Origin of the sequence: Nitratireductor alexandrii (genome assembly GCF_004000215.1) — a bacterium.
In the GTDB taxonomy this organism is placed as follows: domain Bacteria; phylum Pseudomonadota; class Alphaproteobacteria; order Rhizobiales; family Rhizobiaceae; genus Mangrovimarina; species Mangrovimarina alexandrii.
On record NZ_RBVY01000009.1, the window covers coordinates 56439 to 111769 of the forward strand.

Below are 55331 nucleotides of genomic sequence, written 5' to 3' on the forward strand. Positions count from 1 at the left end.
GGGCGAGGAACAAGTGCATATCTGGCGCCGTTCCTATGATGTCCAGCCGCCCGGCGGCGAAAGCCTGCGCGACACCGGCGCGCGCGTATGGCCCTATTACCTGCACGTTATCCAGCCGCACGTGCTGCGCGGCGAAACCGTTCTGGTCGCCGCCCACGGCAATTCGCTGCGCGCGCTGATCATGGCGCTCGACGGGCTGAAGCCCGACGAGGTGGTGAAGCTCGAACTGGGCACCGGCGTTCCGGTCGTCTACCGGCTGAATGCCGATTCGACCGTGGCGTCGAAGGATATTCTGAAATAGCAGAGGCGACGGGCCGCCACGGTGCGGGCCCGGCGCCATCCGGCCCTTTGGCGTCGGGCCTGCTTAGCGACGCGGGGCCTCTTTTGCCTCGGCGGCCCCGCCGAGGACCGCCCCGCCCATGGCTGCGACCTGGAAATCGACAACGGCCTTGGTCAGGCCCGAAACCGCAGTTGCAAGATCGGGTGCCGCCGGTGTCTGGCTGGTCGAGGCCGGCGTGGAGAAGGCGCGCGCCTTTTGGCGTTGCGCCAGCCGCCGCTTGAGGTCGATTTTGCCCGCGGCCTCCAGATTTTCGAAACGCAAGCCGGCATCGAACTTGCGCGCCAGCGCCTTCATCGCCTGGTTCTGCGGATGGGTGGTCACGTAAAGGCTGACATGGCCGAGCGCCACCGCGCGCTCGATAAGGCGCTCGAACAGCCGGCTGCCGATGCCCCGATGCTGCCAGGCGCGTTCGACGCTGAACGCGATTTCGGCCGATTTTTCCGGCATGTCGGCGCGCTCGTGCAATTCGGCTGCGCCGCGCAGGGCGTCGTCCTCGAAATAACCGACCACCAGTGTCCGCCCGTCAAAGCAGCGTGCGGCGTAGGCGGTCACGAAACGGTCGTCGGTTACGCCATTGAAGCGGTCGCGCCGGCTCGACGCGTCGAGCCGCAACAAATGCTCGCGGAAAAGCGGCAGGTCGCGCGGCGGCAGCACGCGGATCGTACCGGACAGAGACGGAAGCGGGTGGCGCCTGGCCATGTGTCAAACATCCTCGCGGTATTCCTCCCCGAGTCGTCGACTCTTTGCATGCCATGCATATTGTGCACCGCACACAAAAGAACAAGCCGCTGGTGGCGGCGTTCGCGAATGGCAGATACCTGCCTGGCGCATGGCTGTGGGCGGCGGGCCAAACCGCGTGGTCGGCCGCCGCGTTGCAATCAGAATTTGTAGCCGATCCGTGCGGTTACGGTGTCGAGGCGTGCGTCGATCAGCGTGTTGTCGAATTCCTCGAAATCGAAATGCGTGTATTGCAAGCCGAGCAGCAAATTGTCCGTCAGCGCGTAGTCGACATTGGCGCCGAGGGTCCAGCCCCAATCCTGCAATCTGATATTGGTGGTGGCGTAGACGGCGCCGCCATGTGCCGACACCAGAAGCCTGTCCATGGCGTAGCCGGCACGCAGCTTGGCCGCCACCGCGTCATTGGCGTAGATTTTGATCGGCGCGCGTTCGAAGCGGATGTCGAGATTGGTGTATTCGACCTCCGCGCCCACGACCACGGAGCCGAACTGGTGCAGGTAGCCGGCATGGGCGCCGACGACCCAGTCCTCGCCGTGATCCGGGAAAGGCGGGACGAAGGACCGGTCGACATCGTTCATCCACGAATAGCCGACGCTGGCGCCGACATAGGCGCCCGTCCACCCGAAGCGTTCGGGAGCGATTTCAGGGGCTTCGATGATGTCGATATCGGCTGCCGAGGCAGTGCCGGCGGCTGCCAGCAGAAAAAGGCATGAAAGCGCCTTGCGCATCGAAAGGCTCCCTAACGATCCATAAACCATGTTTGGAAAATTACGCGCTTATGGTTTCCGATTGCTTAACGGGTGCTGGGCACGCGAAACCTTGTTTACGTTCTCTCAAAATTTGCGGCGCAAAATTGCAGATCAATCGGGACGAGGGCCGAAAAAATGGAAATTCTGCGCCGGCTTGACGCGCTGTTGGAATGGCTGACGCCGCCGCAATACCGCAACGACCTGCATGTGCAGAAACGCGTGCGCATGTTTTTGATCAGTCACATGTTCGGCCCGATCATGGGTGCGCCGATCCCGATCTTCCTGGCCGTCGTCGACCCCAGCCCGTGGCCGCACGTGCCCCTGCTCGCCGCTTCGATCGCGGCGTTCTGGCTGTTTCCCGTCGCGCTGAAACTGCTGCCGAACCATTATACCGGGCTGGCGCTTTTGTCGGTCTTCAACCTGAATTTCGCAATTCTCTGGGGCTCGTATCACTATGGCGGGGCAAGTTCGCCCTTCCTGATGTGGCTTCTGGTCATGCCGCTGCTGGCGTTTTTCTATCTCGGCTCGAACATGAACACGCGCATCATCATCTTTGCGCAGATCGCCTTCGGGCTTGCTTCGTTCTATGCCGCTTTCCTGTTGGAAAACTCCTTTCCCGCGCATATCCCCGTCCAGGACATGGTGGAGATCGGCGTCATCTCCGCCTTCTGCGCGGCGACCTATGTGTTCTTCATGGCGAGCTACTATTCGCGGGTGGTCGATTCCCAGTCCGAACTGCTGAAGGAGATCGATCGCCACCAGGACACGATGAAGATGCTCAGGGCCTCCAAGGAGGAAGCCGAGCGCGCCAACGGTGCCAAGTCGGAGTTCCTGGCCAAGATGAGCCACGAACTGCGCACGCCGCTCAATGCCGTACTCGGCTATTCAGAAATCCTGCTGGAAGACGCCGAGCTCGAGGGGCGCGGCGAGGACATCGCCGACCTGCAGAAGATCAGCGCCGCAGGCAAGCATCTGCTCGCGATGGTCAACGACATCCTCGACATCTCCAAGATCGAGGCCGGCAAGATGGAACTCAACGTCGAACCCATCGATCTCGCCGGTCTCATCGACGAAATCGAGGCGACGGGCCGGCCGCTGGCCGCCAAGAACACCAACGCCTTCATCGTCGATCGCGCGCCTGATCTGGGCACGATGAACGCCGATGCCACCAAGTTGCGCCAAACGATTTTCAACCTTCTGAGCAATGCGGCCAAATTTACCCAGAACGGCGAGATCACGTTCTCGGCCCGTCGCGAGCGGCGCGGCGGGGCCGATTGGGTGGTGATCGCGGTCCGGGACACCGGCGCGGGCATCGCGCGCGAGCAGCAGGCCAATTTGTTCTCCAATTTCGCCCAGGCAAATCCCGCGATCGCCGCCAAATATGGCGGTACCGGGCTGGGGCTGTCGCTGAGCCAGAATCTATGTCGCCTGATGGGCGGTTGGATTTCTGTTGAAAGCGAACTCGGCAAGGGGTCGTGCTTCACCGTGCACCTTCCCGCCGGAACCGAGGCCAATGCCGAGGCCGGCGAGCGCGAGATGCTTGCCGATGCGATGGCCGAAACCCGCGAACGCAAGACCGGTTTCGCCGGCCTGTCGACCGGCGAGGGCAGCGAGCGGCAAAAGATCCTGATCGTCGACGACGACGTGGTGTTTCTCGAACTGGCCGAGCGCATGCTGATCAAGGAGGGCTTCAGTCCGGTTTGCACCGACGCGCCCGAATCGGTCCTGCAGATCGCACGCACTGTCATGCCGACCGCGATCCTGATCGACATCCAGATGCCGGGCCTCAACGGTTGGGACGTGCTCGACACGCTGCGCTCGGACCCCGTGACGGCGTCGATCCCGGTCTTCATGCTGTCGATCTACGAGGAGCGCCACAAGGCGCGCGAAAACGGCGCCTCGGGCCTGATCTCCAAGCCGCTCGACATCAACAAGCTGAAATCCGCCATGCGCGCCGTGCAAAAGCAGGAAGCCGACGCCGCGCCCGCACGCGCGACGGGTTAAGCCAATCGAGGCGATCATGACTGTGGTTCTCATTGTCGAAGACAATCCGATCAATCGCGATGTTCTCGGGCGACGGCTGGAACGCCGCGGCTACAACATACGCTTCGCCGAGGACGGGCCGGCCGGCGTTCGTGCCGCGGGCGAGGTGATGCCCGATGTCATCTTGATGGATATCGGGCTGGGCGAGATGGATGGCTGGGAGGCGACGCGGCGTATAAAGGCCGACCCCCGCACCGAGGCGATCCCAATCATCGCGCTGACGGCGAGCGCGTTCGAATCCGACCGGGTCAAGAGCCTCGAGGCGGGCTGTTGCGATTTCGACACCAAGCCCGTGGACCTGCAGCGTCTGCTGGGAAAGATCGAGGGCAGCCTGCAGGCCCGCCCGTGATCGAAGGGGGGCGGCGGGCAACCGCGCCCGATCCCGGCATCCCGCTGCCGGCTCCAATCTTGGCCGCCGAGCGCGCGCCAGCCTGACCGTGTGATCGATACGGCTCGGGGCGGCCGAGCCGCTTTCACGCCGGTCGGTGTTGTGGGGACTCGGGATTTCGAAATGGGCAGCCCCGCCACGCGCACGGGGCCGGCGCCGGCGCCGGCGATCGTTGCCGTCGGCGTTGTGCGCTGCTCAGGCGGCGGCCACGACGTCCCGCGCCAACAGCATGGCGCGCAGTTTCTGGAAATCGAGCGGCTTCTGCAGCACGTAGGGCACGGTCAAGCCGAGCGCCTCGGCCCTGGCCTGGGTCTGCTGGAGAACCGTCTCCTGCTCGCCGCTGACGATCAGGATCCGTCCCGCAAAACCGGCTTCGGCCAAAAGCCGCATCAGGTCGAACGCGTCCAGGTTCGGCATGTTGATGTCGAGCGCCATGATGTCGGGCGAGAGCGCTCGCGCGATGTTCAACACACCGCGCGAGTCGGAGGTCGCGAACGCCTCGAACCCGCAACGCTCGGCCACGCGCACGACGAGTTCGGCCGAGGCCGCGTCGTCGTCGACGGCAAGCAGGCGAAGGGCGCGCGAAGTCCGGCCGTTCATGGAACGATGTCCTCAGGCCGCGTTCGATGCGGCTTCCCAGCCGCGAACGGAACCGGGCGAGGGATCGTTTTCGCGATAGGAGCGAAATTCGAGATCGGCATGGCGCATGGCCTCGCGCATCAGCCGCACCAGCATGTCGACGTCCTCGGCAGAGTGATCGGCCATCACCTGCACCCTGAACCGCGCTCCTCCTTGCGGCACGGCCGGATACTCGACCAGATTGGCGATCGCGCCGACCGAGGCCAGTTCGCGCGAGGCGATCCGCGCCAGGCCCTCCGCCCCCACGCGCACCGGCACGATCGGCGACGGGTCGCCGAGCGTTTCCATGCCGGCTTTGGCCATTTCGTTGCGCATGTAGAGGATGTTGTCCATCAGCCTGCGGCGGCGCTCGCGCCCCTCCTGCGAGCGCACGATCTCGAACGCGGCCAGCACGGTTGCCGCCTGAACCGGCGACAGCGCGTTGGAAAAGGTCTGCGTGGCGCTGTAATATTTCAGATATTCGGCGGTTGCCCGGCTCTTGACGGCAACGAAGCCGCCATTCGAGGCAAACGTCTTCGAAAAGCTGCCGATAATGATGTCGACATTGTCGATCATGTTCTGCAGCCCGAGATGGCCGAGGCCGTCATCGCCGATGCAGCCGAAATCATGCGCGCAGTCGACCAGAAGCGTGGCGCCGTATTCGTCGCATGTCGCGCGCAGCGCGGCGATGTCAGGCGTGTCGGAATGCATGGAAAACAGGCTTTCGGTCACCACCAGGATGCCGTTTTCCCGATCGGTGTTACGGATGCGCTGAAGCCGCCGCGCCAAGCCTTCGACGTTGAGATGACCGTGGAAATGGATGTTCTGCGTTGCGGCCCGGGCGCCTTCCTGAAGACAGGAATGGGCAAGCACGTCGAGCACGACATGGTCGTTGGGCCGCACCAGGCCCTGCACCGAGGCGAAGCCGGCCGACCATCCCGTCGGATAGAGCACGATCTCGCGCTCGTTCAGATAGTCGGAGATGGTCCGCTCCAGCTGCAGCGATTGGCGAGTATTGCCCAAAAGCGCCGCCGAGCCGGCACTGTGCACGCCGTATTCTTCGATCGCCTCGATCGCCGCTTCTTTGATCCGCGGGTGTGAGGCCAGGCTAAGATAGTCCTGCGAGGCGAAATTCACCCCGGATATCTCCTCGCCGCAGTCGGTGCGTGCCGAACAATGCGTTTTCGGCGCCGAGGCGGTCGATTTGGCGTAGGGCCACAACCCGTGTTCGCGCCGTTCATCCTGCCAGGCGAAAAACCCGTCGCCGCGTCTGATCAGTTCCGCGCCCGCCGGCTGGCGAAAGTCGCGCAGGCTGCCTTTCAGGGCTGTTTCCGGAATGGCCCGGCCTTGCTTGTTTGCGCTCATATCGAAGTCCCCGTGTTCCATGCTCGCATTTTTCTTTGACGAGACAATACCCGGGACACTTCAATTTCCGATTAAGTGGAATGGTTTATTTTGATTTACAGCTTTTCAGGGAGAAAAAATTAACCAAGAGGCAAATGTATGGAAGAATATGTTTATATAAGAAATGCAAAATTTTAATTGAAATAACAATTAGTTTCTTTTGAGCCGCGTTGGTTTTCCAAATTCATAAAAGTATCAAGTGAAGAACGCCGTCTTTTTGCATGGAAACTGAAACTTAAGCAGGGCGTCCTAGTGTTTCTCGACACAAACCGTGGGGGTTGAGTTGTGCCGATAATGGGGGTCGTGCGCCGGTTGAGCGCCAGTTTCGAGCGCGCGGTGGGGGTGAGTGAACTCGATCCGTCGATCCGCGCGGGTTTGCATCGCCAGCAGATCAGGGCCATCGTAGAGGTTCTGCCGATCGCCGCGGCCGGGGCGATCGTCGCGGCACTGTCGCTGGTATGGGTCGCCGCCGGTACGTCGGCATTTCCGGCGGTCCTGATTTGGGCCGCGGCACTTCTGGTTTCGCTGCGAAGAGGACTGACCTTGTGGCGCGGCAGCGTGCACGACGGCGCCCCAGGCGACGGGACGCTGCGCGCCATCGTTACCGACACGCTGATTGCCGGAACGCTTTGGGGGCTCGTGCCGATCTTGCTGATAGGGCAGGATCAGGCGACGGTCACCCTGATCACGGCTGTGGCGATCGCCGGCATGTTGAGTGCCGGCGGCCTTATCCTGGTCACCCTTCCGCAGGCGGCACTGGCGTTTCTGGTGCCGATTTTCCTCGGCTCCCTCGTTGCGCTTACCCAGATGCAGGACGGTGCCACAGCGCTTGTTCTGGCCGTACTGCTGGTCTGCTTCATGGCCGTCATCATATTGGCGAGCCAGCGCCATGTGCGCGACTTCGTCGTGCACCGGGTGTCGGAAATGAAGATCAGCGAGCAGAACGAGATCATTTCCCTGTTGCTCAAGGAGTTTGAGGAAAACTCCTCCGACTGGCTGTGGGAATTTGATTGCGACGGACGGATCGATCGGGTTTCGGAGCGCTTCGAGGCCGCGGCCGGCCGCACGCGGGCGGCGCTTGTCGGTGTCGATTTCCTCGCCTTTCTGCAAGGCTTGGGCGATGGAAACGATCCCGTCATCCGCGGCATTAAGACCGCGATCGCCGACGGTGCGCCGTTTTCCGATGTCGAGATCCGGATCGGCGAGGCCCCCGGCGAAACCTGGTGGCGGATGACCGGCAAGCCGGCGCGCGACGAGTTCGGGGCCTATCGCGGCTATATCGGCACGGCGTCCGACGTGACCGCCGAAAAGCAGGCGGAACGCCGCATCAGTTTCCTGGCCCACAACGACGCGCTGACCGGGCTGGTCAATCGCGCCCGTTTCACCGAGCTCTTGAAACAGAACGTTGCCAGGTTGGAGCGCTACGGCTCGCCGTTCGCGGTGCTTTATCTCGATCTCGACCAGTTCAAGGCCGTCAATGACAGCATGGGCCACATGGTCGGCGACAGGCTTTTGGAAATGGTTGCCCGGCGTATCAAGAACATCGTGCGCGAAACCGACATCGCCGCGCGCCTGGGCGGCGACGAATTCGCGCTGATCCTGGCCAATGAATGCGAGACGGCGACGGTCGCCGGCCTGGCGGCGCGGCTGGTCGAGGACCTGTCCAGCCCTTACCAGATCGAGGGCGAATTCGTTTCCATCGGCGTCAGCATCGGCATCGCCGTCGCGCCGATCAACGGCATCCGCCCGGACCAGATTCTGCGCAACGCCGACCTTGCGCTTTATCGCGCCAAGGCCGAGGGGCGCGGCGCCTATCGATTTTTCGAAGCGCAGATGGATTCGGATCTGCGCGAACGCCGCATGCTGGAGGCCGAACTGCGTCAGGCGATCGCGGAAAACGAACTCGTCCTGCATTATCAGCCGCTGGTCTCGGCCGAGGACAATCGCCCCAGCGGCTTCGAGGCGCTGGTGCGCTGGAACCACCCGATCCGCGGTCTCGTTCCGCCGTCGGAATTCATTCCGCTGGCCGAGCAATCGGGGCTCATCAAGCAGATCGGCGATTGGACGATCGAGGCGGCCTGCGCCGCGGCCACGGTATGGCCGGGCGATCTCAACGTCGCGGTCAATCTGTCGGCGCGGCATTTCCAGCTTTCCGACATCGTGTCCGTCGTTCGCGACGCGCTGGACAAGACCGGCCTGCCGCCGCATCGTCTGGAACTCGAGATCACCGAAAGCCTGCTGATCGAAAACCCGGACGAGGTGATCGAGAAGCTCAACCGCATCCAGGCTCTGGGCGTGACGGTGGCGATGGACGATTTCGGCACCGGTTATTCCAGCCTCGCCTATCTGCTGAAATTTCCCTTCGACAAGATCAAGATCGACAAATCCTTCGTCACGGCCTCGTCCGAGGACGCGGTGGCGCGCGATATTCTGCGCTCGATCGTGTCGCTGGGACGCACGCTCAAGATCCACATCACGGCCGAAGGGGTCGAGACGCTCGAGCAGGTCGAGTTCCTGCGCGAGATCGCCTGCAACCAGTTGCAGGGTTTCTATTTCGCCAAGCCGCTGGAGGAACTGGATTTGGCCGGATATGTGCTGGCCAATGCGGCAACGCGGTTTGACGCGCGTGCGGACGATGCTGCCGGAGCGCAGCCCAGAACAGGTGCGACCGGTTGATCAGGCCGTGAAGGGAGGAGGGATGAGGCGGCGGTTCGTCGAATTGCCGCCCACGCCGGCCTGCTCAAGAGCGTTTGCAGGCGAGGTGGAAACCGGTTCGCCGTTCAAAAACGCGTCAAAACGATAAGTCGGAGCCGATCTGCGATCCCGTGAACAGCGGAACGGTTCTAGAATTCGAACGTCTGGCGGCTGTCGCCGAAAAGATCCCGGAACGGATCGTGCGGATGCGCCGCATGGGGATCGCCGTTGAACGGAGAGTCCTGTTCCTGCGATGGGTTCACGCTATCCCGCAACGCCGTTTCATTGCCGGAACGGTCGCCGCGCGGCTGTTGTTTGTCTTCCCCGACCATAGTCCCCTCGATCACGCTACGCGTTGTAAAATATTCAGATCTGCCCCGGAAGTGCGCCTGTATACGCCAAAACCGGCGGTAGCGCTCTCACAAATCCTTACGGGGTGTTACCTAATTGTGGCGTGTTACTTAATCGTTGCCGTGCATGGCGGCGCGGATCAGCGTCTTGGCATCGTCGGTGTGCCATTCGGCGGGGCCGTTCATATGCGCCAGCAGACAGCCTTCCGCGTCGATCAGCAGCGTGACCGGCAGGCCGAGCGCGAGCGAACGGGTTTTCAGCTCGTTGAACAGGCCGAGCGTGTTGTCGCGGTAGAAGCGCAGCGACCCGATGCCGATCTCGTCCAGGAACTTAAGCGGTTTCTCGTCGCTACCGGTATCGACATTGACTGCCACCACTTCGAAATCCGGGCCGCCCATCTCCTTTTGCAGGGCGTCTAGCGCCGGCATTTCGGCCCGGCACGGGGCGCACCACGTCGCCCACAGATTCATCAGCACCGTCTTGCCCGAAAGCGCGGCCAGCGTGATCGGCTTGCCGTCCGGGTCGTTGAAGGCAAGGGTGCTCAGCGATTGCGGCGGGTCGGCGGCCAGCATCGCCGCGACCGCGCCCTTGGCCGCCGCGCCCACGGCCGTCGCTTGCCCCGTCTTGGCCTCGCAGCTTGCCGCGGCGACGTCGGCGCCCGGGCGGTCCGTGTTGCCATCGGCGGCCGACCTCACGTATACGGCGATCGCGCCGGCCAGAACCCCGGCGACCGCGGCGGCCAGGATCAGGCGCGTGGCGGGCATGTTCAGCATCTTCCAGTCCATAGGGCCTAACTCCGGCGTCCGGTTAGCATCATGAGCGACAAAAAGACCAGCAACGAAATGTGGGGCGGACGTTTTGCCTCGGGGCCGGCGGCCATCATGGAGGCGATCAACGCATCCATCGACTTCGACCGCAAGCTCTACGCCCAGGACATTCGCGGCTCGCTCGCCCATAGCGTGATGCTCGCCGAAACAGGCATAATCTCGGCCGAAGATCAAAGCCGTATCGCTCACGGCCTGAACACGATCCTGGAAGAAATCGAGGCCGGCACCTTCACCTTTTCGGCCGCGCGCGAAGATATCCATATGAATATCGAAGCCCGTCTGGCCGAACTGATCGGGCCGTCGGCCGGGCGTCTACATACGGCGCGCTCGCGCAACGACCAGGTCGCCGTCGATTTCCGGCTTTGGGTGAAGGAGGAGCTTACCCGCACCGCCGAGGCGCTCAAGGGGCTGATCGGCGCCTTCCTGGCGCGGGCCGAGGACCATGCCGGCACCATCATGCCGGGCTTCACCCATTTGCAGTCGGCGCAGCCGGTCACCTTCGGCCATCATTGCATGGCCTATGTGGAGATGTTCGGTCGGGACCTGTCGCGGGTGCGCGACGCGCTCGAGCGCCTCGACGAAAGCCCGCTCGGCGCCGCCGCGCTGGCCGGCACCGGCTTCCCGATCGATCGCACCATGACCGCTGAGGCGCTCGGCTTCCGCGGCCCGACCCGCAACTCGATCGACAGCGTGTCGGATCGCGACTTCGCGCTCGAGTTCCTGTCGACGGCGGCGATCTGCGCCACCCATCTGTCGCGCCTGGCCGAGGAGATCGTCATCTGGTCGACGCCGCAATTCGGGTTCGTGCGCCTGTCGGATTCCTTTTCCACCGGCTCCTCGATCATGCCGCAGAAGAAGAACCCCGACGCCGCCGAACTCGTTCGCGCCAAGACCGGGCGCATCAATGGCGACCTGCTTGCCCTGCTGACGGTGATGAAGGGCCTGCCGCTCGCCTATTCCAAGGACATGCAGGAAGACAAGGAAGCCGTCTTCGACGCCGCCGAGGCGCTCGAACTCATGCTGGCGGCGATGACCGGCATGGTCGCCGACATGACGGTCGACAAGACCGCCATGCGCAAGGCGGCCGGCGCCGGCTATGCCACCGCGACCGACCTCGCCGACTGGCTGGTGCGGGTGGCCGGCCTACCGTTCCGCGAGGCGCACCATGTCACCGGCCGCGCCGTGGCGCTGGCCGAGGACAAGAAGTCCGCGCTCGAAAAACTCACCCTGGAAGAATTGCAGGCGATCCATGCCGGCATCACCGAGGACGTCTATTCGGTGCTGTCGGTGCGCAATTCGGTACGCAGCCGCACCTCGTTCGGCGGCACCGCGCCCGCCGAGGTCCGCCGCCAGATTCGCTACTGGAAAAAACGGCTGGCGCGCGCCTGACGCGGCGCCGCAAAAGGGGTGCATCGCAAAACGATCTCCGCTAAACACAGTGCTTCGTCATGACGAGGATTGCCATGTGCCTCCGCCGAACCGCCCTGCTGCTTGCCTTGCTGGCCGTCGCCGGCTCCCTGGCCGCGTGCGGACGCCGCAGCCCGCCGATCACGCCCTACGAGGCCGCGCTGGAAAAACGCGCCGAGGCCGAGAAGAAGGGCGAGGAACTGCCGCCGGCGCCCGAGCCGCCCGCAGCCGACAAGCCGTTCATCCTCGACGGTCTGATCGACTGACATGCAAGCTGCCCGGCGCCTTGCGGCCGGACTGATGAACATCTTTCTTTGCTGGACGTGACGTGAACCATTTCGATTATCGCGACGGCGTCCTGTTCGCCGAAGACGTGCCGGTGCCGCAGATCGCGGCTGCCGTCGGAACGCCGTTCTACTGCTATTCGACCGCCACGCTGAGCCGGCATTATAACGTGTTTTCGAACGCCTTTGCCGACCTCGACGCGCTGGTGTGCTACGCGATGAAGGCGAATTCCAACCAGGCGGTGCTGAAAACGCTCGCCGGTCTCGGCGCCGGCGCCGACGTGGTCTCGGAAGGCGAATTGCGCCGCGCGCTGGCGGCCGGTTTCGATCCCGGCAAGATCCTGTTTTCGGGCGTCGGCAAAACCGCCGCGGAGATGGATTTCGCGCTCCAGGCCGGCATTTTTTGCTTCAACGTGGAATCCGAGCCCGAACTGGAGTTGTTGTCGGCACGCGCGGTCGCGGCCGGGCGGGTCGCGCCGGTCTCGCTGCGCATCAACCCGGACGTCGATGCCAGGACGCACCGTAAGATTTCCACCGGCAAGGCGGAAAACAAGTTCGGCATCGCCTGGCAGCATGCGCGCGACGCCTATCGTCGCGCCGCCGCCCTGCCGGGGCTCCGCGTCAGCGGCGTCGACATGCATATCGGCAGCCAGATCACCGAGTTGCAGCCCTTCGACGACGCTTTCGCCCTGCTGACCGAGCTGACCCAGGCGCTGCGGGCCGACGGCCACGCCATCGAACATGTCGATCTCGGCGGGGGGCTCGGCATTCCCTACCGTTTCGACGACGATCCGCCGCCCTTGCCGGACGCCTATGCGGCGATGGTGCGCAAGCGCATGGCCGGGCTCGGCGTCAAGGTGATCTTCGAACCGGGACGCATGATCGTCGGCAATGCCGGCATCCTGGTGGCGAGCGTCATCTTCCTGAAGGAGGGCGATGCCCGCAATTTCCTGATCGTCGACGCGGCCATGAACGATTTGATCCGCCCGACGCTCTACGACGCCTATCACGACATCCGCCCGGTCGCGCAGCCGGGCCGCGATACGCAGACCCTGACAGTCGATGTCGTCGGCCCTGTCTGCGAGACCGGCGATTATCTCGGCCTGGAACGATCCCTGCCGCGGATGGGGCCGGGCGACCTGATCGCCGTCGGGACGGCCGGTGCTTACGGCGCGGTGCAGTCGGGCACCTACAACACCCGCCTGCTCGTGCCCGAGGTGCTGGTCAGCGGCGATCGCTGTCACGTCGTGCGCCCGCGCCCGACCTATGACGCGCTGATCGGCCTGGATTCCGTTCCCGACTGGCTTTAGAGCCGGCAGGCGGGTTTCGCGCGCCACTCAGCGCGATCACGATTGCGGGAATTGCCTCGTCTTCGCCGTCATTTGCGATATCTTGTGACTCGTGACGCGGCGCCGATCGGCGGCCGCGAGCCGAACAGGACGACGCAATGGCCACAGACATGGCGGGCCGTACCGGCGCAAACCGCTCCCTGAAGATCGGCCGGACACGCTTTTCGGCCGCCGTGGCGATGCTCGCCGAGCGAGGCTGGCCGCTTGTCCTGCCGCTCGTTCTGGTTGTTGGGCTCTTCCTCGCCGCCTCGTGGTTCGGCCTGTTTCGTCTCCTGCCGGACTGGGCGCGCATTGCCGCCGTGATCGGCTTCGGTCTTGCCGCGCTCGCCGCGCTCTATCCTCTGCGGTCCTTCCGCTGGCCGACACCGGCCGAGATCGATCGGCGCATCGAGCGCGCCAACCGGTTGCGCCACCGTCCGGTCACGGCCCAGGCTGATCGGCCGGCCGGCGTGGCGGACGACTTTTCCGATGCGCTGTGGCGCGAGCACCAGCGCCGTCTCGCCGAAGGGCTGGGCGCGCTTTCGGGCGACCTGCCGCGCCCGCGAGTGCCCGAGCGCGATCCCTGGGCCCTGCGTGCCCTGGTTCCGCTGCTGCTCGTGGTCGGTTTTGCCTTTTCGGCCAGTCCCTATGGCGGGCGCCTTGGCGACGCGTTTCGTCCGCATGCCGCGGCCGGCGCGGTGCCGGCGCGCATCGACGCCTGGGTGACGCCGCCCTCCTATACCGGCAAGCCGCCGGTTTTCCTGACAGCCGAGGCCAATCGCGAGCAGGAGGGGTTCGAAGTGCCGGCTGGAAGCGAGGTGTCGTTGCGCGTCACCGGCGGGTCGGGCGAGGAACGGCTTGCCTTCCGCGCGGCCGCCTTGCCGGAAGGGAGCGACGCCGCCATTGCCGTTGCCGCCGCGGTCGATGGCGAAGCGGCCCGGCCGGGCGTCTCCCGGTTTGTCTACCGCCTGGCCGAGGCCGGGTCGCTCGCCTTGATGGCGGGCACGCGCGAGCTTGACAGCTGGGCCTTCACCGTGATCGCGGACCGGCCGCCGCGGATCGCCTTCGTCGAAGAGCCGAAACGTGCGGTCAACGGCACGCTCGAACTCGTCTACGAAATCGAGGACGACTACGGCGCGGCTTCGGCGCGTGCGATCATCACGCAGCGGATGCCGCCGCCCGAAGGCGCTCGGCCGCTCTACGAGGCGCCGGACCTGCCGCTTTCGCTGCCGCGCCGGGGCGCGGACGAAAACCGCGCCAAGACCGCCCGCGACTTGACCGAGCATCCCTGGGCGGGCGTCGCGGTTGGCATGCGGCTGGCCGCGGTCGACGATGCCGGCCAGGAGGCGACGAGCGAAGGCAAGACGCTCGTTCTGCCCGAGCGTCCCTTCACCAATCCGCTGGCGCGCGCGGTGATCGAGCAGCGCCGGCTTTTGGCGCTCGACGCCAACCGCAAGTCGCGGGTTCTGGCGCTGATGGACGCCGTCACGTTGAGGCCCGAGGATACGTTCGACACCATGGCGCATTATCTGGGCCTGGTGAGCGCGCGCGAACGCCTGGCGCTGGCCGAGGACGACGAGGCGTTGCGCGGCGTGGTCGATTATCTGTGGGAGATCGCACTCGGCATCGAGGACGGCGACCTGACGGCTGCCGAAAAACGCCTGCGCGCCGCGCAGCAGGCCCTGCGCGACGCGTTGGAGAACGGGGCTTCGGACGAGGAGATCGAGCGGCTGATGGCCGAATTGCGCGAGGCCATGCAGGATTTTCTGCGCGAATTCGCAGAGCGAGCGGCGCGCGATCCCAACATGGCCATGCAGATGCCGCAAGACGGCGAGCAACTGCGCCGCAACGACATCGACCGGATGCTCGACCAGATCGAGGATCTCGCGCGTTCGGGTGCCCGCGACAAGGCGCAGGAACTCCTGTCGCAACTGCAAAACATGATGAACAATCTGCAGGCCGGCCGTCACCAGCGCCAGCAGGGCGACGGCCAGCAGAGCGAGATGCGCCAGCAGATGGACAGGCTCGGCGAGATCATGCGCCGGCAGCAGGAGATGATGAACGAGACCCACCGGCTCGATCAGATGCAGCGCGGCCAGCGCGGTCAGCAACCCGGGCAGCAGCGCGGCGACAATGGCGAGCAGGGTCAGCAGGGTCAGGGCGGCATGAGCGCGGAGGAATTCGCCGAGGCGCTGCGCCAGTTGCAGGAAGGCCAGGGCCAACTGCGCGGCGAGCTTGGCGAACTGACCGATCGCCTCGAAGGCATGGGCATTCAGCCCGGCCAGGGTTTCGGCGAAGCCGGCGAGGCGATGGGCGAGGCCGGCGAGGCCCTCGGCGAGGGCCAGGGCGATCGCGCCGTTGGCGAGCAGGGCCGCGCGCTCGAGGCGCTGCGCCGCGGCGCGCAGGACATGATGCAGCAAATGCGCCAGGCCATGCAGGGCGAGCAGGGCGGTTCGGAGGAAGGCGGCCGCCAGCAGAACGCCGACCGCGATCCGCTGGGCCGACCGCGCGCCACGACCGGCCCCGATTTTGGCGATACGGTCGAGGTGCCCGACGAGATCGACGTACAGCGCGCCCGGCGCATTCTCGAGGCGATCCGCCGCCGGCTCGGCGATGCGCTGAGCCCCGAGCTGGAGAAGGACTATCTCGAACGCCTGTTGCAGCTCGAATAGTGCGGCCACGGCACCCTGCGCGGCCACGCGGGCCCGGTCGCGGCCGGCGGGGCTGGCAACGCTATGCCCCAATACCCATTTCACGTGCGGCAGGATGTGGAGCAGACCATGACCGGAAAGATCTACCGAAAGACTCCCGAGGCGCTTGAGCGGCTGAGCGCGGAGCAGTTTCGCGTCACCCAGCAAAACGGCACCGAACGGCCGTTTTCGGGCGCCTATGTCGACAATAAGGATGCGGGCCTCTATGTCGATATCGTCAGCGGCGAGCCGCTTTTCGCGTCGACCGACAAGTTCGAGTCGGGCTGCGGCTGGCCGAGCTTCACCCGTCCGCTCGCCGCCGCCGAGATCGTCGAGCATCTGGACGAGAGCCACGGCATGCGACGCGTCGAGGTGCGCTCGGGCCATGCCGACAGCCATCTCGGCCATGTCTTCGAGGACGGGCCGCGCGAGGCCACCGGCCTGCGCTATTGCATCAATTCCGCCGCCTTGCGTTTCGTTCCCGTCGCGGAAATGGAGGCCGAGGGATATGGCGAGTTCCTGCACCTGTTCGCCGAGAAGGAGAACGCCGATGAGCGCTGATGTCGAACGCGCCGTGCTTGCCGGGGGCTGTTTTTGGGGCATGCAGGACCTGCTGCGCCGGCACCCGGGCGTGGTCGCGACCCGCGTCGGCTATACGGGCGGCGACACCGATCGGCCGGTCTACGAGACCGTGAAGACGGGAAAGACCGGTCATGCCGAGGCGATCGAGATCGAATTCGATCCCGGCAAGACCGATTATCGGGCGATTCTGGAGCTGTTTTTCCAGATCCACGATCCCACGACCCTGGACCGTCAGGGCAACGATGTCGGCAGCCAGTACCGCTCGGCGATCTTTTACACCACCGACGAACAGCGCCGTATCGCCGAGGACACGATCGCCGATGTCGAGGCGTCGGGCCTGTGGCCGGGCAGGGTGGTAACCGAAATCGTGCCGGCCGGCGCGTTCTGGCAGGCAGAGCCCGTCCACCAGGACTATCTGGAAAAATACCCGAACGGCTATACCTGCCACTTCCCGCGCCCGAACTGGACGCTGCCGGCCCGCGACAAACAAACGGCCTGACCGCCGGCGTCGCGGACCGCGGCCGGACGCATGGGCGCGGCTGCCTGTCGCGCGCCGGCGGTTGCATCGTGCCATCCCGAACCGTTCTGTAGTAGGCTTCGCCATTTCGCCGCGGGCGCGAAGCCCCGGCCGCCGCAGACCGGCCGTACGGGAATGTTGAGAGGGAGCCGCGATGTCGCCGGAACTGGTTGTCGGGCTGTTGTCGCTGGTGGCCGTCTACGCCGTTCTGTCGCATGCGCTCGAGGTCCGGCTGGTCACCCTGCCGATGGTGTTCACCGCCACCGGACTCGCGATCGGGCTGGCGGGCGCGGAGATCGTGCCGATACATGGCGCGCGCGAAGTCGTGCATCTGGTCGCCGAGGTGACGCTGGTGCTGGTGCTGTTTTCCGATGCCTCGCGCATCAGCCTGCGCGCGCTGTCGGGCGGCTTCGTCATACCGCTGCGCATGCTTTTGATCGGCATGCCGCTAACCGTGCTGTTCGGCACGCTGATCGCCAAATGGGTCTCGCCGGACCAGTCCTGGGCGCTTGCCATGCTGGTCGCCGCCATTCTCACCCCCACCGATGCCGCGCTCAGCCAGCCGGTCGTCACCAGCGATGCGGTGCCGGGTCCGATCAGTCGCGGCATCAATGTCGAAAGCGGGCTCAATGATGGCCTGGCCCTGCCGATCGTTCTGGTCGCGGCCACGCTCGCCGCCGGCGCGGGCACCATCGACGCGGCCCAGCAGCCCGGCGGCCTGGCCGCCTTCGCGCTGAAGCAGATCGTGCTCGGCCCGCTGGTCGGCGTGGCGATCGGTTACGGCGCCGCGCGCCTGCTCGATGTCGCCATCCGGGCCGGCACGTTGACGGAGGTCTATCAGGGTATCTTTTTTCTCAGCATCGCCTTCATCGCCTATTTCGGGGCCGAGCTCGTCGGCGGCAACGGTTTCATCGCCGCCTTCACCGGCGGGCTCGCCTTCGGCAACAGTCTGCGCGCCTCCGCGCGCTTCATCGAGGAGTTCATGGAAGGCGAAGGGCAACTGCTGACCATGCTGACCTTCCTGATCTTCGGCGCGGTGCTGGCGCCGCTCGGCTTCCAGCATGCCAGCCTCAAGACACTGGCGCTCGCGGTTCTGTTCTTGACCGTCGTGCGCATGCTGCCGATCTGGCTGTCCTTGGCCGGTTCGGGGCTCGGCAGCTACGAAAAGCTGTTTCTGGGCTGGTTCGGGCCGCGTGGACTGGCTTCGATCCTGTTCGTGCTTTTCGTGCTGGAGCGCTTCGAGGTGCCGGGGCGCGACGAATTGATCGCCTGCGTGGTTTTGACCGTGCTGATCAGCATCGTCGCCCACGGGCTGACCGCCAGCCCGCTGGCCGCCCGCTTCGCCGGCCGTGCCCCGGCCGGCAGGGGCGGCGGCCAACCGGTCGCGGAGACGCCCGACGATCCTTGAGCGCCATGTGTTCGGCCCTTCTACCCGGGCCAGACCCGGCGGCGCCGGGCTGTCAGCCGGCGACGAGCGCGATGTGGCGCTGGGCCTGGCGCAGCGCCGAGATCAGGCGGTTTTGACCGCGCACGAGCTGGGTCCTGGCGAAGCCGAGCGTGGTGTCGTCGAACCGGTCGAGTTCGGCGGCCGCCGCGATCGACGGCAGTGGCGGAATGGTCAGCGCCGGATCGTGGCGAAACCGGTTGACGCGGGTGAAGTTGATCGGCACCAGGATGCGCGCCAGATCCTGGATCACCCGGTTGGCCCTGCCGGCGTCGATCGATTTCGAGGCGACGCGATTGTAGAAATTCTCGAGCGCGGCGGCGAGGTCCGCGATCGCCTTTTTCGACGGCGTCAGGTCGAAACGATCTCCGGCCTTGACCTGGTACTGCGCCACCGTCTCGGCGAATTCTTGGTCGTGGCGCCCCAGTCGAACGGCAGTATGTCGGCGTTGGCGTTGCGCAGCACTGCGAGCAGATAGACCTTGATGTCGCGCAAGAGAATGTCCTTGTCGGCGATCTCCAAGGTGTCGTTTTCGGTGTGCCAGGCAATGTTGCCGCCGCAGCCGCCGACCGTGTAGTACCCCTTTTCCTCGCGCAGCACGTCCGGCATGGTCGACGACAGCATCAGATAGCTGGAAATGCCGATAGTGTTGAAGGAATAGTCGCCCGCCCGGTGCGGTCGCTCGCCCTCGATCGCCTTGCCGGCGACTTCCTCGAACTCGGCTATCCGGTGCGGCTCCTGCGCTACGGCGTCGTGCCCGATTCCGGCGGATCCGGCCGCTACCGAGGCGGCTGTGGAATCGTGCGCGAATACGAGATCCTCGCCGAGGAGGCCGTGCTCGCCGTGCGCATCGACAGCGTCAAGAACCTGCCCTGGGGCATCGATGGCGGGATGGGCGATGGCGTCGGACGCCCCACGGTCAATCCCGGCACCGGGCGCGAGCGGGTTCTTGCGCCCGGTGTCGGACGGCAACCGTCTGGTGCGCGGCGACATTTTACGCATGGAGACCGTCGGCGGCAGCCTGCCCGACTATGTCTTCACCAAGATCCTCGGCCAGCCGTCCTTCGTCATCCCCTACGCCAATGCCGATGAAGCCAACCACGCGCCGAACGAGAATTTGAAGGTCGCGTGTTTCATCGACGGCATCAAGACGGGCGCCGCGCTGCTGGCCGAGCTGGGCATGCTAAAGCGCTGACGGCTGTGCCGTGTCGCGGAGGCCCGAGTCGCGCGACGCGGCCGGGGCCTTGCCAAGCGGCCGGCCTATCGCCGATGATCGGCATGAGCCGGCGCGGTGGGCGGACAATCTCCCGTCCGCGCCGGCCTGTTTTCGTCACGGCAGCGCGCTGCCCGCCCCTCTGTTCGGTCCCGACACGGTGATGCCACGATGACGCCGCCTCTTGCCGATCCGCGCGGGTTTCTCGCCGGCCTGTTTGCAACCGCCGTCGAGGCCGCCGATCCGCTGGCGGCGCTGCGCAACCACCTTCCGCAACGCCCCGTCGGCCGCACCGTCGTGGTCGGCGCCGGCAAGGCGGCGAGCCAGATGGCGGCCGCCTTCGAGCGCCTGTGGGACGGACCGCTCTCCGGTGTCGTGGTCGCGCGCGCCGGCCCGGTTGAGGCCTGCGCGCGGATCGAGGTGCTGCAGGCGTCCCACCCCGTGCCCGACGAGAACGGGCTTGCCGCCTCGGCGCGGCTGCTCGACGCGGTCGGCGGGCTGACCGGCGACGATCTGGTCGTGGCGCTTATCTCGGGCGGCGGGTCGGCTCTGCTCGCCGCACCGGCCGACGGCCTGACGCTTGCCGACGAGATCGCGGTCAACCGCGCGCTGCTTTCCTCGGGCGCGCCGATTTCGGCCATGAACGTGGTGCGCAAGCATATGTCCCGCATCAAGGGCGGGCGCCTCGCCGCCGCGGCGGCGCCGGCCAGGGTGGTGAGCCTGATCGTCTCCGACGTGCCGGGCGACGATCCCGCGCTCGTGGCCTCCGGGCCGACCGTTCCCGATTCCGCCACCGCCGAGGAAGCGCTTGCAATCGTGCGCGACTATCGCATCGAGCTGCCCGAGCGCGTTCTCGCCCATATCCGCTCCGCCGGGGCGAGAGCGCCGTCGCCCACAGATCCCGCCTTCCGCGACAATGTGGTTGAGGTGATCGCCTCGGCGCGGCTTTCGCTCGACAGCGCGGCTGACGCGGCGCGCGCGGCCGGTGTGGAGGCCGCGATCCTGTCCGACCGGATCGAGGGCGAGGCGCGCGAGATCGGCCGTATGCACGCCGCGCTGGCGCGCGAGCACGCCGAGCGGGCGCGGACACCGACCCGACCGGTTCTGCTGCTGTCCGGCGGCGAAACCACCGTCACCATCGGCGATGCTGCGTTCGGTAAGGGCGGCCGCAATACGGAATTCCTGCTTGCCTTCGCGCTCGAGATTGACGGGGTTGGCGGCATTCACGCGCTTGCCGCCGATACCGATGGCATCGACGGCTCGCAAGATAATGCCGGTGCGTTTTGCGACGGCGCGACGGCGGCCCGCATCCGCGCGGCGGGCGGCGATCCGCGTCGTTTGCTGCTCGCGCACGATGCCTGGTCGGCCTTCGATCTTGCCGGGGATCTGTTCGTTCCGGGCCCGACCGGCACCAATGTCAACGACTTTCGCGCCATTCTCGTCAGGTGAGAGCGGCCGTTTCGCCCATCAGCCGTTGGCCGCTGCCGGCAGCTCGAGTACAGCCCGCAGGCCGGGTAGGCCGTTTTCCAGGCTGAGCGTGCCCCCGGCCGCCGTCGCGATCTCGGCGGCGATCGACAGCCCGAGCCCGGCGCCATGTCGGTCTTCGTCGAGGCGCCGACCGCGCCCGGCGATCGAGGCGAGTGCGTCGTCCGGTATCCCCGGTCCGTCGTCGCGGATCTCGATGCGCACGCGCCCGTTGCTTTGCCGCGCCGTCATCGCGACCCGGGAGGCGGCGTGGCGCGCGGCGTTTTCGGCGAGCGCGCCGAGCGCTTCCGACAGGTCGGCCGGGTCGAGCGCCACGGCGAGCTCCGCCGGCGCGTCGATCGCCCAGTCGAGCCGCTCGCCGTCGGGCGTACGGCGCAGGACCGAGGCGATCCGCGCGACCATTTCGGCGACCGGTGCCGCTGCCTGCACCGCGCGCGCGGCGGCCCGGGCGCGGATCAGTTCGCGATCGACATGGGTCTGCATGGCGCTGGCGACCTCTTCGATGGCGCTGGCGGCCTGATCCTCGCCGCGCGCGCGCAGCCGTCCGGCTTCGCCGAGCAGGGCCTGCAGCGGTGTCTTCAGCCCATGCGCCAGATCGCCGGCGCGGGCCCGGGCGCGTTCGACATCGGCCTGGCGTGCCTCCAGCAGGGCATCGATCTCCCCGGCGAGCGGACGCATCTCGCGCGGCCAGTCGCCGCCCATGCGCCTCACCCCGCCGTCGCGCAGGGCCGCCACCCGCGCGCCGATCCGCCCGAGCGGACGCAGCCCGAAAACGAGTTGCGCGCCCTGAGCGGCGATCAGGATCAGGGCGAGCAGCAGCAGATAGGGCGACAGATCGGCGGCGAAGGCGCGCCGCGCGGCTGAAAGTTCGGCGGCGTCCATCGCCACCGTCGCTCGCGCCGCGCCGCCGCCGAGCGAGGCCGGAAGCTCGACGATGCGTTCGAGCGCCAGCAGCGTCGTGTCGTCGGGGCCGGCGATCTCGTGGCTGTGCACCTGGCCGTCGGCCAGCTCGTCGGCCGGCAAGTCGAGCGCCGCGTCCCACAGCGAGCGCGAGCGCAGCGTCTGGTCGGTCGTCTCGATCTGCCAGTAGAGCCCGCCATAGGGCCGGCGAAACCGAGGGTCGGCGGGCGGCGTGATAAGCCGCAATGCTTGTCCCTGCCGCGCCAGGCCCGCCAGCACCTGGTCGAGTTGGACCGCCATTTCGGCTTCGGCGCGGCGTTGCACATGGGTGCCGAACAAGGCTGTCAGGCCGAGACCGGCCAGGCTGAGCGCCACGATAACCGCTGCCGCGCCGGCGAGCGCGAGCCGCAGCCGCAGCGACATGCCGCTCATGCCGTTCCACCTTCCAGGAAATACCCGAAACCGCGGCGCGTGCCGATCACGCCGGTACCGAGCTTACGCCGCAGACGGGTCATGACGGCTTCGAGCGCGTTGGCTTCCCGCGCGTCGTCATCGCCGTAAAGATGCTCGAGCAGTTCGCTCGGCGGCACCACGCGGTCTCCGTGCAGGGCGAGATAGGCAATCAGACGGTATTCCAGCGCGGTCAGCGAGACCGGCACGCCGTTCACCGACACCGTCATGCGGTTGGTGTCGATGGCGAGCGGGCCGGCCTGCTGGAGCGCGCTACCGCGCCCGGCGGCGCGGCGCACCAGCGCCCGGGCCCGCGCCACCAGCTCCTCCATCCGGAACGGCTTGGGCAGATAGTCGTCGGCACCGGCCTCGATGCCCTCGACGCGTTCCTGCCAGGACCCGCGCGCCGTCAGCACCAGCACCGGCATCTCGCGCCCGGCGGCGCGCCACTTCTTCAGCACGGCAAGCCCGTCCATGCTGGGCAGGCCGAGATCGAGCACGACGAGGTCGTATTCCTCGGTGTCGCCGAGAAACCAGGCGTCCTCGCCGTCGGCCGTCGTTTCGACCCGGAAACCGGCGTCGGTAAGTGTGGTCTTGATATCGCGCGCGATCCGCGCGTCGTCCTCGACCGCCAGGATCCGCATCAATCGTCCTCGTAATCGCTTTCGATGAGGTCGCCCGTGGCCGCGTCGATCTCGGCCTCCAGCAACCGTCCCGCCGGCGTCACGATCTCGATCTCGTAGACGAAACGTCCGTCGTCGCGACCGAGATCGACCTCGATCACCCGCCCGCCCCATGTTTTCTCGACTATCGCGAGGATCCTCGACAGGGGCAGAATGTCGCCGCGCTCGAGCGCGGCGCGGGCCCGGTCGTGGTCGTCGCCGTCGGCGATCGCCGGCGCCGACAGCATCAACAGGATGGCTAAGCAGATGGAGCGCATCATGCGCCATCTTTTACCGTCGGCAAGCTGACGGCAAGCTGACAAAACGCGTCAGGTAGGCGTCAGGCGCTATGGGGCAGAACGTGCCTTGTCAGCGCGGCAATCCCGCCGCGTCCAACAAGGAGAAACCCGATGAAACGCACCGTTTTGCTCACCGCCGCGCTCGCGACCGCCGTTGCCCTGGCCACCGCCGGAGCCCGTGCCTCCGACGACGACGGCCGTCGCTTCGCCGACATGCCGCCGCGCGCTCAGTGGATGAGCATCGCCGACCTCGCCGCCAAGCTCGAAGCGCAAGGCTACACCGTGCGCGAGATCGATACCGAAGACGGCGTCTACGAGGTGGAGATGACCGACGCCAACGGGATGCGCGTGGAAGCCTATCTGCATCCCGTGACGGGCGAGCCGCTCCGCAGACAGAGCTCCGACGACTGATGGTCGCGGATGTCCAGGATCGAAGCACCGGGATGGAGCGGGTCTGGGACCCGCTCGTCCGCACCGGTCACTGGGTGCTGGTGGCGGGGTTCGCCACCGCCTACCTGTCCGAGGGCGAGCCCGAATGGCTGCACTCCTGGGCGGGTTACGCCATCGCCTTCGTGGTGGCTTTTCGTATCCTTTGGGGTTTTGTCGGGCCGCGGCGGGCGCGGTTTTCCGACTTCGTCACAGGGCCTGCCCGCGTGCTCGGCTATCTGCGGGACCTGGCGACTGGCAGGGCGCCGCGCCATCTCGGGCACAGCCCGGCGGGCGGGGCGATGACGCTCGCTTTGCTCGCCGCGCTGGCGCTGACGGCCGCTTCCGGCATGGCGACGCTGGCGATGGAGGCAGGGCGCGGACCGCTTGCCGGCATCGTCGCGCATGAAAGGACCGTTGAGGACGGTTCCGGCGCCGTGCGTGAAGGTGACGAGACCGGCGAGATCTGGGAGGAGGTGCACGAGATCGCGGCGAACCTGACGCTGGTGCTTATTGTCCTGCATGTCGCCGGCGTCGCGCTTGCCAGCTACGCCCATCGGGAGAACCTCGTTCGGGCCATGGTCACGGGCGCCAAACGTGCGTTGCCCGGTTCGGCTGCCGGCGGCGAACCGGATGCCGGCGGGCAGGCTAGCGGCGTGCGCGACGGATAAAAGCCCTCCCGCATCGGGCTCGGAAGGGGCGGTCGCAGCCACCGGTCGGATCACGCGGGTGAGGCGCCGGCCTTGCCCGCGTTTTTCCGTCTCGCCCGTTTGCTCGGGCAAACCCTTCCCTAAGCAAAGTACCCGCGAAACCCGGCCGTCTAATCGCGCCAGGACGGATCGCGGGCGTCGAGGGTCGATTTCAAATAGTCGAAATGGCGTTGCGCCATGCCGCGATAGGCGGCCCAGCCGGCCGCGGTCGCGCGCGCGACGTCATCCGACAACACCGAAAGCGGTTGGCCGGTGGAACGTGCCAGCACCAGTGTCTGCGCGGCCTTTTCGAAAAAATAGAGGTCCTCGAAGGCATCGGCGACGGTCGCGCCGGTGATCGAGACGCCGTGATTGGCCATCACAAGCACGGTGTTGCCTTTCATCGTCTCCGCCAGGCGCCGGCCTTCCTCTGCCGCATCGGCGATGCCGCCAAAGGCAAGGTCGTAGCCGATGCGCCCGAAGAACCGGGCGGTGTTGTTGTCGAGCGGCAGCAGCGTCGGGTCCTTCAAACAGGCCAGCGCGACGGCATGGGGCGCGTGGCAATGTAGGATTACCCGTGCCTGCGGCAGCAGCCGGTGCATGGCGCCATGGATCGTCCAGGCCGACGGGTCGGGCGCGTCGGGCCGCGCCATCACGTCTGGATCGTCGGCGTCGAGCATAAGCAGGTCGCTGGCCCTGATCGTGGCGAAATGCTGCCAGCGCGGATTGAGCAGGAAGCGCCGTCCGTCCGGCGACACCGCGGCGCTGAAATGATTGCCCACCGATTCGCTCCATCCGAATTGGTGGCAAAGCCGAAAGGCGGCGGCCATGTCGCGGCGCAGGGCGGCGACGTCGTCGTCAGGGTTCGCAACGGCTTTCAGGCTGCGCGTCGTCATGTCTTGAACCGCCCTTCGCCGACCAGCGCGCGATAGGTCGAGCGCATCTCGGCGCGGTCGGTATAGCAGCCGCGCAGGTGCCGGTCGCCGCTGGTTGCCGAATAGGCTGCGCGGCCATGCACGATGCGGTGATTGTCGAAGGTGATGCATTCGCCCGGCTGAAGCCTGAAATTCATCACGTAGCGCGGATCCTGCAGCATCTTCCCGAACCGGCAGAACGCCGGATAGTAGTCGTCGAGCACCTCTTGGCGCAGGTCGAAAATGTCGGCCATGTGCTGGCTGATCGTCAGGCCGGAGACCTCGCCCTTGTCGTCGAGTTCGATCACCCTTTGGCGCGACCGCATGTCGTAGCTGTCGTGCTCGCAATAAAACGGAATGTCGATGCTGGAAAGGAGATGAAAACCGTGCGGGTCGGCGGCGCGGAAATCGTTGGCCACCGCCACGCCGTCGGCGAACAGGCTGCCGCCGCCCTCGACGGAATTGGCGCGGCAATGCAGGAACTGGACCCCCGGCGCCGCCTCCTCGGCCGGCGTGTCTGTATGCAACTCCAGCGCCTTGGCCGTATAGGCGAGATTCGTTGGCTTGATGTGCGTGCGTACGTCGAAATAGGCGCCGAAGAAGGTCGGGCGAACCTGGCCGATCAATTGGGCGGTCTCCGTCAGCCCCTGGTCGCTGTCGGGCATGTCGGTGACGACCGCCACGCCTTCGACGATGAGGGCCTCGATCCAGGCGGCGACCTTGCTGCGGTCTGCGATCAGGTCGGGCTGCGAGAAGCGTGCGACATCGCGGTAGTGGTCGCCATGCCAGGCCCGTCGCGGCAAGTCGGCCGGGTCGGGGCGCCGGTGTCCATCGGCATAAAGCGCAAGCGTCGTGACCGGCATGCGCGTGACATGGTTCTCTCCCTGCCAGCCTACGACCAGCGCATCGCCGTCGAGTGCGGCCGTTTCGGCGCGCGGCGGCCGCTCGAGATGGAAGATGTCGAACACCCGCTCGCGCGTTGCCGGGTCGAACGAGCTCGGGCAATTGTCGCGCAGCCAGTAATAGTTGAAATAGGCTTGCCGGCCATCGGCAAGGACAACATGCAGGCCCTTTTCCGACAGGCTGACGGCTGGCTGCGCGCTGTGTACGATGTTCATGGCATGTCCTTAACTTAAGACCGGTGTCGGCTTGCGGTGGCCCCAGCATCGCCTTACTCTCCGTGCCGGGAAAAGGCGGATAAAGCTGATCTCAACTTAAGTCCTGGGTTAAGTCATGGATCGCCTGCCGCCGCTTCGTCTCCTGACTGCCTTCGATCTGGTCGCACGGCTCGGCTCGATGCGCCTCGCGGCGGCCCGGCTCAACGTGTCCCAGCCGGCTGTCACCCAGGCGCTGAAGGCGCTCGAGGACCATGTCGGAACAACGCTGCTCGACCGCGGCACGCGCCCGGCGCGCCTGACGGAGGCCGGCCAGCAACTCGCCCGCGCAACCGGCGAAGGGCTCGACATGATCGCGACCGCCATCGCCGAAATCCGCGCCTCCGCCGATGTCCAGCACCAGCGGATCACCGTCGCCTGCACGCTCGGCATGGCAACCTACTGGCTGATGCCGCGTCTGCCCGACTTTTATGCCGCCCATCCCGACCTGCTGGTCAATGTGCAGGCACCGCCGACCGATCTGCCGGCGGTGTCGGCCGGCATCGACGTCGTGCTGCGCTACGGTTGGGGCGGGTGGACGGACGGGGAGACGCAAAAACTCTTCGACGAGCGCGTCTGCCCGGTCGGCCATCCCGCGTTGGTGGAGCGGCTGCTGGTCTCCGGCGCCGGCCTGGAGGGCGCGCCGCTCATCCATGTCCGCAATGCCGAGACGCGGCATTGGGCCGACTGGCCGGACTATCTGGCGCGGCGCGGCGCCGGCAGGCATGCCGGCTCCAGCCAGATCTTCGACAATTACGTCCAGGCCGTGCAGGCCGCCGTCGGCGGCAGCGGTCTGGTGCTCGGCTGGCGCTCGATCACCCAGGGGCTGGTCGACGAGGGCGCGCTGGTTGCCTGGCCGGACGCCGAGATCGATCTCGGCACCGGCTATTACGCCACGTTGTCGCCGGGCGGTGCGGTCAAGCCGGCCGCGCGCGGCTTCGCCGCCTGGCTCGGGCTGGTCTACGCGGAGCAAGGATCGAAAGAGGTCGCCCGCGCCGTCGTCGACCGCAACGGCAAACGCGAATGAGCCCACCGTCCGGCGACTTTGCCGCGGAACGGTGGGCCCGGTTTGCCCTCACATGCACGGCCGCATGGCCTTCGCGCCTCGGTCTTAGAGCTTGCAGTCCTTGGCGTAGGCGTCCTGGTGATCCTCGAAGGCGACGCCGACCACCTCGTTGGTGAGTTCGCCGTCGTCGGTCTTGACCACCTTGCGCACATAGATGTCCTGGATCGGATGATTGTTCGACCCGAAACGGAACTCGCCGCGCGTGGAGGCGAAATCGGCCGCCTTCAGGGCCGCGCGAAAGGCCTCCTTGTCCTTCACGTCCGCCTTGGCCGCGGCCGACAGGATCAGCTTGGCGGTGTCGTAGCCCTGGCTGGCGAAGATCGAGGGAATGCGGCCATATTTGGCCTTGAAGGCTTCCACGAAAGCCTTGTTGGCGTCGTTGTCGAGATCCGGCGACCATTGCGCGGTGTTGAACACGCCGAGTGCGGACTCGCCGATCGCGCCCAGCACGTCCTGGTCCATCGCGAAACCCGGCGCCATGACGGGAATGTCGACGGCCGACTGGGCATATTGTTTCATGAAGGCAATCCCCATGCCGCCCGGCAGGAAGAAATAGACCGCGTCGGCGCCCGAGGCCCGGATCTGGGCGATCTCGGAGGCATAGTCACTCTGGCCGAGCTTGGTGTAGAGCTCACCCGCCAGTTCGCCCTCGTAAAAGCGCTTGAAGCCGGTCAGCGCGTCGGTGCCGGCCGGATAGTTCGGCGCCAGGATGAAGGTTTTCTTGTAGCCCGACGTGTTGGCGTGCTTGCCCATTGCCTCGTGCAGATTGTCGTTCTGCCAGGCGGCGTTGAAATAGTTCTCGTTGCACAGCTTGCCGGCCAGCGCCGAGGGGCCGGCATTGAGCGAGACGTAGAACAGGTCCTGATTGACCGCGCCCGGCACGACGGCCATGGCGAGGTTCGACCAGATGATACCGGTCAAAACGTCGACCTTGTCGCTCTGAATCATCTTGTCGGCGATCTGCACGGCAAGGTCGGGCTTCATTGCATCGTCCTCAATGACGACCTCGACGTCCTTGTTGCCGGCTTCCTCGATCGCCAGCATGAAACCGTCGCGGGCGCCGATGCCCAGGCCGGAGCCGCCGCCCGACAATGTGGTGATCATCCCGATCTTCAGCGGTTCGGCCAAGGCCGTCGTGCTCGCCAGCGAGGCGCCGAGGAGCGCCGCGATTGCAGTGATCTTTTTCATGCCATTCCTCCCAAAAATGGTGTGTGGTGGTTTCGTGATCGCCGGCCGCGCCGGGTGTCAGTCCTCTTGTCGCTGCCCCGACATCAGCCTGCTGCCGTGATCGTAGACCCCGGTCAGCAGTCCGAGCGCCCGGGTCAGGGCCTCGAGCTGGTTGTCGCCATCGCTGAGCTCGCCGATCGAGGCGGTCAGATATTCGCGCCGCATGGCGACCAGCCGGGCGGAAATGCGCGCGCCCTCGGCGGTCACCTCGTAAGCCGTGCCGCGCTTCGACGCGCCCCGGACCTGACGCGCGAGTCCTGCCTTCATCAGCTTGCGCAGCGAATACTGGACGTTGGAGGCGTCGTCGCGATTGGCAAAGCGCAGCAGGTCGCCGACCTTGCGTGGCGAGCCCGCGACCACGAGCTGCTGCAGAATGACGCAATCCTGGCCGGTGAGATTGTTGTCGCGCGCCACCGGACCGAGCAGCGAGCTGGCGAAACGGTAGAAGGCCTCGGCCGCGCAGATCAGCGCCTGCTCGAAGGCGGTGATGGCCGCCTCGCGGCTCGTGGCCGACAAATGCGGTGCGATGCGAGGTGCGGACACGCCATCGGCCTCAAGTGGACCATCACTGGATTTGGCCGATTGTTTCAATGTAATTTCACCATTAAATTCATGATGAATTATGCCGATCGCGCACGAAAGGTCAACAACGATGTCGATGGTCCTCTACGAACTCGCGGGACGCAACGGCGTGCGCTACAGCCAGTTTTCCTGGCGTTCACGCCTGGCTTTGGCCCATAAGGGCATACCAATCGCCTTGCGGGCGGTCGCCGTCAGCGACAAGGCCGCGCTCGCTTTCAGCGGCCAGGACAAGGTGCCGGTCCTGGTGGACGGCGAACGCGTCATCCCCGATTCCTGGGCGATCGCCACCTATCTCGAAGAACATTATCCCGACCGGCCGTCCCTGTTCGGCGACGCGACCGCGCGGGCGCTGGCGGCGTTTGCCGCGCAATGGGTCGACCGGCAGGTCGTGCCGGTTCTGGTGCCGCTGCTGGCGGTCGACGTGGTCGCATGCGTCGAGGCGGCCGATGCGGCCCATCTGCGCGGCCAGTTCGAGCACGCCTTCGGCGCCACCCTCGAAGAGCTCGCCGCCGATCGCCAGCGGCGCATCAAGGCCTTCCGACGGGCGATCGCGCCGGCGCGCGCGGTGCTGCGCACGACACCGTTCCTGTCGGGCGCGCGGCCGGCCTATGCCGACTATGCGCTGTTCAGCGTCTTGCAGTGGGCCAGGCTGGTCAGCCCGTTCGAGCCGCTCGAGGACGGTGACCCGGTCGGCGCGTGGCGCGAGACGATGCTGGACCTGTTCGACGGTCTCGCCCGCTCCCATCCTGCGCGGCGGGAGCGGGCCGAAGGCTAGCGCGCCTTACACCCGGTCGTTGCCGTCCCAGGCCATGCGCGACAGGAAGTCGTCGAGCGGCGTTTCGGCCAGTCGCGAGAAATAGTTGGACAGCGTCTTCATGGCCAGGGCGACCAGGAGTTCGGCCGCCTGCTGCTGGGTGAAACCCGCCTCGAGAAAGGCCTTGATCGCCGCTTCGTCGGCCTTGCCGCGCCGTTCCAGCATGTGTTCGGTGAACCCGCGCAGCGCCTGCAGCCGGGCGTCGTTGGCCGGCGCGCCGGCCCGTACCGCCTCGATCGCCTCCTTGTCGAGCTTGGCCATGCGCCCGCCCGAGGAGTGCGCCGCCACGCAATAGCGGCAGCCGTTGCGGGTGCTTGCCGTCAACAGGACGAGCTGCTGTTCGGCCGGCGTGAAGGACGACCGGGACAGGATCTCCGTCAGCGTCAGATAGGCTTCCAGCACGACCGGCGCGCCGGCCATCTGGCGGTAGAGATTGGGCAGCAGCCCGCCCATCTTCTCTTGCACGCCCGAAAGTTGCGCGCCGGCATTGCCCGGCGCGGACGCGGGGTCGAAAAGTTCGTATTGCATTGTCTATCCTTGTTGGGGGTTGGGGGTGACCAGCATTGCCGCCAGCGCGCCGCGCATGACCTTGCGGGTCGGCGTCATCGGCAGTTTCGCAAGCGTTTCCAGCCTCTCGGGCCATTTATATTTGGCGACGCCGCGCGCCTCCAGCAGAGCACGGATGTCGTCGAGCGTGATCGACTGGCCGGGCCTGGCTTCCACGCACAGACAGGCGCGCTCGCCCAGGACGGCGTCGGGATAGGCGACCACGGCGCAGTGCAGCACGGCCGGGTGCGTGATCGCGATCAACTCGACCTCGACGGGATTGTATTTGACGCCGCCGCGATTGATCAGTTCCTTGGTCCGGCCGGTGAGCGTCAGATAGCCGGCCTGGTCGATGCGCGCGAGGTCGCCGGTGCGGAACCAGCCATCCGGGGTGAAAGCGCGTTCGGTTTCGGCCGGGTTGTTGAGATAGCCGGCAAAAACCGACGGACCGCGTACTTCCAGCTCGCCTTCTACGCCGGCTGCCGCCGTTTCGCCGGTCTCCGCCACGATCCGCAATTCGGTGCGCGGCGACACCCGGCCGGCCGTGCCGGTGCGCGTTTCGAGCGGGTCTTGCGGACGGCCGAACGTGCCGGCCTGCAATTCGCTCATCCCCCAAAGCTGGATCACCGCGCCGTGGCTAAGCAGCGCGTCGACCGCCGCGGCGAGCGTGGGCGGAACGGTCGTGCCAGAAAGGCAAAGCACCTCCACCGAACGCAGATGCGCCGCCGTCAGGGTGCCCTCGGCGACCAGCGGGGCGAAATGCGCCGGCGCGGCAAACACATGGGTTGGCGCGAGCGCCTCGAGGTCCTGGGCGAATGAGGCTGGCTGGAAAACCGGCAGCAGCGTGATCGTCGCCCCGGCAGCCAGCGCCAGATGGACGGTGAACAGCCCGTAGAGATGCGACAGGGCCGCGACCGACAAGACCCGCGAGTTTGGCCCGATTCCGAGTTCGGCGACGGAGCGGAACGCGTTGCCGAGAAAGGCGCGCGCGGTGTGCGGCACGCCTTTTGGTTCGGCTGTGGTGCCGGAGGTATAAAGCAGAAGATAGGTGTCGTCGGGACCGGCTGCGGTTGCGGCCTTGAAGGGGGCTGCGCGCAGCAGCGCCGCGTAGGACAGGGTGCCGTCCACGGTTCCGCCGACGCTGATGACGTGCTCGAGTGTCGGCAGCTCGGCTTGCAGCGCCAGGATTTCGCTTGCCGGCGAGGTCCCGCCGGCGGCCGCGAGCGCGAACACCGCCTTGGCGCGGGCATGGCCGATGAGATAGCGCAATTCCTTGCTGCGATAGGGCATGTGCAGCGTCTGGAAGCTCGCGCCGAGCGCGGCCGTGGCCAGAAACGCGGTCACGAACGCGCGGCCATTGGGCAATTGCGCGGCCACGACGTCGCCCGTGCCGATGCCTGAAGCCGCCAGGCCCGCCGCGAGCCTGGCAACGTCGTCGGCCAGCTCGGCGTAGCTGACGTCGGCGCCGTCGCCGCTGATCGCGACGGCGCTCGGGCGCTCGCGCCGGTGGACCTCCAGCCAGTCCGGCAGCGTCGCCAATTCGGTTGTCGGCATTGATGGACCTCCCTCCTCGTGAACTCGCGGTCAGGCGAGATTATGCCGTCCGGGCGCGGCCTTCTTTTGCAGGTCGACGAGTTTTTCACGCGTCTTTTCCTGCTCACGGAAGGCCTGCATGGCGCCGGACAGATATTGTTTCGGCCACATCGCCTCGTTGCGGGTCCCGTACCAGGCGGCGGCCTGATGGGTGAAAAACGGGTTCCACAGATGCGGCCGCGCCAGCGCGACCAGATCGGCGCGTCTGGTGTGCAGAATGGTGTTGATCTGCGCCGGTTCGGTGATCGCCCCGACCGCCATCGTGGCGATTTTCGGCACGTTGCGAACCGCTTCGGCCAGATGGGTCTGGAACATGCGCCCGTAAACAGGCTCCTGGTCGGCGACCGTTTGGCCGGCCGACACGTCGATCAGGTCGCAGCCGGCCTCGTGAAAGGCCGTCGCGATGGCGAGCAGATCCGCCTCCGACAGGCCGCCCTCCTTCCAGTCGGTGCCGGAGACCCGCACCGACATCGGCCGTTCGGACGGCCATTCCGCGCGCATGGCCGAAAACACCTCGAGCGGCCAGCGAAGCCGGTTTTCGATCGGCCCGCCATAGGCGTCGCTGCGCGTGTTGGTCAGCGGCGACAGGAAGCTGGCCAGCAGATAGCCGTGCGCGCAATGCAGTTCGAGCATGTCGAAACCCGCGCGCGCGGCACGCCGCGTCGAGGCCACGAACTGGTCGCGGATGCGCTCCATGCCGGCCCGGTCGAGCGCGGCCGGCACCGCGTTGACGCCGTCGACGAACGGGATCGGCGAGGCGGAGACGAGCGGCCAGTTGCGGCTTTCCTCGGCGATCGGCACGTCGGCCTTTTGCCAGCCGAGCTGGGTCGAGCCCTTGCGGCCGGCATGGCCGAGCTGCATGCAGATCTTGGCCCCCGAATGGGAATGCACGAAATCGACGATCTCGCGCCAGCGTCGCTCGTGCTCGTCGCTCCACAGGCCGGTGCAGCCTTCGGTGATGCGCGCCTCCGGCGACGGGCAGGTCATCTCGGTGACCATCAATCCCATGCCGCCCATCGCGTGCGAGCCGTAATGCACCTTGTGCCAGTCGGTCGGATTTCCGTTTTCGTCGGCGCTGTACTGCGCCATCGCGCTCATCACGACCCGGTTGGACAACTCCATGTCGCGCAGGCGAAAGCGGGTGAACATCGGCGTCGGGCGGATGTCGCGCACGTCCTCGCCGGTTTCGCGCCAATGGCGCTCATACCAGGCGTCGTCGGCCCGTTGCACGAAGCCTGGATCGCGCAGCAGCAGATTGTCGTAGGTCACCGATTTCGCGCGACACATCACCACCATGGCGAATTGCAGCGGATCGAGATCCCATGAGCGGCCCATGTGCTCGAACCAGGCAAGCGAGACGTCGGCATTGTGCTGGGTGATCTGGCAGGGCGTGCGGCGTTCGCGGTCGTAGGCTTCGAAGGCGGCCTCGACGCCGTTGTGCTCATGCGCCACCAGCGCGTCCGACAGGGCGATGGCGCATTCCATCGCCAGCTTGGTGCCCGAGCCGATGGAAAAATGCGCCGACGCCTTGGCGTCGCCGAGGATGGCGATTTTTCCGGACCGCCAGGTCTCGCAGAACACGCGCGGGAAGCGGCGCCAGAACGAGCGGTTGAGCAGCAGGGGATGTCCCTCGAGCTCCTCGGCGAAGATGGCTTCGAGACGGCGTCGGGAATCCTCCTCGTCGAACTCGGAAAATCCGTGCCCCTGCCAGCACGCCTCGTCCATCTCGAACACCCAGGTCGAGCGGTCGGGCTGGTACTGGTAGCAATGCGCGCAGATGATGCCGTGTTCGGTCTCGCGGAAAAAATAGTTGAACGCGTCCATCGGGCGCGACGATCCCATCCAGCAGAAGCGGTTCTGCTTGAGCTCGGTCTTCGGGCGGAAATCCTCGGCAAAAGTCTCGCGAATGCGCGAATTGATGCCGTCGCTGGCCACGATCACGTCGCTGTCGGCGAAACGTTCGGCGATCGTGTCCGGGTCGATTGTCGTCCCGAAGCTCAGCGCGACGCCCAGTTGCGCGCAGCGTTCCTGCAGGATGGTCAGCAATGTCTGGCGCGATACGCCGCAAAAGCCGTTGCCGCCGATGCGGATTTCCTCGCCTTTGAAATGAATGGCGACATCCTGCCAGTAGGCGAGTTCCTCGCGCATGCGCTCGAAGACCGGCTTGTCGCGGCTCAGGAATTCGTCGAGCGTCTCGTCGGAAAAGACGACGCCGAAGCCGAACGTGTCGTCGGCCTGGTTCTGCTCGAACACTTCCACCGTCCAGTCCGGCCGGGCCTTTTTGGTCAAGAGCGCGAGATAGAGGCCCCCCGGGCCGCCTCCGACGACGGTGATCTTCATGAATGGCGCTCCAGGCGGTCAATAAAATTATGTGTGAAAGCACGTATCATACACATAATTGCCAATCAAGACACGACCGTGGTAGTTGGACCCCGGGCGTGGACAGCCGGAAAGGAACGGGCCTTGGCAACGGACGAGATGCTGGAGATCGACGGCGAGGCGTGCGTGCCGCGGCCCGATGAGCCGCTGGTCGACGCGCCGGAATATCTGATCTCCTTCCTGCAGCGTCTCAACCGCGATCAGATGGAAAGCGCGCTCAGGCCCTCGGGGCTGAAGCTCACCGGCTGGCGCATCCTGTCGTGCCTCGACGAGCGCGGCCCGATGTCGCTGCTGGACCTGGCCGAACTTTCGGTGATCGAGCGCACGGTGACGAGCCGTCTCGTCGATCGCCTGATCGCCGACGGCCTGGTCAGCAAGCAGGCATTCTCGCACGACAAGCGCATTTCGATCGTCGCGATAACCGGCAAGGGGCGGGGCCTGCTGGAGGCGAGCAATCTCGGCGTGCGCACGTTGCGCGCCCAGTTGTTCCGGGATTTTTCCGACGACGACTACCGTCAGCTTTGCCGTCTCCTGCAGCGCATGAAGGCGAATGCGCAGTCGCTGCGGCGCTGAACATGGCTTTGGATCGGGATCCGACCTTTTCGACCGTGGCCGGGCATCGCATCCGGCCTGCGCGGAACCTGATGCGCGACCCGCGCGCCACGGGCTTTATCGAGCCCTCCGCTTCCGCCGGACCGGAGATTCGGCGGACGCAGCAAAGGCCGCGCCGCGCTGCCAGCCCGGCTTCGACGGGCGCCGCGCCGCTAGCTGGCATTAATCCATCCGCCGGATGGCGTTGCTTTCATCTAAGTGATTGAAAAATATAAAGAAAAAGAGATGGCGGAGAGAGAGGGATTCGAACCCTCGATACGGTTGCCCGTATACACGCGTTCCAGGCGTGCGCCTTCAACCACTCGGCCACCTCTCCGCAGGCGACGCGTCCGCGCGGGCGGACCGGTCATCCGCGCTCATCTAGTCGATATGGCCGCGAATGCCAAGCCGTCGCGACACGGAATTTGGCGCCGGCCGGCCGACGCCCGCCGCGCGCATGCCCGGGCGGGGCGCAACCGGCTCGGTTCTACGACGACCAAGCAAGAATCACCACCGCTTGCCCCGCGCGGCCGGCGGCGTGGGATGTCACATTCATGTGTGGCGATTGAAGCGCCGCGCGGTTGGCCATAAAAGGGGGCGGCGTCGAGGCCCGGGCGCGGGCGAAGGGGACGTCTCATGGCGGACACAACACGATGATCAGGTTTGTTTTCCGGCTTCTGGCAACGATCGCGCTGGCCGTTGCCGTCATCATGGCCGTGCTCGACGCCACCCGTTCGGTCGCCTCCTCGGCGCTGGTCTTCACCCCGCTCGGCACGAGCTGGTATGCGGTCTCGCCCGACACGCTCAACCTCGCCCAGGCACTCACCCAGCGATATGTCCATCCGCTGCTGTGGGATCCGGTGATGATCCGCATTCTCACCCTGCCGGGTTTTGCGGTGTTTTTCGGCCTCGCTTTGCTGCTTTATCTGATCGGCAGGCGGCCGCGCCGGCGCGGTGGTCCGCTCGGCCGCGCCAGTCGCAGCCTGTCCTGAACCGCCGGTGCGGAAGCGGAGCAAACAACGATGTTCTTTTTAAGCGATATGCTGAACAAGAAACTCACCTTGCCGACCGCCGACGAGGCGTTGCCAGGCCGCGCCAAGCCGATCGCCACGGCGGCCCGCCACGCCGTGTCGAAAAGGCCGTTGCGCGGGCCTTATCCGCAGGGTTTGGAACGCGCCTATTTCGGCATGGGCTGTTTCTGGGGTGCGGAGCGGCTGTTCTGGCAGACGCCGGGCGTGTGGGTCACCGCGGTCGGTTATGCCGGCGGTTTCACCCCCAACCCGACCTATCAGGAAACCTGTACCGGGCTGACCGGCCATGCCGAAATCGTGCTCGTGGTGTTCGACCCGACCGCGATCTCCTACCACGATCTGCTGAAACTGTTCTGGGAAAGCCACGACCCGACCCAGCGCATGCGCCAGGGCAACGATGTCGGCACCGCCTACCGTTCGGCGATCTATACGGCAAACGAGGCCCAGTCGCAGGCCGCGCTGGCCGCACGCGATGCCTATCAGGCGGTCTTGACCGGCGCCGGGCGCGGCCGCATCACCACCGAGATTGTCCCCGCCCCGGCCTTTTATTTCGCCGAGGCCGAGCACCAGCAATATCTGGCCAAGAACCCGTCCGGCTATTGCGGCTTGAAGGGCACCGGCCTGTCCTGCCCGCCGCGGGCCGCCGCGGCGGGCTAGAAAGCCGGTGCCGGTCTCCTGTGCCGGGCCCCGGTGCCGAGGCCCTTGTCCGGAAGGTCAAATTTCCGCGTGAATTTTGCGCGACGCCATGCAACAGTAAAAGGCCGAGCGGGCGACGAACCCGCGGGGCCAAGCGCGGCCGCGCGCCGGCGCGCGAAGCCAGACAAGAACCGTACGCAAGACCAACAGGGTGTGGATCACATGAAGCGTTTCGTATTCGGCCTCCTGGCCGCAACCGTTTTCACCGTCCCGGCCTTGGCCGCGGACATCAAGCCCGGCCTGCTGTTCGACCTGGGCGGCAAGTTCGACAAATCCTTCAACGAGGCCTCGTTCAACGGCGCGGAGAAGTTCAAGCAGGAGACCGGCATCGAATATGTCGAGTTCGAGATCTCCAACGACGCCCAGCGCGAGCAGGCGCTGCGTCGCTTCGCCGAGGACGGTCGCGACCCGATCGTGATGGCGGGCTTTTCCTGGGCCGCGGCGCTGGAAAAGGTGGCGGCGGAATATCCCGACACCGATTTCGCCATTATCGACATGGTGGTCGATGCGCCGAACGTGCGCTCGGTCGTCTATAACGAGCACGAAGGCTCCTATCTGGTCGGCATGATGGCGGCGATGGCCTCCGACAGCAAGAAGGTCGGTTTCGTCGGCGGCATGGACATCCCGCTGATCCGCAAATTCGGCTGCGGCTATGTCGGCGGCGCCAAGGCGGCCGGGGCCACCGACGTCATCCAGAACATGACCGGCGACACGCCGGCGGCCTGGAACGACCCGACCAAGGGCGGCGAGATCGCCAAGTCGCAGATGGACCAGGGCGCCGACGTCATCTACGCCGCGGCCGGCGGCACCGGCGTGGGTGTCCTGCAGGCGGCGGCCGACGCCGGCAAGCTCGGCATCGGTGTCGATTCCAACCAGAACCACCTGCAGCCGGGCCATGTGCTGACCTCGATGCTCAAGCGCGTCGATGTGGCGGTCTACGACGCCTTCACGGACGCCATGAACGACGAATTCGAAACCGGCATCAATGTGCTCGGCCTGGCCGAGAACGGCGTCGGTTACGCCATGGACGAAAACAACAAGGACCTCGTCAGCCAGGAAATGATCGACGCGGTCGAAAAGGCCAAGGCCGAGATCATCGCCGGCGATATCAAGGTCCACGACTACATGTCCGACAATTCCTGCCCGTACTGATCGGCACGGGCCGTTCGAGCCAAAAAAGCCGCCGGGCCCGTGCTCGGCGGCTTTTCGTTGGGCGCAGGCGACCGCATCCGATGACGGTCCGCTTCGGCTTGTATGGTCGCGGGGCGACGCCAGGCCCGACCCGCCCATGGCAGGTGGTCTTCCCGGCCGGGTGCTGTGGGCCATTTTGCAGCGCGCGCCGACGCGCTATTCAGGCCGCCGGCCGGATCGGCGGCAGACCATGGAGCGCGCATGAGGCAGGACCCGACCCCCGCAGCCGCAGGACCGCGCCGCATCGCCGCCCTCGTCTTCCTGCTTCTGGCCGGTATCCTGGCGGGAACCCAGTTGGGCAAGATCGCGCCGCTGGTCGCCTGGTATCGCGCCGAAGCCGGCTTTTCGCTGGTCATGGTCGGTTGGCTGACCTCAACGCTCGGCCTGTTCGTGGCGCTCGCCGCCCTGCCGGCCGCCTTCGCCATCGACCGGGCCGGGCTCTACCGCTCCTATCTGGTGTCGGCGATCGCGCTTGGCGCCGGCGGTGTCGGCCTGGCGCTTTTCGACGGCCCGCTCGCCGCGCTTGCGGCGCGGCTGGTCGAGGCGTTCGGCTATCTCATCCTGGTGATCGCGATCCCCGCGCTGCTCGCCACGCTCGCGCCAGAGCGGCTGAAAGCGCCGGCGCTCGCCATCTGGGGCGGCTTCGTGCCGCTCGGTTACGCGGTGGCCGATTTCCTGTCCGCCGCCATGTTGCCGGCCCATGAGCCGCAATCATTCCTGCTGGTCAGTGTGGTGTCGTTCATCGTCCTGGCCGCGCTCGCCGCGTGGCTGGCGCGCGGCCTCGAGCCGATCGCCGACACGACGCGACAGGTCGCCGATACACCGGGCGCCGCGCGCATGGCGGCGTCGTTTTCGGCGTCGGTCGCGCTCTCCGCGCTCGCCTTCGGCGTCTACGTCATCCTGTCGATCGGCTTTTTCACCTTTCTGCCGAGTTTCGTCGCCGAGGGGCCGGCGGTGGCGCTGTCTGCCGGCATGATCGCGCTGCTGGTTCCGCTCGGCAACGTGCTTGCCGGCGTCCTGCTCAAGGGCGGCGACGCCCGGTTCGCCGCCCTTGTTGTCATGGCCGGGTTCCTGGTCAGCGCGGCGAGTGCGGTGCCGTTTTTCGGCGCTGCCGACCCGATTGTGGCGACGGTCTCGGCGATGGTCTTCGCGGTTGCCGGCGGGGTCGTTGCCGCCGCCATTTTCGCCAGCGTGCCCTTCATCGTGCCGCCGGGCGGGTCGTCGGCGATCGTCATCGGCCTGATCGCCCAGTCGGGCGGGCTCGGCACGCTCGCCGGGCCGCCGCTGGCCGGCTATATTATCGGACAATTCGGCTGGGCGGGTTTCGGCTGGACGCTGGCCGCCTTCAGCCTGCTCGGTTTTGCGTGCATGGCGCCGCTTCTGGCGCGGCGCCGGAGGCTGGCATGACCAAGGTGACAGGCATTGGCGGATTTTTCTTTCGCGCCCGCGATCCCCGGGCGCTGGCGGCCTGGTACGAAACCCATCTCGGCGTGAACGACATCACCATGTCGGTCTGGCGCCAGGAGGCCGGCGCGACGGTGTTTGCCCCGTTCGCGCACGATACGGACTATTTCGGCCGCCCCGACCAGGCCTGGATGATCAATTTCCGCGTCGACGACCTCGACGCGATGATGGCGAAGCTCAAACAGGCCGGCATCGCGGTCGAAACGCGCGCCGAGTGGGATTCCGAGGTCGGACGCTTCTGCCGTATTCACGACCCGGAGGGCAATCCGGTCGAATTGTGGGAGCCGGCAGGCCCTGCTGCCTGATCCGGCCGGCGGCGGGGCGGTGGCGTGCGTGTCAACGGCCCGGAACGGTCTCGTTGCGCGGACCTTGCGCGAGCGCCGTTCCCGGGCTGCCGTCCGTTTCCGCATCTGCCAGCGTGAGGCGATAGCCGCGTGCGGTCCAGGCGATGCCGCCGCTCGGCACGCTGAGCCGCGTCGACCCGGCGGCGGCGACCGTGCCCAGCGCCACCGCGCCCTCCGACGCGTCGCCGATCGCCCAAAGCCGCAACACCGCACCCACGGGGAGGTCGGCCAGGGCGAGCGGCTGAAAGTGCAATGTCCCGTCGGTGAAGTCTTCCACCAGCGCCCGTGGCATGCCCTGGGCATCGTCGAGCAGGGCGACGGCGCGCCTGTCCTGGCTGGCGCCGATCGTGCCCGCCACCATGCCGATGCCGAAGGCGGCGGCAAGGCAGACCGCGACCGCCGCGCCGCGCCAGCCGCCGAGCGCCTGCGCAAAGGCGTTAGGCTGCGGGTGCGCATCGCCGCTCGCCCGCCTCGAACGCGCGGGCGGGGCGGGGTTCATGTGCGGCAGCGCGGCAATGCCGGTCTGCACCGTCCGCCATACCTCGCCACGCGGCGTGGCGCCGTCGGCGGCGGGACCGCGCAGCCTTTGGGCAAGCCGCATCACCGCCTCGCGAAACGCGGGATCGCGCTCCAGATCCTTTTCCGCGCGCTCGCGCTCGGCCTCGTTCATCCGGCCCATGACGAAATCGTCCGCGCGCGCCATGCGCTCCCTGTCGCTAGTCATCGAAAACACCCGCGACCCGTCAGTTCCCCTGAAATCCTAGAGCCAATGGCTTGCCAAGGAAACCGAATTGCGTTGCGCCAGTCTCCCGGGCCGGACGTCACCAGTGCGGCGGTTTCGTGACCGGAACCTCGGGTGCGGTCTGTTCCTCAAGTGCGAGAAAGCGCTGGGTCAGCCGGTCGAGTTGCGCTTGCAGGCGTTCGATCGTCGTCCATTGCGCGGCGATCTCGCCCGACAGGTCCTCGATCGTGCGTTCCTGCTCGGCGACGATCATTTCCAAGGTCGCGATGCGGTCCTGTTTCATGCGATTATGCCTTCAAGTGCGGAGCGCAGCGCATCGGCGAGCGGTTCGGGACGTCGTGTCGCGCGATCCACGTAGACATGTACGAAAAACCCTTCGGCCGCCGCGTGGTCGTCCCGGTTGCGAAACAGTCCCACCTCGTAGCGCACGGAAGACCTGCCGAGCCGCGCGACCCGCAGACCGGCGGTGACGGTGTCGGGAAAGGCGAGTTCGCTGAAATAGCGGCAGCCCGTTTCCACCACAAGCCCGATCCGGTCGCCGCCGTGAATGTCGAGCACACCCTGGTCGATCAGCCAGCCGTTCACGGCCGTGTCGAACAGCGAATAATGCACCACGTTGTTCATGTGGCCGTAGATGTCGTTGTCCATCCAGCGGGTCGTGATCGGGCGGAAGGCGCGATAGGCCGCGCGCGTGGCGGGGGCCGGACGATCAGCCATCGGTTTTCTCCCCTGAGCCGCCGCCGGACCTCACCACGCCGCCCGGTAGATCGCCAGCGCGTCGGCCTCGCGCAGTTCGCGGGGATTGTTGACCAGAAGCCGCGTCTGCTTCATCGCGTCGGCCGCCATCTTGGCAAGGTGCTCCTCGCCGATGCCGACTTCGCGCAATTGGGCAGGCAGTCCGAGCTTTTTCGACAGTGCGGCCAGGGCTTCGATGAAGCTGCCGCACCGTCCCTGCGTGCCGTCTTCATGCGCCAGTTCGGGAAAGGCGTCGGCGGCGATCTCCGCGTAGAGCCCGGCTGCCTCCGGCGCATTGAAGCGCAGCACATGCGGCAACACCAGCGCGTTCGACAGGCCGTGGGGGACGTGGAACGTGCCGCCGATCGGATAGGCCAGCGCATGCACGGCCGCGACCGGCGAATTGGCGAAGGCCTGTCCGGCCAGCATCGAGCCGAGCAGCATCGCGCTGCGCGCGGCCATATCGTGGCCTGCGAAGACGGCGGTTTCGACATGCGCGCCCAGAAGCTGCAGGGCCTGGCGTGCCAGCATTTTCGACAGCGGATTGTTGTTGGCGCTTTTGGAGGCGTAGGCCTCGATGGCGTGCACCATGGCGTCGATGCCGGTCGCCGCGGTGATCGCCGGCGGCAGGCCCAGCGTCAGCTCCGGGTCGAGCACGGCGATGTCGGGCAGGATGAGCGGGCTCGAAACGCCGCGCTTTTCCTCCTCGCCGACGGTGATGATCGAGACCGGTGTCACTTCGGAGCCCGTGCCGGCCGTGGTCGGCACCAGCGCCAGCGGCAGGCGCGGTCCCTTGGCGTTGCCCACGCCCCAGGCCGCGTCGAGGTCTTCGCCCGAGCCGGTGAGCAGCGCGGCGAGCTTGGCGACGTCAAGCGACGAACCGCCACCGAAGCCGGCGACGCCGGTAACGCCGGCGGCCCGGCCGGTCTCGACCGCGGCCGTCAGCGTGGCCAGCGACGGATCGGCCTCGACCCGATCGAAGATCGTCACCGCGATTCCGGCTTCTTCGAGCGAGGCCAGAGCGGCATCGCAAAGGCCGAGGGCACGCAGGCCGGGGTCGGTGACGAACAAAATCCTCGCGCCGAGGATAGGCCCGGCGATCGCACCGAAGCGGCGGGCCGCCCCTGCCTCGAACCGGACCGATGGCGTGGTATTGAACGCAAAAGGCGGGAAAGCATCATTTGTCATGCCGGGAAAATTGACAAGCCGCCGCGCTTTTGTCGAGAGTGCTTGCCACGACGGCGCGGATTGGCAAGAGGCTTGCCGCCATGCTAGGTTTTTTACCAAACGATAAAAAACAGAGGGGTAGGCGGTTGCATGGCGCAGTCTGCAATCGAGCTTAAGGGGATCGACAAGAGTTTCGGTGCCGTGCGCGCCAATCGCGACATCGATCTCGAAATCGCGCCTGGCACCATTCACGGCATCATCGGGGAAAACGGTGCCGGCAAGTCGACGCTGATGTCGATTCTCTACGGTTTCTACCAGGCTGACCGCGGGGAAATCTTCGTCAACGGCCGTAAGATCGCCATCGATTCGCCCAATGACGCGATCGCCGCCGGTATCGGCATGGTGCATCAGCATTTCATGCTCGTGCACAATTTCACCGTGCTGGAAAACATCATTCTGGGCGCGGAGGGGGCCTCGCTGCTCAATACGGGCATCGCTCGCGCGCGCTCCGAGCTGCAGCGGCTTGAGCAGGAATACAGTCTCGAAGTCGATCCCGACGCGATTATCGAGCAATTGCCCGTCGGCCTGCAGCAGCGCGTCGAAATTCTCAAAGCGCTTTATCGCGGCGCCGAAATCCTCATCCTCGACGAACCGACCGGCGTGCTGACGCCGGCCGAGGCCGATCATCTGTTTCGCATCCTGCGCAAGCTGAAGGACGAGGGCAAGACGATCGTCCTGATCACCCATAAGCTGCGCGAGATCATGGCGGTGACTGACAACGTGTCGGTCATGCGCCAGGGCGCCATGGTTGCCACCCGCAAGACCGCGGCGACCACGGTCGAGGAACTGGCCGAACTGATGGTCGGTCGCCGCGTGCTCCTGCGTGTCGAAAAGGGCGAGGCGCGGCCGGGCGAGGTCAAGCTTTCGGTGAAGAACCTGTCCGTCCGCGATTCGCGCGGCGTTCTCATGGTCGACGACGTGTCCTTCGACGTGCGCGGCGGCGAGATCGTCGGCATCGCCGGGGTCGCGGGCAACGGCCAGTCGGAACTGATCGAGGCGATCGCGGGAACCCGCCGGGCCGAGACGGGCACCGTCCTGCTCGACGGCGCGCCGATCGACGTCGTCGGCGCGGCCGATCCCGGCGAGTTGCGCACGCGCGGCCTCGCCCATGTGCCCGAGGACCGCCACCATGTCGGCCTGGTTCTGCCCTTCGAGGAAAACGAGAACTCGATCCTCGGTTATCACGGCATGGATTTCTATCTGAACGGCCCGTTCCTCAATATCGAGGCGATCCGTTCCGATGCGCGCGACAAGATCGAGAAATACGACATCCGTCCCGCCGATTGCCGGCTGAAGACGGCCAATTTCTCCGGCGGCAACCAGCAGAAGATCGTGCTTGCCCGTGAGATGGAAAAGGATCCCGGCGTGCTCGTCGTCGGCCAGCCGACGCGCGGTGTCGACGTCGGCGCCATCGAATTCATCCACAAGCAGCTCATCGCCATGCGCGACCAGGGCAAGGCCGTGCTTCTGATTTCCGTCGAACTCGACGAGATCCGCTCCCTGTCCGACCGCATCCTGGTCATGTTCGACGGTCGCATCGTCGGCGAGCGCGGCCCGGACGCCACCGAGGGCGAGCTTGGCCTGTTGATGGCCGGTGTCGAGGCGCAGGAGGCAGCCGAATGAGCGCACCCTATGCAAAACTGCCCGCCTGGGCCGATTTCGGGCTGATCCCGCTGATCAACCTGATCGTGGCTTTTCTGGTCGCCGGGCTGGTGGTGCTTCTGGTCGGCGAAAGCCCGATCGAAGCCGCCGGCCTGTTGCTGAAGGGAGCCTTCGGCTCGGGCTCCGGCATCGGCTACACGCTCTACTACGCCACCAGCTTCATCTTCACCGGGCTGGCGGTGGCGGTTGCGTTCCATTGCGGCCTGTTCAACATCGGCGGCGAAGGCCAGGCCTATGTCGGTGGGCTCGGCGTGGCGCTTGTGTGTCTGACCTTCGACGGTCTCCTGCCCTGGTGGCTCAACTTCCTGCTCGCCATTGCCGGCTGCGCGGCGATCGGCGCCATCTGGGCCATGATACCCGGCTGGCTCCAGGCCAAGCGCGGCAGCCATATCGTCATCACCACCATCATGTTCAACTTCATCGCCGCGAGCCTGATGGTCTATCTGCTCGTCGGCGCGCTGAAGCCGCCGGGCTCGATGGCGCCGCAGACCCGCACCTTTCTGCCGGACGCGCACCTGCCCAAGCTCAATTGGCTGATCGAGATGTTCGGCTTTTCCGTCCGTTCGACACCGCTCAACCTATCCTTCATCCTGGCGCTGGTCATGGCGGTCGTGGTCTGGGCGCTGATCTGGCGCACCAAGCTCGGCTACGAGATCCGCACGATGGGCTTTTCGCCCAAGGCGGCGCGTTATGCCGGCATCAAGGAAGCCAGGATCATCGTCATCACCATGGCCATTTCCGGCGCGCTCGCCGGCATGATGGCGCTCAACCCGGTCATGGGCGACCAGCATCGCCTCCAGCTCGATTTCGTCACCGGCGCCGGCTTCGTCGGCATCGCCGTCGCGCTGATGGGGCGCTCCCACCCGGCCGGCATCGTGCCGGCGGCGATCCTGTTCGGCATGCTCTACCAGGGTGGTGCCGAGATCTCCTTCGTCATGCCGCATATCAGCCGCGACATGATCGTCATCATCCAGGGCCTGGTGATCCTGTTTGCAGGCGCGCTCGAGCACATGTTCCGCCCGGCGGTACAGGCCGCGTTCGCCAGCCTCAGTCCGCGCGCCGTCGGCATCGACGCCGAAGCCAAGGGGGAGGGTGCCTGAGATGGATGTCGTCAATCTCGTCCTGCAGCTCTTCGACGCCACCATCCGCGTCTCCGTGCCGCTGCTTCTGGCCGCGCTCGCCGGGCTCTATTCGGAGCGGTCCGGCGTGTTCGACATCGGCCTGGAAGGCAAGATGCTGGCTGGCGCCTTCGCCGGCGCTTCCACCGCCGCCGTCACCGGGTCGGCATGGCTCGGCATGCTGGCCGCCGTCGCCATTTCGGTGTTTTTCGCGCTGGTGCACGGCTTCGCCTCCATCACCCATCGCGGAAACCAGATCGTGTCGGGCGTGGCGATCAACTTCATCGCCGCCGGCTCGACCGTCATTCTCGGCCAGGCCTGGTTCAGCCAGGGCGGGCGCACGCCCTCGCTGGTCGCGGATGCGCGCTTCAACGCCATAACCCTGCCGTTCGCCGACACGCTGCGCGAGGTGCCGCTGGTCGGGCCGATCTATTCCGAGCTCGTTTCCGGCCATTCGCTGATTGCCTATGTCGCTTTCTTGATGGTGCCCTTCACCTGGTGGGTGCTGTTTCGCACCCGCTTCGGTCTGCGGCTGCGCGCCGTTGGCGAGAACCCGGCCGCCGTCGACACCGCCGGTATCTCCGTTGCCTGGCTGCGCTATCGCGCCGTCATTTGCACCGGCGTTCTGACCGGGCTTGCCGGCACCTATCTCGCCGTGTCGCAGAATGCCGGTTTCGTGAAGGACATGACCGCCGGCAAGGGGTTCATCGCGCTCGCCGCGCTGATCTTCGCCAAATGGCGGCCGGTGCCGGCGATGTTCGCCTGTCTGCTGTTCGGTTTCCTCGACGCCTTCGCCATCCGCTTCCAGGGCATCGCCCTGCCGATGATCGGCAAGGTGCCGGTGCAGTTGATGCAGGCATTGCCCTATATCCTCACCGTCATCCTGCTGGCCGGTTTCATCGGCAAGGCGATCCCGCCCAAGGCCGGCGGCGTCGCCTATGTGAAGGAACGCTGAGCATGCGCACCGCTCCTGCAGTCGCCGCCAACCGGGTGCCGGGATAATGTCGCACGATCTGTTCGAGGCCGCGGTCGCGGCGATGGCGAAAGCGCACGCGCCCTATTCGAGATTTCCGGTCGGCGCTGCGATCCGCACGGTCGACGGCCGCATTCATTCCGGCGCCAATATCGAAAACGCCTCCTACCCCGAGGGCTGGTGCGCCGAAACCACCGCCTTGGCGCATTTCGTCATGGCCGGCGGCGGGGAGATTGCCGAGATCGCCGTGGTCGCCGAGCGCATGGCCAGGATCACGCCGTGCGGCGGCTGCCGGCAAAGGCTGGCCGAATTCGCCGCCGCCGACACCAGGCTGCATTTGTGCGACGACACGGGTATAGTCGAGACCACCACCTTGGGCGCGTTGCTTCCGCTCGGATTTCGCGGAGATGGGTTGAAATGAAGGCTGCCGTGGATCTGCTCGTCGAGAGGCTGGGCGGCCTCGTTCCTGAAACCGCGATCGTCCTCGGTTCCGGTCTGGGCGGGCTGGTCGACGAGGTCTCCGATCCGGTGCGCCTGTCTTATGCCGATTTGCCCGGCTTCCCGCAAAGCGGGGTCACCGGCCATGCCGGCGAACTGGTGGCCGGCCGCTTTTCCGGCACGCCGGTCTTGATGCTGGCCGGCCGTGCCCATTATTACGAACACGGCAACGCCGCCGCCATGCGTCCCGCGCTCGAAACCCTGGCCGGCATCGGCATCAAGCGTCTCGTCCTGACCAACGCCGCCGGCTCGCTCGATCCCGACATGCCGCCCGGTTCGGTGATGCTGATCACCGACCACATCAATTTTTCCGGCACCAATCCACTGTTCGGCGAGCCGAGCGACCGCCGTTTCGTCGGCTTGACCGAGGCCTATGACGCCGCCATGCGCGCCGCGCTCGAAAACGCCGCCGAGGCGACCGGCACGCCGCTGAAAAGGGGCGTTTATATGTGGTTTTCCGGCCCGTCCTTCGAAACGCCGGCCGAAATCCGCATGGCCCGTGTTCTCGGCGCCGACGCCGTCGGCATGTCGACCGTGCCGGAGGTGATCCTGGCCCGTTTTCTGGGCATGCGGGTCGCCGCCTGTTCGGTCATCACCAATCTCGCCGCCGGCATGACCGGCGAGGAACTCTCGCACCAGGAAACCAAGGACATGGCGCCGCTCGGCGGTGCGCGCCTGGCCGCCGTGCTGCGCCGCGCGATCGGAGAGTTCCAATGAATGTCGACCCGCAAAAGACGATGGCCGACGCCGTCGGTGCGGGCGCGACCCGCGATCTCGTCCGCGTCGCGCAGCCGCATGCCCGCAATGACGGCGTCGCCTTCGACGCTGCCTGGTTCGACGCCGCCGACATCAATCTGTCGGCCGTCGAGCGCCGCACCGCCACCTTGACCACGCGCCGCACCGTCAAGAAGGAGTGGCAGGCCGCCTGGCTGGTCAAGGCGATCGAGGCGATCGACCTGACGACGCTTGCCGGCGACGACACGCCCGGACGCGTGGCGCGGCTGTGCGCCAAGGCGCGCAATCCGCTGCGCGCCGATCTGGTCGCCGCGCTCGGCCTGGAAGAGCGTCGTCTGACAACCGGCGCGGTCTGCGTCTACCCCACCATGGTGGCCGGCGCCGTGAAGGCGCTGGACGGGTCCGGCATTCCCGTCGCCTCGGTCGCCACCGGCTTTCCCGCCGGGTTGACGCCGATGGCCGAGCGGCTTGCCGAAATCCGCTACGCGGTCGGCGAGGGCGCGGCCGAGATCGACATCGTCATCACCCGTGCGCATGTTCTGACCGGCAATTGGGCCGCGCTCTACGACGAGATCGCGGCCATGCGCGCGGCCTGCGGCGACGCGCACATGAAGGCGATCCTGGCGACCGGAGACCTGAAGACCCTGACCAACGTCTATCGCGCCTCCATGGTGGCCATGCAGGCCGGCGCCGACTTCATCAAGACCTCCACCGGCATGGAGGGCGTCAACGCAACCTTGCCGGTCAGCCTGGTGATGGCGCGCGCCATTCGCGACTATCTCGAGCGCACCGGACACAAGGTCGGGTTCAAGCCGGCCGGCGGCATCCGCACCGCCAAGGACGCGCTCGCCTGGCTGATCCTGATGCGCGAGGAACTGGGGCGGGAATGGATGGAACCGGTTCTGTTCCGCTTCGGCGCCTCGGGCCTGCTTGCCGACATCGAGCGCCAGATCGAGCATTTCGTCACCGGCCGCTATTCGGCCAACGACCGCCACGGCGTGGCGTGAGGGTTTCATGAACAAGATCGTCTCAATCCTCGACAGCATGGAATACGGCCCCGCGCCGGAGGACGATGCCGTCGTGCGCGCCTGGATGGCGCGCCACAAGGCCCGCTTCGGCCATTTCATCGCCGGCGCCTTCACCCGGCCGGGCAAGGCCAACAGTTTCGCGGCTGTCAATCCGGCCACCGGCGAGACGCTGGCCGAGGTGGCCGAGGGCGGCGAAAAGGACGTCGACGCCGCGGTCGAGGCCGCGACCAAGGCCTTCAAATCCTGGTCGGCCCTGTCCGGCACGGCGCGCGCGCGCCATCTCTACGCGCTTGCCCGCCAGGTCCAGAAACATGCCCGTTTCCTTGCGGTCCTGGAGACGCTCGACAACGGCAAGCCGATCCGCGAGACGCGCGATATCGACGTGCCGCTGGTCGCGCGCCATTTCTATCACCACGCCGGCTGGGCCGAACTGCGCGACCAGGAATTCCCGGACCACGCGCCTGTGGGCGTGTGCGGCCAGATCATTCCTTGGAATTTTCCGCTTCTGATGCTGGCCTGGAAGGTCGCGCCCGCGCTCGCCGCCGGCTGCACGGTGGTGTTGAAATCGGCCGAGCACACGCCGCTCTCCGCGCTCGCCTTTGCCGAGATCTGCCGCGAGGCGGGATTGCCGGCCGGCGTCTTCAATCTCGTCAATGGCGGCGGGGCGACGGGGGCGGCCCTTGCCGCCCATGACGGGCTCGCCAAACTCGCCTTCACCGGTTCGACCGAGGTCGGCCGCGTCCTGCGCCGCCAGTCGGCGGGCACCCGCAAGAAATTGTCGCTCGAACTCGGCGGCAAGTCGCCGTTCATCGTCTTCGACAATGCCGACCTCGACGCCGCGATCGAAGGCGTGGTCGACGCGATCTGGTTCAACCAGGGCGAGGTCTGCTGCGCCGGCTCGCGCGCGATCGTCCAGGAAGGTGTGGCGGAAAAATTCCACGCCCGGCTCAAGGCGCGCATGGAGACGCTGCGTGTCGGCGCGCCGCTCGACAAATCGACCGATATCGGCGCCGTCGTCGCGCCGGTTCAGATCGAGCAGATCCGCGCCCGCGTCGAGGCCGGCCTGCGCGAAGGCGCCGTCCTGCATCAGCCGAGCTGGGCCGACGAGCATTTCGTGCGTGCGACGAAGGGCGGCTGCTTCTTCCCGCCGAGCCTGTTCACCGATGTCTCGCCGGCCTCGCCGCTGGTCCAGGAGGAGATTTTCGGCCCGGTGCTGGTGTCGATGACCTTCCGCACTCCCGGCGAGGCGGTCGCGCTCGCCAACAACAGCCGCTACGGGCTTGCCGCCTCGATCTGGTCGCAGAACCTCGATACCGCCTTCGACGCGGCCCGCAAGGTCAAGGCCGGCGTGGTCTGGATCAATTCCACCAATATGTTCGACGCCGCGGTCGGCTTCGGCGGCTACAAGGAAAGCGGCTTCGGGCGCGAGGGCGGCCGCGAGGGCATGTTCGAATATTTGCTGCCCGCCTGGCAGAAAAGGGCGCGGGCGCTCCCCGAAAGCCCGCCTCTTGCCGCACCCGTGCCGGTCGACGACGAGGCCGGCCCGGGCGCCGCGCCGGCCGGGCTCGACCGCACCGTCAAGCTTTATGTCGGCGGCAAGCAGGCGCGGCCGGATTCGGGCTATTCCTACCCGGTCCTCGACGGCCGGGGGCGCCTCATCACCGAGGCCGGCCACGGCAATCGCAAGGATATCCGCAACGCGGTCGAGGCCGCCCGCAAGGCCGAGGCCTGGTCGGCGATGACCGGCCACGCCCGCGCCCAGGTGCTGTATTTCCTGGCCGAGAATCTCGAGCTGCGCGCAGCCGAGTTCGCCGCCCGCATCGCCCGCATGACCGGTGTTGCGGCAAAGAAGGCCGCGGCCGAGGTGGAGGCGTCCGTCGCCCGTCTCATCCACTATGCCGCCCGCGCCGACAAATATGACGGTCGCGTACGCGCGCCGCAGCCGCGTATGCTGGCGCTCGCCCTGCCCGAACCCTACGAGGTGATCGGCATATCCTGTCCCGACGAGGCGCCGCTGCTGGCCTTCGTCTCGCTGGTCGCGCCGGCGATCGCCATGGGCAATCGCGTCGTCGTCACGCCCTCGCAGCACCATCCGCTCGCCGCCTGCGACCTCTACCAGGTGCTCGACACCTCCGACGTGCCGGGCGGCGTGGTCAACATCGTCACCGGCGACCGCGACCAGCTCGCTTCGGTGATGGCCAAGCACAACGACATCGCCGCGTGCTGGTATGTCGGCTCGGCCGAAGGCAGCGCCATGGTGGAGGCCGAATCGGCCGGCAACCTCAAGGCTACCTGGGTCAATGACGGCAAGGCGCGTGACTGGTTCGATGCGGGCCAGGGCCAGGGCGAGGAGTTTCTGTTCCACGCCACCCGCATCAAGTCAATCTGGACGCCGTTCGGTGTTTGATATGAGGAGCCGCGAAAGCAGGGTGGGCGGCGGAGCAGGGCGCGGGGCATGATGCTCCCCCAGGAGTTCATCCGCCTGAAGCGCGACGGCAAGCCGTTGCCGGGCGACGCGATCGCCGCCTTCGTCGCCGGCATCACCGACGGGCGCGTCACCGAGGGCCAGTTGGCGGCTTTCGCCATGGCCGTCTTCTTCAACGGCATGAGCCGCGACGAGGCGGTGTCGCTGACGCTCGCCATGCGCGATTCGGGCGACGTTTTGTCGTGGGCCGAGCTCGGCGGTCCCGTCGTCGACAAACATTCCACCGGCGGGGTCGGGGACAACGTTTCCTTGATGCTGGCGCCGATCGTGGCCGCCTGCGGTGCCTATGTGCCGATGATCTCCGGCCGCGGCCTCGGCCATACCGGCGGCACGCTCGATAAGATGGACGCGATCCCGGGCTATCGCAGCCAGCCCGACAATGACGATTTCCGCCGCGCGGTGCGCGCGGCCGGCTGCGCCATCATCGGCCAGACCGGTGATTTGGCGCCGGCCGACAAGCGGTTTTATGCCGTGCGCGACATCACGGCGACTGTGGAATCGGTCCCGCTGATCACCGCCTCGATCCTGTCCAAGAAGCTCGCCGCCGGGCTTGGGGCGCTGGTGCTCGACGTGAAGTCGGGCAACGGCGCCTTCATGCAAAAAAGCCGGGACGCCGCCGTGCTGGCCAAGAGCCTGGTCGAGGTGGCCAATGGCGCTGGGCTGAAGACTTCGGCGCTGATGACCGACATGAACGAGCCGCTCGCCTCGGCGGCTGGCAACGCGGTCGAGGTCGTCAACGCGGTCGACTTTCTGACCGGCCGTTTGCGCGACCCGCGGCTGGAAGAGGTCACGCTTGCGCTTGCCGCCGAAATGCTGATGTCGGCCGCGCTGGCCTCGTCTCACCGCGAGGCCGACGCGATGGCGCGCGATGCGCTCGTCTCCGGTGCTGCGGCTGACCGTTTCGCGCGCATGGTTGCAGCGTTGGGCGGCCCTGCCGATTTCGTCGACGACTGCCGGGCGCATTTGCCGGTCGCTCCGCTTATCCGCGCGGTGCCGGCGCCAGCCGACGGGTTCGTGACGGCGATCGACACGCGCGGCCTGGGGGTTGCCGTGGTCGCGCTCGGCGGCGGGCGCGTCCGCCCCGACGATCCGGTCGATCACGCAGTCGGACTGAGCGGTCTCGCTCCGGTCTGCGCCGAGGCGGTCAGGGGCGAGCCGTTGGCGATGGTCCATGCAAGGAGCGAGGCTGACGCCGAGGCAGCCGCGCGTGCCGTGCTTGCCGCCTACGATATCGGGCCGGCGCGTCCCTCACCCCGCAAGCCCGTCTCGCGCCGCATCGGGCCATCGACGTAAAGAGCGCTATTGTTCCATCAGCATGGTGCCGTCCTCGACGCGGAAGGCCGCCAGCTTTTTCATAAAACTCATGCCGATCAGCGTACTCGACAGCGCCTTGTCTTCGAGCACCAGCGCCTCGACGTCCTCGACATGGATGCGGCCGATCTGCAGGCTGTCTATCCGGGCCGCCGCTGCCGAAACCGTGCCGTTGGCCGTGTCGACCTCGTAGCGGAAGTCGGATTGGCTGAGCTTGATGCCGATTCGGCGCGCCGTCGTTTGGTTGAAGGCCACCAGCGTCGCGCCGGTGTCGATCATGGCTGCCACGCGATGGCCGTTGAGCTTGAATTCGGCCATGAAATGCCCGCGCGCATCCATCGGCACCTGGACCCGGCGGCCGCTCAGTTGCTTGCGCACGGGGGCCGGCTGGCTGGCCTTGGCGAGCTGCGGCTGGGCGTTTTGGGCCGGCTTTTCGGTGAGACGATCCCGCACCATCGTCTCGAACAAATCCGGATTTGCCTGATAAAGCAGCGGCACCGACGCCGCGCTGCCGACAATAATGCTGAGGGCGATCAGTTTGTGCATAATCGTTCCCTGGGGCGTAGACGCGAGGCCGGGATCCGGCCTTCGAAAGCGCTCACGCCCGAACCAAACAGGAGGATCGTGCCGGCGCTTCGCGAAGCGCGGTCATGATCCAGGCTCGGCGACAAGCATAGATTCGATTGATTGACCGGCCTTTAACCGTTCGAAATTGTGCAAAAACGGCGAGCCGGAACCCCGTTTTTGCGTTAATTCGCGGTAAAAATGCGGAAAAATACGCCTTATTTGGTGCCGTACATGCGGTCGCCCGCGTCTCCCAGCCCCGGTACGATATAGCCTTTCTCGTTCAGGCGCTCGTCGATCGCGGCGGTGAAGATCGGCACATCGGGGTGGGCGGTGGTGAAGCGCTCGATGCCCTCGGGAGCGGCCAGAAGGCACAGGAACCGCAGATTGGTGGCGCCGCGCTCCTTCAACTTGTCGATGGCGGCGATAGCGGAATTGGCCGTCGCCAGCATCGGATCGACCACGATCACCAGCCGGTCGGCAAGGTCGCTCGGCGCCTTGAAGAAGTATTCCACCGCCTCCAGCGTGTCGTGGTCACGGTAAAGCCCGACATGGGCGACACGGGCGGCCGGCACCAGGTCGAGCAGCCCTTCCAGAAGACCGTTGCCGGCGCGCAGCACGGAGGCGAAGACCAGCTTCTTGCCTTCCAGTGTGGGCGCGTCCATCGGCTGGAGCGGCGTGTCGATCCGCGTCGAGGTCAGTTCCAGCTCGCGCGTCACCTCGTAGCCCAGGAGCAGCGATATCTCGCGCAGCAGGCGTCGAAAGCCGGCCGTCGAGGTCTGCTTGTTGCGCATGATGGTCAGCTTGTGCTGGACGAGCGGGTGGTCGATGACGGTTACGCCCTTCATGACACCGGTTTCCCCTGTTCTTGTCGGCCGCGCTGACGATCAGCTTTAGCCCCTCGACGCCTCCGGCGAAACGATCCTCGCCTCCAAACCACAATTAATTGTCGATCGCCGGCGCCTATGTCTTTCGCGCCAGCCGGGCGAGCAGCGCCGCTTTGGTGGCCTTGTCGACAAAGGCGGCCGTGATCGCGGTGCGCGTGATCCCGGTCAACGCCTTGTCGTCGAGCCCGAAATGCTGGCGCGCGATCTCGTATTCGCGGCCGATCGACGTGGCGAAATAGGGCGGATCGTCCGAAGACAGCGTGACCTTGCAGCCGGCTGCGCGCAACTGCGGAAACGGATGCTCGTCGAAACTCTCGAAAACCCGCAGCGCCACATTCGATCCCGGACAGCATTCCAGCACGATTCCCTCCGCCACGATCCGACGCACGAGGTCCGCATTCTCGATCGCCCGCACCCCGTGGCCGATCCTCGACGGCCGCAAATGGTCGAGTGCGTCCTTCACGCTTTCCCAGCCGCCGAATTCGCCCGCATGCACGGTGATCCCGAGCCCTGCCTCGCGCGCGATCTCGAAGGCGCGTACATAATCCTCCGCCTGGCCGAAACGCTCGTCGCCGCCCATGCCGAAACCGGTGACAAGCGGTTCGCCGCAGCGCGCGGCGAACCGGGCCGCCGCCTCGACAGCCTCGACGCCGAAATGGCGCACGCCGGTCACGATCATGCGCGCTTCGATCCCGGTTTTGGCCTTGGCCCGCCGCATGCCCTCGGCGAGTGCCGCCGTATAGGCCGCCGGCGACAGGCCGGCACGTTCGGCATGATCGGGAGAGGTGAAGAACTCCGAATAGATCGCACCCTCGCGCGCCAGGCTGGACAGGTAGTGCTCGGCCAGCCGGGCATAGTCCCCCTCGTCGCGAAAAAGGCTCGATGCGGCGTCGTAGGCCGTCAGAAAGCTGGTGAAATCGTGCCAGACGAACGCGTCGTCGCGTATGAAGCCGGAGATGTCGGCGCCGTATTTCCGTGCCTGGCTCAGCACGAGATCCGGCGCCGCCGCGCCCTCGATATGGCAGTGGATCTCGGCTTTCAGGACCATGGTTCCTCGCCAGGCTGGAGTGATTCGGGCGCGGCGGATCACCGCGCTCGCGACAATAGCGCCACGCGGGATCATCGGCTATGGTCCGGCCGGTTTCTATGGATCGGGATTGATGTCCGAAAAGCGAACGACCGCCGCGGGCGGTATGGAACATTCCTTCGGCTTTCGCGCCGTCGCGGCGGCGGACAAGCAGCCCAT

At 66.4% G+C, this 55331-nt stretch carries 56 protein-coding genes, 1 tRNA gene and 1 pseudogene (2 of these 58 cut by a window edge); 32 read left to right on the forward strand and 26 right to left on the reverse strand.

Going from position 1 to position 55331, the window contains the following annotated elements:
* Nucleotides 1–301, forward strand: partial view of a 2,3-bisphosphoglycerate-dependent phosphoglycerate mutase gene (locus tag EP380_RS18800; RefSeq protein ID WP_127600020.1) — the final stretch only. 317 nt of this gene lie to the left of the window's left edge; 301 of the gene's 618 nt are visible here — the last part of the coding sequence; the start codon falls outside the window, past its left edge; its stop codon occupies nt 299–301.
* Nucleotides 302–364: 63 nt separating this feature from the next.
* On the opposite strand, the gene EP380_RS18805 is transcribed toward EP380_RS18800, so the two are convergent.
* The gene (locus tag EP380_RS18805; RefSeq protein WP_106572651.1) at nt 365–1039 is read right to left on the reverse strand and encodes a GNAT family N-acetyltransferase; all 675 of its coding nucleotides are present in this window, start codon (nt 1037–1039) and stop codon (nt 365–367) included.
* Nucleotides 1040–1218: 179 nt separating this feature from the next.
* Nucleotides 1219–1806, reverse strand: coding sequence for an outer membrane protein (locus EP380_RS18810; RefSeq protein WP_158264410.1), 588 nt, complete (start codon nt 1804–1806; stop codon nt 1219–1221).
* 156 nt (nt 1807–1962) lie between these two features.
* On the opposite strand from EP380_RS18810, the gene EP380_RS18815 reads away from it, so the two are divergent.
* Both EP380_RS18815 and EP380_RS18820 read left to right on the forward strand, forming a co-directional pair.
* Nucleotides 1963–3831 carry an ATP-binding protein gene (locus tag EP380_RS18815; RefSeq protein WP_127600022.1) on the forward strand — a complete coding sequence of 623 codons (1869 nt, stop codon included), beginning with the start codon at nt 1963–1965 and terminating at the stop codon, nt 3829–3831.
* Between the two features lie 16 nt (nt 3832–3847).
* A complete protein-coding gene (locus EP380_RS18820) occupies nt 3848–4219 on the forward strand; it encodes a response regulator (protein WP_106572648.1) in 372 nt (123 codons plus the stop codon).
* A gap of 234 nt (nt 4220–4453) precedes the next feature.
* Here EP380_RS18820 and EP380_RS18825 read toward each other — a convergent pair whose 3' ends face one another.
* A complete protein-coding gene (locus tag EP380_RS18825; RefSeq protein ID WP_106572647.1) occupies nt 4454–4858 on the reverse strand; it encodes a response regulator in 405 nt (134 codons plus the stop codon).
* A 12-nt stretch (nt 4859–4870) separates the two neighbouring features.
* Entirely contained in the window at nt 4871–6241 is a 1371-nt protein-coding gene (locus tag EP380_RS18830; RefSeq protein WP_127600024.1) for an aminotransferase class I/II-fold pyridoxal phosphate-dependent enzyme, read from the reverse strand.
* Between the two features lie 351 nt (nt 6242–6592).
* Between EP380_RS18830 and EP380_RS18835 the strand changes: the two genes are divergently transcribed.
* On the forward strand, nt 6593–8956 hold the full coding sequence (locus EP380_RS18835) for a putative bifunctional diguanylate cyclase/phosphodiesterase (RefSeq protein WP_238719931.1): 2364 nt from the start codon (nt 6593–6595) through the stop codon (nt 8954–8956).
* A 167-nt stretch (nt 8957–9123) separates the two neighbouring features.
* Here the strand turns inward: EP380_RS18835 and EP380_RS18840 are convergent, their stop codons facing one another.
* Complete coding sequence (locus EP380_RS18840; protein WP_127600026.1) at nt 9124–9306, reverse strand: hypothetical protein; 183 nt, start codon at nt 9304–9306, stop codon at nt 9124–9126.
* Between the two features lie 129 nt (nt 9307–9435).
* The gene (tlpA, locus tag EP380_RS18845; RefSeq protein ID WP_127600028.1) at nt 9436–10110 is read right to left on the reverse strand and encodes a thiol:disulfide interchange protein TlpA; all 675 of its coding nucleotides are present in this window, start codon (nt 10108–10110) and stop codon (nt 9436–9438) included.
* A 30-nt stretch (nt 10111–10140) separates the two neighbouring features.
* Between tlpA and argH the strand changes: the two genes are divergently transcribed.
* The 7 genes from argH (at nt 10141) to EP380_RS18880 (ending at nt 18368) form a co-directional block, all read left to right on the forward strand.
* Complete coding sequence (gene argH, locus EP380_RS18850; RefSeq protein WP_127600030.1) at nt 10141–11541, forward strand: argininosuccinate lyase; 1401 nt, start codon at nt 10141–10143, stop codon at nt 11539–11541.
* 74 nt (nt 11542–11615) lie between these two features.
* Nucleotides 11616–11825, forward strand: a complete 210-nt coding sequence (locus tag EP380_RS18855) for a lipoprotein (protein WP_106572642.1) — start codon at nt 11616–11618, stop codon at nt 11823–11825.
* 62 nt (nt 11826–11887) lie between these two features.
* Nucleotides 11888–13153: a diaminopimelate decarboxylase gene (gene lysA, locus EP380_RS18860; RefSeq protein WP_127600032.1), complete on the forward strand. Its 1266-nt coding sequence runs from the start codon at nt 11888–11890 to the stop codon at nt 13151–13153.
* A gap of 137 nt (nt 13154–13290) precedes the next feature.
* A complete protein-coding gene (locus EP380_RS18865) occupies nt 13291–15843 on the forward strand; it encodes a TIGR02302 family protein (protein ID WP_238719932.1) in 2553 nt (850 codons plus the stop codon).
* A gap of 108 nt (nt 15844–15951) precedes the next feature.
* Complete coding sequence (msrB, locus tag EP380_RS18870; RefSeq protein WP_106572640.1) at nt 15952–16422, forward strand: peptide-methionine (R)-S-oxide reductase MsrB; 471 nt, start codon at nt 15952–15954, stop codon at nt 16420–16422.
* On the forward strand, nt 16412–16942 hold the full coding sequence (msrA, locus tag EP380_RS18875) for a peptide-methionine (S)-S-oxide reductase MsrA (protein ID WP_127600034.1): 531 nt from the start codon (nt 16412–16414) through the stop codon (nt 16940–16942). Before msrB ends, msrA (EP380_RS18875) begins: the two co-directional genes overlap by 11 nt.
* Nucleotides 16943–17114: 172 nt before the next feature.
* Nucleotides 17115–18368, forward strand: a complete 1254-nt coding sequence (locus EP380_RS18880; protein ID WP_127600036.1) for a cation:proton antiporter — start codon at nt 17115–17117, stop codon at nt 18366–18368.
* Nucleotides 18369–18420: 52 nt separating this feature from the next.
* Here EP380_RS18880 and EP380_RS18885 read toward each other — a convergent pair whose 3' ends face one another.
* Complete coding sequence (locus EP380_RS18885) at nt 18421–18798, reverse strand: hypothetical protein (protein ID WP_106572637.1); 378 nt, start codon at nt 18796–18798, stop codon at nt 18421–18423.
* Entirely contained in the window at nt 18756–19028 is a 273-nt protein-coding gene (locus tag EP380_RS23795; protein ID WP_238719933.1) for a hypothetical protein, read from the reverse strand. Before EP380_RS23795 ends, EP380_RS18885 begins: the two co-directional genes overlap by 43 nt.
* 81 nt (nt 19029–19109) lie before the next feature.
* Here EP380_RS23795 and EP380_RS23800 point away from each other — a divergent pair.
* Together EP380_RS23800 and EP380_RS18900 are read left to right on the forward strand one after the other, a co-directional pair.
* Nucleotides 19110–19599: pseudogene (locus EP380_RS23800) on the forward strand (hydantoinase B/oxoprolinase family protein); the annotation flags it as partial.
* 189 nt (nt 19600–19788) lie between these two features.
* Nucleotides 19789–21066 carry a glycerate kinase type-2 family protein gene (locus tag EP380_RS18900; protein ID WP_106572634.1) on the forward strand — a complete coding sequence of 426 codons (1278 nt, stop codon included), beginning with the start codon at nt 19789–19791 and terminating at the stop codon, nt 21064–21066.
* A gap of 18 nt (nt 21067–21084) precedes the next feature.
* Here the strand turns inward: EP380_RS18900 and EP380_RS18905 are convergent, their stop codons facing one another.
* The 3 genes from EP380_RS18905 to EP380_RS18915 are packed head-to-tail and all read right to left on the reverse strand — an operon-like array spanning nt 21085 to nt 23395.
* Nucleotides 21085–22434 carry a sensor histidine kinase gene (locus tag EP380_RS18905; protein ID WP_127600047.1) on the reverse strand — a complete coding sequence of 450 codons (1350 nt, stop codon included), beginning with the start codon at nt 22432–22434 and terminating at the stop codon, nt 21085–21087.
* Nucleotides 22431–23096 (reverse strand): response regulator transcription factor, encoded by a 666-nt coding sequence (locus EP380_RS18910; protein WP_106572632.1) that lies wholly within the window; start codon nt 23094–23096, stop codon nt 22431–22433. The genes EP380_RS18905 and EP380_RS18910 overlap by 4 nt, the downstream gene beginning before the upstream one ends.
* Nucleotides 23096–23395, reverse strand: coding sequence for a PepSY domain-containing protein (locus tag EP380_RS18915; protein WP_199190508.1), 300 nt, complete (start codon nt 23393–23395; stop codon nt 23096–23098). The genes EP380_RS18910 and EP380_RS18915 overlap by 1 nt, the downstream gene beginning before the upstream one ends.
* Nucleotides 23396–23524: 129 nt before the next feature.
* On the opposite strand from EP380_RS18915, the gene EP380_RS18920 reads away from it, so the two are divergent.
* Nucleotides 23525–23824, forward strand: coding sequence for a PepSY domain-containing protein (locus tag EP380_RS18920; RefSeq protein WP_127600049.1), 300 nt, complete (start codon nt 23525–23527; stop codon nt 23822–23824).
* Nucleotides 23824–24510: a cytochrome b/b6 domain-containing protein gene (locus EP380_RS18925; protein WP_127600051.1), complete on the forward strand. Its 687-nt coding sequence runs from the start codon at nt 23824–23826 to the stop codon at nt 24508–24510. The genes EP380_RS18920 and EP380_RS18925 overlap by 1 nt, the downstream gene beginning before the upstream one ends.
* 149 nt (nt 24511–24659) lie before the next feature.
* Here EP380_RS18925 and EP380_RS18930 read toward each other — a convergent pair whose 3' ends face one another.
* Nucleotides 24660–25424, reverse strand: a complete 765-nt coding sequence (locus EP380_RS18930) for a class II aldolase/adducin family protein (protein WP_127600053.1) — start codon at nt 25422–25424, stop codon at nt 24660–24662.
* A complete protein-coding gene (locus EP380_RS18935) occupies nt 25421–26560 on the reverse strand; it encodes a TauD/TfdA family dioxygenase (protein WP_106572628.1) in 1140 nt (379 codons plus the stop codon). The genes EP380_RS18930 and EP380_RS18935 overlap by 4 nt, the downstream gene beginning before the upstream one ends.
* A gap of 115 nt (nt 26561–26675) precedes the next feature.
* Between EP380_RS18935 and EP380_RS18940 the strand changes: the two genes are divergently transcribed.
* Nucleotides 26676–27623 (forward strand): LysR substrate-binding domain-containing protein, encoded by a 948-nt coding sequence (locus tag EP380_RS18940; protein ID WP_106572627.1) that lies wholly within the window; start codon nt 26676–26678, stop codon nt 27621–27623.
* A gap of 84 nt (nt 27624–27707) precedes the next feature.
* Here EP380_RS18940 and EP380_RS18945 read toward each other — a convergent pair whose 3' ends face one another.
* Both EP380_RS18945 and EP380_RS18950 read right to left on the reverse strand, forming a co-directional pair.
* Nucleotides 27708–28850 (reverse strand): ABC transporter substrate-binding protein, encoded by a 1143-nt coding sequence (locus EP380_RS18945; RefSeq protein ID WP_106572626.1) that lies wholly within the window; start codon nt 28848–28850, stop codon nt 27708–27710.
* Nucleotides 28851–28907: 57 nt separating this feature from the next.
* Nucleotides 28908–29432, reverse strand: a complete 525-nt coding sequence (locus EP380_RS18950) for a winged helix DNA-binding protein (protein WP_158264408.1) — start codon at nt 29430–29432, stop codon at nt 28908–28910.
* 109 nt (nt 29433–29541) lie between these two features.
* On the opposite strand from EP380_RS18950, the gene EP380_RS18955 reads away from it, so the two are divergent.
* Complete coding sequence (locus EP380_RS18955; RefSeq protein ID WP_127600055.1) at nt 29542–30246, forward strand: glutathione S-transferase N-terminal domain-containing protein; 705 nt, start codon at nt 29542–29544, stop codon at nt 30244–30246.
* Between the two features lie 6 nt (nt 30247–30252).
* Here the strand turns inward: EP380_RS18955 and EP380_RS18960 are convergent, their stop codons facing one another.
* The 3 genes from EP380_RS18960 to EP380_RS18970 are packed head-to-tail and all read right to left on the reverse strand — an operon-like array spanning nt 30253 to nt 34764.
* Nucleotides 30253–30813 carry a carboxymuconolactone decarboxylase family protein gene (locus EP380_RS18960; protein ID WP_127600057.1) on the reverse strand — a complete coding sequence of 187 codons (561 nt, stop codon included), beginning with the start codon at nt 30811–30813 and terminating at the stop codon, nt 30253–30255.
* Nucleotides 30814–30816: 3 nt separating this feature from the next.
* Nucleotides 30817–32385 (reverse strand): class I adenylate-forming enzyme family protein, encoded by a 1569-nt coding sequence (locus EP380_RS18965; RefSeq protein WP_127600062.1) that lies wholly within the window; start codon nt 32383–32385, stop codon nt 30817–30819.
* A gap of 30 nt (nt 32386–32415) precedes the next feature.
* Nucleotides 32416–34764, reverse strand: coding sequence for an oxidoreductase (locus tag EP380_RS18970; RefSeq protein WP_127600064.1), 2349 nt, complete (start codon nt 34762–34764; stop codon nt 32416–32418).
* A 123-nt stretch (nt 34765–34887) separates the two neighbouring features.
* On the opposite strand from EP380_RS18970, the gene EP380_RS18975 reads away from it, so the two are divergent.
* The gene (locus EP380_RS18975) at nt 34888–35376 is read left to right on the forward strand and encodes a MarR family winged helix-turn-helix transcriptional regulator (protein ID WP_127600066.1); all 489 of its coding nucleotides are present in this window, start codon (nt 34888–34890) and stop codon (nt 35374–35376) included.
* 265 nt (nt 35377–35641) lie between these two features.
* Here EP380_RS18975 and EP380_RS18980 read toward each other — a convergent pair.
* Nucleotides 35642–35731: transfer RNA gene (locus EP380_RS18980), tRNA-Ser, on the reverse strand.
* A 316-nt stretch (nt 35732–36047) separates the two neighbouring features.
* Between EP380_RS18980 and EP380_RS18985 the strand changes: the two genes are divergently transcribed.
* The 5 genes from EP380_RS18985 (at nt 36048) to EP380_RS19005 (ending at nt 40081) form a co-directional block, all read left to right on the forward strand.
* The gene (locus tag EP380_RS18985; protein ID WP_106572619.1) at nt 36048–36386 is read left to right on the forward strand and encodes a hypothetical protein; all 339 of its coding nucleotides are present in this window, start codon (nt 36048–36050) and stop codon (nt 36384–36386) included.
* Nucleotides 36387–36416: 30 nt separating this feature from the next.
* Nucleotides 36417–37082: a peptide-methionine (S)-S-oxide reductase MsrA gene (gene msrA / locus EP380_RS18990; RefSeq protein WP_127600068.1), complete on the forward strand. Its 666-nt coding sequence runs from the start codon at nt 36417–36419 to the stop codon at nt 37080–37082.
* A gap of 201 nt (nt 37083–37283) precedes the next feature.
* Nucleotides 37284–38273 carry a BMP family lipoprotein gene (locus EP380_RS18995; protein WP_106572617.1) on the forward strand — a complete coding sequence of 330 codons (990 nt, stop codon included), beginning with the start codon at nt 37284–37286 and terminating at the stop codon, nt 38271–38273.
* 240 nt (nt 38274–38513) lie between these two features.
* The gene (locus tag EP380_RS19000) at nt 38514–39719 is read left to right on the forward strand and encodes an MFS transporter (protein ID WP_127600070.1); all 1206 of its coding nucleotides are present in this window, start codon (nt 38514–38516) and stop codon (nt 39717–39719) included.
* Nucleotides 39716–40081, forward strand: coding sequence for a VOC family protein (locus tag EP380_RS19005; protein ID WP_106572615.1), 366 nt, complete (start codon nt 39716–39718; stop codon nt 40079–40081). Before EP380_RS19000 ends, EP380_RS19005 begins: the two co-directional genes overlap by 4 nt.
* Before the next feature lie 31 nt (nt 40082–40112).
* Here EP380_RS19005 and EP380_RS19010 read toward each other — a convergent pair whose 3' ends face one another.
* The 4 genes from EP380_RS19010 to EP380_RS19025 all read right to left on the reverse strand — a co-directional run bounded on the left by EP380_RS19010 (nt 40113) and on the right by EP380_RS19025 (nt 42785).
* On the reverse strand, nt 40113–40844 hold the full coding sequence (locus EP380_RS19010) for an anti-sigma factor domain-containing protein (protein ID WP_127600072.1): 732 nt from the start codon (nt 40842–40844) through the stop codon (nt 40113–40115).
* Between the two features lie 97 nt (nt 40845–40941).
* Complete coding sequence (locus EP380_RS19015; RefSeq protein WP_106572613.1) at nt 40942–41145, reverse strand: SlyX family protein; 204 nt, start codon at nt 41143–41145, stop codon at nt 40942–40944.
* Complete coding sequence (locus tag EP380_RS19020) at nt 41142–41579, reverse strand: acyl-CoA thioesterase (protein ID WP_106572612.1); 438 nt, start codon at nt 41577–41579, stop codon at nt 41142–41144. The genes EP380_RS19015 and EP380_RS19020 overlap by 4 nt, the downstream gene beginning before the upstream one ends.
* A gap of 30 nt (nt 41580–41609) precedes the next feature.
* Entirely contained in the window at nt 41610–42785 is a 1176-nt protein-coding gene (locus tag EP380_RS19025) for an iron-containing alcohol dehydrogenase (RefSeq protein ID WP_127600074.1), read from the reverse strand.
* Nucleotides 42786–42914: 129 nt separating this feature from the next.
* On the opposite strand from EP380_RS19025, the gene EP380_RS19030 reads away from it, so the two are divergent.
* From EP380_RS19030 to deoA, 8 genes are read left to right on the forward strand one after another with little or no spacing between them, the layout of a single operon-like run.
* Nucleotides 42915–44447, forward strand: a complete 1533-nt coding sequence (locus EP380_RS19030; protein WP_106572610.1) for an ABC transporter ATP-binding protein — start codon at nt 42915–42917, stop codon at nt 44445–44447.
* Nucleotides 44444–45586, forward strand: coding sequence for an ABC transporter permease (locus tag EP380_RS19035; protein ID WP_106572609.1), 1143 nt, complete (start codon nt 44444–44446; stop codon nt 45584–45586). Before EP380_RS19030 ends, EP380_RS19035 begins: the two co-directional genes overlap by 4 nt.
* 1 nt (nt 45587) lies before the next feature.
* Complete coding sequence (locus EP380_RS19040) at nt 45588–46559, forward strand: ABC transporter permease (RefSeq protein ID WP_106572608.1); 972 nt, start codon at nt 45588–45590, stop codon at nt 46557–46559.
* Nucleotides 46560–46605: 46 nt separating this feature from the next.
* Nucleotides 46606–46998: a cytidine deaminase gene (gene cdd / locus EP380_RS19045; RefSeq protein WP_127600076.1), complete on the forward strand. Its 393-nt coding sequence runs from the start codon at nt 46606–46608 to the stop codon at nt 46996–46998.
* A complete protein-coding gene (locus EP380_RS19050; protein WP_106572606.1) occupies nt 46995–47792 on the forward strand; it encodes a purine-nucleoside phosphorylase in 798 nt (265 codons plus the stop codon). The genes cdd and EP380_RS19050 overlap by 4 nt, the downstream gene beginning before the upstream one ends.
* Before the next feature lie 20 nt (nt 47793–47812).
* Nucleotides 47813–48817, forward strand: a complete 1005-nt coding sequence (gene deoC / locus EP380_RS19055; RefSeq protein ID WP_106572697.1) for a deoxyribose-phosphate aldolase — start codon at nt 47813–47815, stop codon at nt 48815–48817.
* A 7-nt stretch (nt 48818–48824) separates the two neighbouring features.
* On the forward strand, nt 48825–51245 hold the full coding sequence (locus tag EP380_RS19060; RefSeq protein ID WP_127600078.1) for an aldehyde dehydrogenase family protein: 2421 nt from the start codon (nt 48825–48827) through the stop codon (nt 51243–51245).
* A 51-nt stretch (nt 51246–51296) separates the two neighbouring features.
* Complete coding sequence (deoA, locus tag EP380_RS19065) at nt 51297–52616, forward strand: thymidine phosphorylase (protein WP_127600222.1); 1320 nt, start codon at nt 51297–51299, stop codon at nt 52614–52616.
* Between the two features lie 6 nt (nt 52617–52622).
* Here deoA and EP380_RS19070 read toward each other — a convergent pair whose 3' ends face one another.
* The 3 genes from EP380_RS19070 to EP380_RS19080 all read right to left on the reverse strand — a co-directional run bounded on the left by EP380_RS19070 (nt 52623) and on the right by EP380_RS19080 (nt 55133).
* Nucleotides 52623–53180: a TIGR02281 family clan AA aspartic protease gene (locus EP380_RS19070; protein ID WP_338036310.1), complete on the reverse strand. Its 558-nt coding sequence runs from the start codon at nt 53178–53180 to the stop codon at nt 52623–52625.
* Nucleotides 53181–53416: 236 nt separating this feature from the next.
* Nucleotides 53417–54046, reverse strand: a complete 630-nt coding sequence (gene upp / locus EP380_RS19075; RefSeq protein ID WP_127600082.1) for a uracil phosphoribosyltransferase — start codon at nt 54044–54046, stop codon at nt 53417–53419.
* Nucleotides 54047–54161: 115 nt separating this feature from the next.
* Entirely contained in the window at nt 54162–55133 is a 972-nt protein-coding gene (locus EP380_RS19080; RefSeq protein WP_127600083.1) for an adenosine deaminase, read from the reverse strand.
* Nucleotides 55134–55245: 112 nt separating this feature from the next.
* On the opposite strand from EP380_RS19080, the gene ubiE reads away from it, so the two are divergent.
* Nucleotides 55246–55331: the start of a bifunctional demethylmenaquinone methyltransferase/2-methoxy-6-polyprenyl-1,4-benzoquinol methylase UbiE gene (gene ubiE, locus EP380_RS19085; protein WP_127600085.1), read on the forward strand. 691 nt of this gene lie beyond the right edge of the window; the window shows 86 of its 777 coding nt (coding positions 1–86); it begins with the start codon at nt 55246–55248; its stop codon lies off the right edge, out of view.

Bases quoted from the DNA above. Each gene is read 5' to 3' on its own strand.
- EP380_RS19050 (WP_106572606.1), top strand. From the start codon at position 46,995: ATGAAGGCTGCCGTGGATCTGCTCGTCGAGAGGCTGGGCGGCCTCGTT.
- EP380_RS18910 (WP_106572632.1), bottom strand. From the start codon at position 23,096: ATGCGGATCCTGGCGGTCGAGGACGACGCGCGGATCGCGCGCGATATC.
- deoA (WP_127600222.1), top strand. From the start codon at position 51,297: ATGCTCCCCCAGGAGTTCATCCGCCTGAAGCGCGACGGCAAGCCGTTG.
- EP380_RS19015 (WP_106572613.1), bottom strand. From the start codon at position 41,145: ATGAAACAGGACCGCATCGCGACCTTGGAAATGATCGTCGCCGAGCAG.
- EP380_RS18965 (WP_127600062.1), bottom strand. From the start codon at position 32,385: ATGCCGACAACCGAATTGGCGACGCTGCCGGACTGGCTGGAGGTCCAC.
- EP380_RS19005 (WP_106572615.1), top strand. From the start codon at position 39,716: ATGACCAAGGTGACAGGCATTGGCGGATTTTTCTTTCGCGCCCGCGAT.
- EP380_RS18945 (WP_106572626.1), bottom strand. From the start codon at position 28,850: ATGAAAAAGATCACTGCAATCGCGGCGCTCCTCGGCGCCTCGCTGGCG.
- EP380_RS19000 (WP_127600070.1), top strand. From the start codon at position 38,514: ATGAGGCAGGACCCGACCCCCGCAGCCGCAGGACCGCGCCGCATCGCC.
- EP380_RS18985 (WP_106572619.1), top strand. From the start codon at position 36,048: ATGATCAGGTTTGTTTTCCGGCTTCTGGCAACGATCGCGCTGGCCGTT.
- EP380_RS18935 (WP_106572628.1), bottom strand. From the start codon at position 26,560: ATGAACATCGTACACAGCGCGCAGCCAGCCGTCAGCCTGTCGGAAAAG.
- EP380_RS19030 (WP_106572610.1), top strand. From the start codon at position 42,915: ATGGCGCAGTCTGCAATCGAGCTTAAGGGGATCGACAAGAGTTTCGGT.
- EP380_RS18810 (WP_158264410.1), bottom strand. From the start codon at position 1,806: ATGCGCAAGGCGCTTTCATGCCTTTTTCTGCTGGCAGCCGCCGGCACT.
- EP380_RS19040 (WP_106572608.1), top strand. From the start codon at position 45,588: ATGGATGTCGTCAATCTCGTCCTGCAGCTCTTCGACGCCACCATCCGC.
- EP380_RS18900 (WP_106572634.1), top strand. From the start codon at position 19,789: ATGACGCCGCCTCTTGCCGATCCGCGCGGGTTTCTCGCCGGCCTGTTT.
- EP380_RS18880 (WP_127600036.1), top strand. From the start codon at position 17,115: ATGTCGCCGGAACTGGTTGTCGGGCTGTTGTCGCTGGTGGCCGTCTAC.
- EP380_RS18970 (WP_127600064.1), bottom strand. From the start codon at position 34,764: ATGAAGATCACCGTCGTCGGAGGCGGCCCGGGGGGCCTCTATCTCGCG.
- tlpA (WP_127600028.1), bottom strand. From the start codon at position 10,110: ATGGACTGGAAGATGCTGAACATGCCCGCCACGCGCCTGATCCTGGCC.
- EP380_RS18920 (WP_127600049.1), top strand. From the start codon at position 23,525: ATGAAACGCACCGTTTTGCTCACCGCCGCGCTCGCGACCGCCGTTGCC.
- msrA (WP_127600068.1), top strand. From the start codon at position 36,417: ATGTTCTTTTTAAGCGATATGCTGAACAAGAAACTCACCTTGCCGACC.
- EP380_RS18995 (WP_106572617.1), top strand. From the start codon at position 37,284: ATGAAGCGTTTCGTATTCGGCCTCCTGGCCGCAACCGTTTTCACCGTC.
- EP380_RS18930 (WP_127600053.1), bottom strand. From the start codon at position 25,424: ATGACGACGCGCAGCCTGAAAGCCGTTGCGAACCCTGACGACGACGTC.
- EP380_RS19010 (WP_127600072.1), bottom strand. From the start codon at position 40,844: ATGACTAGCGACAGGGAGCGCATGGCGCGCGCGGACGATTTCGTCATG.
- EP380_RS18855 (WP_106572642.1), top strand. From the start codon at position 11,616: ATGTGCCTCCGCCGAACCGCCCTGCTGCTTGCCTTGCTGGCCGTCGCC.
- EP380_RS18905 (WP_127600047.1), bottom strand. From the start codon at position 22,434: ATGAGCGGCATGTCGCTGCGGCTGCGGCTCGCGCTCGCCGGCGCGGCA.
- EP380_RS18840 (WP_127600026.1), bottom strand. From the start codon at position 9,306: ATGGTCGGGGAAGACAAACAACAGCCGCGCGGCGACCGTTCCGGCAAT.
- EP380_RS19020 (WP_106572612.1), bottom strand. From the start codon at position 41,579: ATGGCTGATCGTCCGGCCCCCGCCACGCGCGCGGCCTATCGCGCCTTC.
- msrB (WP_106572640.1), top strand. From the start codon at position 15,952: ATGACCGGAAAGATCTACCGAAAGACTCCCGAGGCGCTTGAGCGGCTG.
- EP380_RS19025 (WP_127600074.1), bottom strand. From the start codon at position 42,785: ATGACAAATGATGCTTTCCCGCCTTTTGCGTTCAATACCACGCCATCG.
- EP380_RS18955 (WP_127600055.1), top strand. From the start codon at position 29,542: ATGTCGATGGTCCTCTACGAACTCGCGGGACGCAACGGCGTGCGCTAC.
- deoC (WP_106572697.1), top strand. From the start codon at position 47,813: ATGGCCGACGCCGTCGGTGCGGGCGCGACCCGCGATCTCGTCCGCGTC.
- EP380_RS18830 (WP_127600024.1), bottom strand. From the start codon at position 6,241: ATGAGCGCAAACAAGCAAGGCCGGGCCATTCCGGAAACAGCCCTGAAA.
- EP380_RS23795 (WP_238719933.1), bottom strand. From the start codon at position 19,028: ATGCTGTCGTCGACCATGCCGGACGTGCTGCGCGAGGAAAAGGGGTAC.
- EP380_RS18915 (WP_199190508.1), bottom strand. From the start codon at position 23,395: ATGATGCGCTCCATCTGCTTAGCCATCCTGTTGATGCTGTCGGCGCCG.
- EP380_RS18940 (WP_106572627.1), top strand. From the start codon at position 26,676: ATGGATCGCCTGCCGCCGCTTCGTCTCCTGACTGCCTTCGATCTGGTC.
- EP380_RS19035 (WP_106572609.1), top strand. From the start codon at position 44,444: ATGAGCGCACCCTATGCAAAACTGCCCGCCTGGGCCGATTTCGGGCTG.
- EP380_RS18960 (WP_127600057.1), bottom strand. From the start codon at position 30,813: ATGCAATACGAACTTTTCGACCCCGCGTCCGCGCCGGGCAATGCCGGC.
- EP380_RS18825 (WP_106572647.1), bottom strand. From the start codon at position 4,858: ATGAACGGCCGGACTTCGCGCGCCCTTCGCCTGCTTGCCGTCGACGAC.
- EP380_RS18865 (WP_238719932.1), top strand. From the start codon at position 13,291: ATGGCCACAGACATGGCGGGCCGTACCGGCGCAAACCGCTCCCTGAAG.
- cdd (WP_127600076.1), top strand. From the start codon at position 46,606: ATGTCGCACGATCTGTTCGAGGCCGCGGTCGCGGCGATGGCGAAAGCG.
- argH (WP_127600030.1), top strand. From the start codon at position 10,141: ATGAGCGACAAAAAGACCAGCAACGAAATGTGGGGCGGACGTTTTGCC.
- EP380_RS18925 (WP_127600051.1), top strand. From the start codon at position 23,824: ATGGTCGCGGATGTCCAGGATCGAAGCACCGGGATGGAGCGGGTCTGG.
- EP380_RS19070 (WP_338036310.1), bottom strand. From the start codon at position 53,180: ATGCACAAACTGATCGCCCTCAGCATTATTGTCGGCAGCGCGGCGTCG.
- EP380_RS18805 (WP_106572651.1), bottom strand. From the start codon at position 1,039: ATGGCCAGGCGCCACCCGCTTCCGTCTCTGTCCGGTACGATCCGCGTG.
- EP380_RS19060 (WP_127600078.1), top strand. From the start codon at position 48,825: ATGAACAAGATCGTCTCAATCCTCGACAGCATGGAATACGGCCCCGCG.
- EP380_RS19080 (WP_127600083.1), bottom strand. From the start codon at position 55,133: ATGGTCCTGAAAGCCGAGATCCACTGCCATATCGAGGGCGCGGCGGCG.
- EP380_RS18820 (WP_106572648.1), top strand. From the start codon at position 3,848: ATGACTGTGGTTCTCATTGTCGAAGACAATCCGATCAATCGCGATGTT.
- msrA (WP_127600034.1), top strand. From the start codon at position 16,412: ATGAGCGCTGATGTCGAACGCGCCGTGCTTGCCGGGGGCTGTTTTTGG.
- upp (WP_127600082.1), bottom strand. From the start codon at position 54,046: ATGAAGGGCGTAACCGTCATCGACCACCCGCTCGTCCAGCACAAGCTG.
- EP380_RS18815 (WP_127600022.1), top strand. From the start codon at position 1,963: ATGGAAATTCTGCGCCGGCTTGACGCGCTGTTGGAATGGCTGACGCCG.